Here is a 57,671-nt window from a genome sequence, read left to right on the forward strand (position 1 = left end):
CTAACGTATCCACATCGTTTGCAGGAAACGGGTGGCGGCGATGAGCAAGCACAACCTAGGCGCTTGTTCGTGTCAGGATGCTGACTCCAAGCAGCAACCGAATGGTGAATCCAGGTCCGTAAAATGCCATGTTTCGTGAAAACCATTTGGCGTGGTTACCGGCACGTTCAGAATGCTGGTGAACTTTGCGTTAAACCGGGCTGATTTCACATTAACCAAAGGATTTCGAGGCAGATGAGCGAAGAGAAGACGGGATTGATCCAGAGCGCCGACGGCAAGACCCGCTGCTTCTGGCCAGGCGAACTGCCCGACTATCTGGAGTATCACGACCGCGAATGGGGTCGTCCCGTGAGCAACGACCACCGCCTGTTCGAAAAGATCTGCCTCGAAGGTTTCCAGTCCGGCCTGTCCTGGCTGACCATCCTGCGCAAACGCGAAAATTTCCGCGAAGCTTTCGACGGGTTCGACTTCGAGCGTGTTGCCCGCTTTACGGAGAAGGATGTGGAACGGCTTCTGGTCAATGCCGGCATTGTGCGCCACGGCGGCAAGATCCGCTCCACCATCAACAATGCGCAGCGCGCCATTGAAGTGTGCGAGAAGGAAGGATCGCTCGCCCGTTATTTCTGGAGCTTTGAGCCGCAGCCGGATGAACGCCCCGACATCGTCGACTACAAGACGCTCATCGCCAATCCCAAGACCGAGATCTCGACGCGGATTTCCAAAGATCTCAAGAAAAGAGGCTGGTCCTTTGTCGGCCCGACCACGGTCTACGCCTTCATGCAGGCGATGGGGCTCGTCAACGATCACATAGAGGGCTGCGACTGCCGCGCAGAGGTGGAAAAGGAGCGGCAGGCCTTCCGCAGGCCCGTCTGAAGCGCGATCCCTGCCTGCCAGCCTCCGATAAAGACGGGCGAGCGCAAAAATTGTGTCGCTCAGCCCGATCGAAAATCTTGACTCACCAGCAGGCGCTTACTATCTCAAAGCCGCGTTAGCACTCTCCAAGAGGGAGTGCTAATGACGTGTCCGGCACCCGCCGGACGGAGGAAAAGCCTAATTCATCATCCGAATCAAGGGTTCAGAGAACATGGCCAACACGAACTTTCGCCCGCTTCATGACCGTGTGGTCGTCCGCCGGGTAGAGTCTGAAGAAAAGACCGCAGGTGGCATCATCATCCCGGACACCGCCAAGGAAAAGCCGCAGGAAGGCGAGATCGTCGCTGTCGGTTCCGGTGCGCGTGACGAGGCTGGCAAGCTGGTCGCGCTGGACGTCAAGGCAGGCGACCGCGTCCTGTTTGGCAAGTGGTCCGGCACCGAAGTGAAGCTCAATGGCGAGGATCTCCTGATCATGAAGGAATCCGACATCATGGGCATCATCGGCTAACCCACGCCACCAGATCGAAACGGTAACAGAGTTTCTCCAGAAGCTCAGGAGCTAGAGAAATATGGCTGCAAAAGAAGTAAAGTTCGCCCGCGACGCGCGTGAGCGCATGCTCAAGGGCGTGAACATCCTCGCCGACGCTGTGAAGGTGACCCTCGGCCCGAAAGGCCGCAACGTTGTCATCGACAAGTCCTTCGGCGCACCGCGCATCACCAAGGACGGCGTGACGGTTGCCAAGGAAATCGAGCTTGAGGACAAGTTCGAGAACATGGGCGCACAGATGGTGCGCGAAGTCGCTTCCAAGACCAACGACATCGCTGGTGACGGCACGACGACCGCTACGGTTCTCGCTCAGGCAATCGTTCAGGAAGGCGCCAAGGCAGTTGCCGCCGGCATGAACCCGATGGACCTGAAGCGCGGTATCGACAAGGCCGTTGCCGAAGTCGTCGAGTACCTCTCTTCCTCCACGAAGAAGATCAACACCTCCGGTGAAGTTGCCCAGGTCGGCACCATCTCCGCAAACGGTGAAGCAGAGATCGGCGAGATGATCGCCGAGGCCATGCAGAAGGTCGGCAACGAGGGTGTCATCACCGTCGAAGAAGCCAAGACCGCCGAGACCGAGCTTGAAGTGGTCGAGGGCATGCAGTTCGACCGCGGCTACCTCTCCCCGTACTTCGTTACGAACCCGGAGAAGATGATTGCCGAGCTCGAGGATGCATACATCCTGCTCCACGAGAAGAAGCTCTCCAACCTGCAGGCCATGCTGCCGGTTCTGGAATCGGTCGTTCAGTCGTCCAAGCCGCTCATCATCATTGCTGAAGACGTGGAAGGCGAGGCTCTGGCCACGCTCGTCGTCAACAAGCTGCGCGGCGGCCTGAAGATCGCTGCTGTGAAGGCTCCGGGCTTCGGCGACCGCCGCAAGGCCATGCTCGAGGACATCGCGATCCTCACCGGCGGCCAGGTCATCTCCGAAGACCTCGGCATCAAGCTTGAGAACGTCACGCTCGACATGCTCGGCCGCGCGAAGAAGGTTGCGATCTCCAAGGAGAACACGACCATCGTTGACGGTGCAGGTCAGAAGGCTGAGATCGAAGGCCGCGTTGCCCAGATCAAGGCACAGATCGAAGAGACCTCTTCCGATTACGACCGCGAGAAGCTGCAGGAACGCCTTGCGAAGCTCGCAGGCGGCGTTGCCGTGATCCGCGTCGGCGGCTCGACCGAGGTCGAGGTGAAGGAGCGCAAGGACCGCGTCGACGACGCGCTCAACGCGACCCGCGCTGCAGTCGAGGAAGGCATCGTCCCCGGTGGCGGCACCGCGCTTCTGCGTGCATCCGCTCAGATCAAGGCGAAGGGCGACAACCCGGACCAGGACGCTGGCATCAACATCGTGCGCCGCGCCGTTCAGGCTCCGGTTCGCCAGATTGCTGCCAACGCAGGCGCCGAGTCCTCCATCGTTGCCGGCAAGATCCTCGAGAACGAGGGTGTTACCTTCGGCTACAACGCCCAGACCGGTGAGTATGGCGACATGATCGCCATGGGCATCGTCGACCCGATGAAGGTTGTCCGCACCGCGCTGCAGGACGCCGCTTCGGTTGCCGGCCTGCTCGTCACCACCGAGGCCATGGTTGCCGAGCTGCCCAAGAAGGACGCTCCGGCAATGCCCGGCGGCGACATGGGCGGCATGGGCGGTATGGGCGGCATGGGCTTCTAAGCCAGTCGCACATCGCTACGACAAAAGAGGGCGCTCCTTTCGGGGCGCCCTTCTTTGTTTGGGACAGTCTTTTGGGGGGGTGCTCAGGGCACCGCCGCCAGAAGCACGAAACAGGCGAAGATCACCAGATGCACCGCCCCCTGCATGATCGTCGTGCGGCCCGTGGCGAGCGTCAGTGTTCCGACGAAGAGCGTCAGAACCAGAAGCACGATGTGCTCGGGCTCAAGCCCCAGCGTGATCGGCTTGCCCAGAAACATCGACATGACGGCGATGGTGGGGATCGACAGGCCCACGCTGGCGATGGCCGAACCGGTGGCGACATTGAGACTGGTCTGAAGACGGTTTGAGGCTGCCGCGCGCAGCGCCGTCACCCCTTCGGGCAGCAGCACCAGAACGGCGATGATCAGGCCGACAAACGCCTCTGCCAGACCGAGCCCCCGCACGCCCTGCTCCAGCGGGTGCGCCAGCGCCTCTGCAAGCACGATCACCATCAGCAGGGAAAGCGCGAGCATGATGCCGGCGACGGCAGTCTGCCGCCCCGTGGGACGGCTGTGCATCACCTCATCCACCACGGCAATGTCGACAAAGTCGCCCCGGTGCCGGACCGTCTGCACGAACAGGAAGACGCCATAGAGCACCAGAGAGACGACCGTGACGAAGGCAAGCTGCACGGTCGAGTAATACGGCCCCTTCACCGCCAGCGTGAAGTCGGGCAGGATCAGCGTCAGCGTGGCCAGCGTGCCAACGACGCTGAACGCGGCAACCGCCCCCTGGCTCTGGAAGGACTGCTCGTGATGACGCAATCCGCCAATGAGCAGGCACAGCCCCACCACGCCGTTGAGCACGGTTATCACCGTGGCGAACACCGTGTCGCGCGCCACCGTGCTGTCACCCTCCGAGGGCGAGAGCATCATCGAAATGATGAGCGACGCCTCGATGACGGTCACTGCCACGGCCAGAACGACGGAGCCGAAGGGCTGACCGAGACGCAGCGACAGGATCTCTGCGAAATGGACGGATGAGAAAACGGTCGCGATCAGCAGAACGGCTGCCGGAAGGATGAAGTAAAAGCCGCTCTCGCCGATCAGGTGAAAATGTGCCGCAGCCGCCAGAAGGGCGGCAGCCACGGGAGGTCCGGCGGTTCGCCAGAACCGGGAATGATGCTGGTCTTTCAAAACGTCGTCCCCAAGCAACTCATTATGAAACAAAACGAAATTCCGCCTCGCCGGGCGAGACCTTATGGCGCGTGATAATTCATCGCCGGAAAGAAGAGCAATGGACAGTTTGTCAAAATGGCGGTCGATAGCGCACGGCCTGACCGCCAGCCCATTGCCAAATCCCCTCGCCCGCGCCATTAAACGGCAGCACTTTTCGGGCAGAGCCGGATCAGCACCGCTGCCCCCTTCCCGACGCGCGAATTGACAATGGAGCACGATCGCATGTCCAAGACCCGTACCGAGACAGATACATTCGGCCCGCTTGAGGTCGCCGCCGACCGCTATTGGGGCGCGCAGACGCAGCGGTCGCTGGGCAACTTCAAGATCGGCACCGAGAAAATGCCGGTGCCGCTCGTGCATGCGCTTGGCATCGTCAAGCAGGCAGCCGCCGAAGCCAACATCGAAAACGGCAAGCTCGACCCCAAACTGGGCGAAGCCATGGTTCAGGCAGCCCGCGAAGTGGTCGAGGGCAAGCTCGACGATCATTTTCCGCTGTCCGTCTGGCAGACCGGTTCCGGCACCCAGTCGAACATGAACACCAATGAGGTGATCTCCAACCGCGCCATCGAGATCCTGGGCGGCGAGATGGGCTCCAAGAAGCCTGTCCACCCCAATGATCACGTCAATATGGGTCAGTCCTCCAACGACACCTTCCCCACCGCCATGCACATTGCTGCGGGACGCGAGGCAGCGGAGAAGCTTCTGCCGGCGCTGCAGTATCTGACCGAAGCGCTCGACGAGAAGGCGAAGGCCTTTGACGGTATCGTCAAGATCGGCCGCACACACACCCAGGACGCCACCCCGCTGACGCTGGGCCAGGAGTTCTCGGGCTATGTGGCGGCGCTGAAATACGGCGCGCGCCGGATCGAGGAGAGCCTCGCCGACGTCTACGCGCTGGCGCAGGGCGGCACCGCCGTCGGCACCGGCCTCAACGCACCCGTCGGCTTTGACAAGGCGTTTGCCGAGAAGGTTGCCAAGATCACCGGCCTGCCCTTCCGCACCGCCGAGAACAAGTTCGAGGCGCTGGCAAGCCATGGCGCGCTGAACGCCTTCCACGGCATGCTGAACGCGCTGGCAGCCGATCTCTTCAAGATCGCCAACGACATCCGCTTCCTGGGCTCCGGCCCGCGTTCGGGCCTTGGCGAACTGAAGCTGCCGGAAAACGAACCCGGCTCCTCCATCATGCCCGGCAAGGTGAACCCGACCCAGGCCGAGGCGCTGACCATGGTCGCCACGCAGGTGATGGGCAACCAGACCACCGTCAGCATCGCCGCAAGCCAGGGCCATTTCGAGCTCAACGTGTTCAAGCCGGTCGTGGCCAATGCCGTTCTGCAGTCGATCCGCATTCTCACCGACGCCATGCAGTCCTTCGCAGACAATTGCGTGAAGGGCATCGAGGCCGACGAGACCCGCATTGACGACCTGATGCAGCGTTCGCTCATGCTGGTCACCGCGCTGGCTCCGGCCATCGGTTATGACAATGCGGCGGCAATCGCCAAGTCGGCCCACAAGCATGGCACCACGCTGCGCGAGGAAGCGCTCAAGAGCGGCCTCGTTTCCGAGGACGACTATGAGCGTCTCGTGCGCCCGGAACTGATGATCGCGCCGGCCTGATCGCCGCCGATCGCTTAAGCTCTCTCACCGGCCTGAAAACAAAGCATTTTCGGGCCGGTGATCCGCAATGAGATCACGGCGCTTGCGCTCATTGTCGTCTATTTTGAGAACACAGCGTCACCACTGGGGCAGTTTTTCTACACAATCGCGTCGCGTATATCAGCGTCAACGCATCGTTTGAAAAACATGGAACCCCAGCAATGTCCCAGAACGCAATCATCCTCATCGGCCGTATCCTGATTTCGGTCATCTTCATCATGTCCGGCTTCGGCAAGATCACCGATATCGGCGGCACTGCCGGTTATTTCGGCGCGGTCGGCCTGCCGCTGCCCGTCGTCACCGCCTGGCTCGTCGCCCTTCTCGAACTCGTTGGCGGCCTTGCCATTCTGGTCGGCTTTCAGGCCCGCATCGCAGCCCTCCTTCTGGCGGTCTTCTCCATTGCTTCCGGTCTGGTCGCGCATTTCGACTTCTCCGACCAGATGCAGACCATCATGTTCATGAAGAACCTCTCCATGGCCGGTGGCCTGCTTCTTCTGACCGCTTTCGGCTCCGGCGCTCTGTCGCTGGAACGCGCCAGGGCCTGAACCGGCTACAATCCGCATCTCAGGGAGCCCGCTTTCGAGCGGGCTCTTTTGTTTTTGCCGTTATCCCGGTCTCTTCACGGTTCGGTGAGGCCGCTGCGAGATCATCTCAAAAGGCAGTGAGACTGTGTATCTTGCGTTGCACAGACCGGTCTCAACACGCATGTACGGCCATACGCCGCACAAAATGCGTAAGCCCCGCGGAGATCGAAAGATGACGGTGATGCAGACGACAGCGAATGACAGGAACGAGAAACCAAAGCGCTCCCTGCTGAAGCGCCTGGCTCCGCTGTTTGTCGTGGCCGGCGGTCTTCTGGCCGGCTATGCGCTGGGGCTGCACGAATATCTCTCGCTCACTTTCCTTTCGGAAAGCCGTGACGTTCTGCGCGGTTTCGTGGCGCAGAACCCGGTTCTGGCGCCGCTCGGCTTTGCCGTTCTCTATGCGCTCGCCGTCGCCTTCTCCTTTCCCGCCGCGTCCATTCTGACCCTCTTTGCGGGTTTTCTCTTCGGCTGGCTTCTGGGCGGGGCGCTGGTTGCGGTTGCCGCCACGATTGGCGCGTCCGCCGTGTTTCTGGCCGCGCGCGGCGCGCTCTCCGGCGTTCTCGCGCAAAAGATCGGCGGGCGCGTCTCGCGCATGGCCAGGGGGTTTGAGGACGACGCCTTCAATTATCTTCTGGTGCTGCGGCTCGCGCCGATTTTTCCCTTCTGGGTGGTGAATATCGCGCCTGCATTGTTCAACGTCTCGTTGCGCACCTATGCAACGGCAACGTTTCTGGGCATTCTGCCGGGCACCTTCGCCTATGCCTATCTGGGCCACGGACTGGACAGCGTTCTGGTCGCCGCAGCTGAAGCCGGGCGGGAAGTGACGCTCGGCGATCTGGTAACGCCGCAACTCACCCTCGCCTTTGGCGCACTGGCGCTGGTCGCCGCGATCCCGGTCGTGGTGAAGAAACTGCGCCGCTCGCCCGACGCCTGACTGCCCTGAACAAGCAAGAGACTGCCTGAATGACCCTCCTCACTCCCGATATCTGCGTCATTGGCGCCGGCTCCGGCGGCCTGAGCGTTGCGGCAGCCGCTGCCGCCTTCGGCGTGCCGGTCGTGCTGATCGAGCGCGGCAAGATGGGCGGCGACTGTCTCAACTATGGCTGCGTGCCCTCCAAGGCGCTGATCGCCGCGGGAAAGCAGGCCCATCTGATGGGCAATGGCGCGGCCTTTGGCATCGCGCCGGCCGAGGCGGAGGTGAATTTCCGTCAGGTGATGCAGCATGTGGAGGCGACCATCGCCGCCATTGCGCCAAACGATTCCGTCGAGCGCTTCACCGCGCTTGGCGTTCAGGTGATCCAGGAAGAGGCGCGCTTCAAGGACGCCCGCACGGTCACCGCCGGCGATTACGAGATCCGCGCCCGGCGCTTCGTGATCGCGACGGGCTCGTCGCCGCTTGTCCCGCCAATCCCCGGTCTGGAGGATGTGCCCTTCCTCACCAATGAGACGATCTTCTCGCAAACCCGCAAACCATCCCACCTGATCATCATTGGCGGCGGCCCCATCGGCATGGAGCTGGCGCAGGCGCACAGGCGTCTGGGCTGCAAGGTGACGGTGGTGGAAGCGCTTTCCGCCCTCGGCAAGGACGACCCGGAGCTCACGGCCTTCGCGCTCGCCAGGATACGCGAAGAAGGCGTGACCGTGCTGGAACACACCAGGGTCACGCAGGTGAGCAAGCGCGGCCGCACGGGCGTGCGCGTTCAGATCGAAGACGCCGATGGCGCGCACACCATTGATGGCTCACACCTGCTGATCGCCGCCGGACGCACGCCCAACATCGAGGCGCTCGACCTCGACAGGGCCGGCATCACGCATGACCGGCGCGGCATCACGGTTTCCGACAAGCTGCGCACGAAGAACCGCCGGGTCTACGCCATTGGCGATGTGGCGGGCGGGCTGCAGTTCACCCATGTGGCCGGCTATCATGCGGGTCTGGTGGTGCGCGCCCTGCTGTTTCGCCTCAATGCGCGCGAGAACCGGACCATCATCCCCTGGGCGACCTATACGGACCCCGAGATCGCCCATGTGGGACTGAGCGAAGAGGAAGCGCGCAAGCACCACCGCAGGATCAGCACTCTGCGCTGGCCCTATTCGGAAAACGACCGCGCCCAGACGGAGCGCAAAACCGAAGGCCTGATAAAGCTTGTAACCGACCGCAAGGGCCGCATTCTCGGCGCGTCGATTGCCGGGGCCAATGCGAGCGAGATGATCAGTTTCTGGGCGCTCGCCATCTCGCAAAAGCTCGGCGTGCGCGATGTGGCGGGCTACATCGCCCCCTACCCGACCATGACCGAGATTGGCAAACGCGCGGCGATCACGTATTTCACGGAGACGACACGCAAGCCTCTGGTGCGCGCTCTGGTGCGGTTTCTGCGTCGGTTCGGCTGATCAGCCTTGAGAGCGCCCACGACCAACAAAGCCGCATCCGGCCCGGAGAGACGCTGAGCGATGGCAGAGAAAATGGCGGGCGATACCGGCGAAAAGCCGCGCGAGACCGACACGGTGCCGCTGACGCGCGGCCTCTCCACCAAGCTTCTGGTTCTCACCATCCTTTTCGTGATGATCGCCGAAGTGCTGATCTTCATCCCTTCGGTCGCCAATTTCGGCATGCAGTGGATGATGCAGCGGCTCGAGAACGCGGCCTCCGTGAGCATCATCCTGATGGAAGGCGAAGACGAAAAACTCGCCCCGCCCATCCGCGACGAGCTGTTAATGGCCACCGGCGTGAAAGCCATCGCCGTGCGTGATGCGGATGTCTCCCGCATTCTCGTCGTGACCGACATGCCGCCCATGGTCGACGAACATATCGACCTTGACGCCATCACGCCGACGGCCGCCATCGCACAGACCTTCTCGACACTTTTCTTCGGCGGCGACCGTGTGTTCCGCATCTACGGAACCGTGGGCGACACGGGCAAAATCTTCGAGATACTGATACCCGATGCGGGCTTGCGCGACGCCATGCTCACCTATGCGCGCAATGTGGCGTTTCTCTCGCTGATCATCTCGCTCTTCACGGCCACACTGGTCTTCTACGCCATCAACCGGATCATGATCCGCCCGATCCGCGCGATGACGCAGTCCATGCTCTCCTTCGCCGCAACGCCGGACGATCCGCGTCGCGTCATCTCGCCGGAAGAACGCGGCGACGAGATCGGCGTTGCAGAACGCGAGCTGGCGCGCATGCAGTCGGCGCTTCAGAAAACGCTGGGCGAACAGAAGCGGCTTGCCGATCTGGGACTGGCCGTCTCCAAGATCAACCACGACATGCGCAACATGCTGGCCTCGGCCCATCTGATGTCTGACAGGCTGAGCACGGTGGACGATCCGGCGGTGAAGATGCTGACGCCGCGCCTGCTGCGCACGCTCGACCGCGCCGTGATCTACACCGAAGGCGTTCTCAACTATGGCCGCACGCAGGAAGCCCCGCCGACCCGCCGCCGTCTGCGGCTGCATGCGCTGGTGGACGAGGTGCAGAGCGTGCTGCCGCTCGAAACCGATGACCGAATCGAATTCGTGAATGCGGTGCCGGAGGATTTCGAGATCAACGCCGATTCGGAACATCTCTTCCGCGTGCTGGCGAATCTTTGCCGCAACGCCATTCAGGCGATGGCGGGCGACAGCGAACCATCCGTCATCAAGCGCCTGACGGTCGCTGCCGACCGGGAGGACCACACGGCGCGAATCCATGTGACCGACACCGGCCCCGGCCTGCCGCAAAAAGCACGCGAAAACCTGTTTGCGCCCTTCCGCGGCTCCGCAAAAAGCGGGGGAACCGGGCTTGGCCTGGCAATTGCACAGGAATTGGTGCGGGCGCATGGCGGCGCGCTGGAGCTTGTGGAAAGCACTGGCGGACATACGGTTTTCGCGATCAGCATCCCCGATCAACCGCGTCTGGGCTGACCTTAAATGACGCTAATTGGACAAGCTGTGCAGATATCCAGAAAATTCCTTCGATAGCGCTTGCAATTCTACGCCGCACTCGCTAGTTAACCGCGGTCGGCGGCAGCGAACACTGCTTCGACAGTCGCCAAGGCGGCACGCGCCCGTAGCTCAGCTGGATAGAGCACCAGACTACGAATCTGGGGGTCAGAGGTTCGAATCCTTTCGGGCGCGCCATCTCGCATTTTCCACTGTGAATTTCACCTAAAGCCTTGAATGGAAAGGCAAAATTAGGTGTTCGAAGTCCTTCATTTCGGCTGTAGGCCAGAGGCTCCAAAAAGGCCAGTCTGAGGACTGTCTTCTTGCCGATCAAGCCAGAATTTTCCCATATACTCCAAGGGCTTGAGAGAAACCGGAGGGCGTGTTCGAACGACTCCTCCAAGGTCCGCTGCGGCTTGCCGCTTGTCGCCAGCTTTTCGGCGGCGAGAGCCTTCTCCCTTTCCAGTTTGGCGATCTTCTTTTCGTAGGCAGAAACCACGGAAGCGTTTCCGGAATCGACAATGCGATCGAGCAAGATGTCGATCTGCGATTCGAGTTTCGCGATGCCTGCCTTGAGCGTTTTGGTCGCTTGCGAGGCTTGCGCCAGCCGCATGTCCCAGGCGTCCTTGAACATGGTCTTGGCCAACATGAACATGCTTTCTGCGGGTTGTAGTTCTTTCAGGACAGCTCCGAACTCGCTCTCCAGTTTGTCGCGACTGATCGACTTGCGATAGCTGGGACAACCCTTTGTGGCGCAGAGGTAGTAGGGATACTTGCGATGCTTGCCCTGCGACCAGCAGGCGGTCAGTGGCTTGTTGCAATCATCGCAGAGGATGAAGCCGCGCAGCGGAAAATCCTCGTTGATGTCCTTGCGCGCCGGAGCCTTGGCCGTGCTCTTGAGACGGTCCTGAATTTTCTCGAAGGTTTCGAGGGTGATGAGGCCCTCATGCTTGCCTTCGCGGAGGCCGACACCCCAATTCGGCGCTTCAACATAGCCGGAATAAACGGTGCGTGTCAGCAAGTCATAAATGCGCTGATTGCGAATTTCGCCGTTGGGGAGGTCCTTTGGAAAGCTGGGCTGAGCTTCGAGGAAGCGCTTGACCTCGACCTGCGTTTCGAACCGGCCCGAGGCGTAGCCTTCGAAGGCTTCCTGCAATACGGATGCATTGGGCTCGTCACGGACCAGAATCTTGCCGTGACCGCTTTCGCGCTCGTAGCGATATCCGACCGGTGCCTGAAACACCCAATAACCATTCTGAACCCGCGCCCGCATGCGGTTAATGGTTTGCTCGCCATTCTTCTGGCGCTGATGCTGCGACACCGAGGCGAGAAGGTTTTCGACAAGCTGCGAGTCGGAATCCTCGCCAAACTCGATGGACGGGCTGACCAGCACGCCACCAGCATCGCCGATCTGCACACGCAATTCGAAGTGGGCCATCAGGCCGCGTGCGAGGCGGCTAATGTCGTCGATGATAACGGCATGCGGTTCTTTGCGCTGGTGCTTGAGAAAAGCCAGCATGGCTTGCATGCCTGGACGCGATGTCAGGCTCCCCGAACTGTCGTCGCGAAATACTTCGACAACCTCATAACCCTTATACTTCGCGAACTCGCGGCAGCGCGTCTCTTGAGAACCAAGGCCATCGCCGCGCACCGTTTGCTTGGCGCTGGATACGCGGCAGTAGATGACAGCCTTTTTGATTTCGTCGTGTTTTTCGTGTGTTTTCATTCTATTTCGGGGCGGTTAGGCAGGCCGCCATCCTTGTTGTTTTTACCATTGGAATCGCTCTGCCCAGCCTTGTCAAACTCTTCGCCCAAAAGCTTGGCGGGGTGTTCATCGTCCTGCTGATAAACGCTTTGCAGCGGGTGAACGCCGAACCCCAACTCGACAAACGTCACGATTATCGACCAGAGCGCTTGCAGGAACTCTTCTTTTTGCGTCTCGGCCAGAGCCGGATCATCAAGGAAGACCTTGTATTTCTCGACATCGACGCCCACGATGGGCTTGGCCGGTCGGTTGAATACGTCTTTGACGTTTCTTCCGGAGATATTATCGGAATTCTTGTCCATTATTCTACCCTTATTTAATTGTACAACCATTAGTTGAGTTATGACAAGTAAAAGATGCGCTGCATGTGCTCACGGGTAAGTATTCGAGCGAGCGCATCCGGGTTATTGCTTCATGCGAAACGATTGGCGGAGCTGTGGGCGATCACCGTCGTTTATCAGTCGGGCGGAACGGATTTCGGCGAACCTGTCCATCCGCGTCCGTAGCCGCTCATTCAGGAGAGCAGCAGCGTAATCCTTCGCTTGCGCGCGCCGGTCGATGGGCGGTGCCCAGCGGGGCGCGGGAGCCGGAAGCTGCGGTGCCGACCATCTCCGCAAAATTTTCTCGGTTTCTTGTCGATGCCAGTGCGGCGCATGTTTGCGCATATGCGCGAGCATGCGCGCTTCGAGGCCGTCAATATAGCGGGCCATTGTCTTGCCGGTGTAATCAACGCCCTTGTCACGGCTCGGCGGCGATGGACGGCGCAGAAAGACATCGGTTCCTTGCTGTAACGGCACTTCATTTGCCGCTGCCTGCTGATATGAGACCCTGCTGGTGAGAGTCTGGCTAAGGCTTGCCGATTGCAGAAACGGCGCTTCGAGATTGAGGCGGAAACGGTTGGACATGACGGGACTCCATTCGGCTCAGAACGAGGTGAGGAAAGCGATGATCGGGCAGCGTCCGTCCGGCGGCGTGACGCGCCGTGAATGCAGCCCGAAATAATCGCAGTGATGGAAATACGGATCGGCGGACGTGCTGGAATAAGTTCCGGCAAAGCGCAGATGCGGCGTCGGTATGATGCCCGGATCAATCAGCAGCAGCGCCAGCACAGGCGGCAGCCAGAGCAGATGCCTCAGCCGCACCGGCCAAACAAATCGTTGATCTGTTTTGGATTTTGGCGTGCGCTTCCGGTCGAGCTGCGGCTTTGCATCTGCCGGATAGCGGATGGAAAAGACGGACTCACCGGAAAGCTTTGCACCTTCCAGCGGATTGTCAGCCACTTCCGTTTGCCAGGGCGAGATGCGTCCGTAATCCACCATGGTGAGCAGCACCGGGCGCAGGCCGCGCACAAACACCCATGCCTTGTCACGGTCCATCGTCAGGACTTCATCGGGCGTCATCAGCCGCCGGCCGAGTTCCCGGCTGGAAACATTGATGTCGCTGACTTCCGCCCTGTAGGAATAGTCCTGCCGGCGAATGGTGGACTCGGCCAGCATGTCGGAGACATGCTTGGCCCGTGCCAATGAGTTCAGTCCTGCGTAAATCTTCACATCGCAATAGGACTCGATGGCGCTGGCCGCCTCGCGTCCGTATTTGCGGATCAGGCCGTCAAAGGACTGGATATAGAGGTCCGCCGAGATTTTGAGGCCGCGCATGGTCTCCATGTCGGAGGCGAGATCGGCAAAGCGGAAGTTGAGCGCTTCCTCGCCGACGATATGAACTGGATGACCGGATGGTTTGCGCTTTGCCGCCTCCAGAAGACTATGGGTGAGCAGCGAGACCACCGGTGCAAATTCCCGCGCATGGGAGAGCGGAGCCATGACAAAGGCGACGATCTGGCGATGGCGCATATCGGCGATATTGTGACTGGCCGCGCGGCCATAGCCCGCCATGCGGCCGCCTTGGTTGAAGGACAGCAGCCGCTGGGTTGCACCTTCGAGAAAGGACGAGGCGTTTTCCGGGTTGTCGCGGAAGAGCGACAGCAGTCCGCCGGCTTCAGCTTTGAGGAATTGCGCAACCGGATCACCCGGTAGAAGCCGCTCCAACTCAAAGCGCAGAAACAAAAGCCGCTTTTGAAAGGTGGATGGGTCATTGAGCAGCGCGAATACGTCCGAGGGCGTGCAATGCGCCGGATCGGTGAGCGCTTGACTCAATATCGCGATGGCGATGCAGCGCTTCGATCCGTTGGTGAAATAGACATTACGGTCTTCGCCGCCCTTGCTTTCCGGCAGGTGCAGTTCAGCCAGATCGAAGGCGAGCTTGATGGCGTCCTGCCGGAAGGAATCAGGTGCATGCGCGGCATCGACCACGGCCTGATAGAGATTGAGCGGCGTGTCTCCGCACAGGTCTTTATGCGCTCCCGCTGGATTGATGCACCAGACCTCGATCCCCATGTCCCGCAACGCGCCGACCAGCATGGGTGCCAGCTCGCATTTGACATCGGGGATGAACAGCGACTTGCCGAGCCGTGCCTGATGCAAAATCGAACCGATCACATAGTTCACGGTTTTGCCGACGCCGGGTGGCATCTCGATCAAGGAGAACGGCGTGCGCGGCGGCGAAAATGCCGGGGCGATTTCTTCGTATAGCCCCAGGAAATTGCCGCTGGCCGGATTATCCATGCCGCGCGCGGTCAGGTCCTCCCAGCTTGCCTGCCGCGCCGTACCGTGGTCCGCCGAAGCCCGTGCCGCCTTTTCGAGATTGCGCCGCAGGCGATAATCCTTGACCAACCCGGTTCCGGCCGCGAGCGCGAGCGGGGCGGCCGCCGCAAGGCACGTCCATGCGGCAACCGATGACGACAAATGATAGGCGGTGACGGCCAAGAGGCCGGCACCCAGCGCCGCTTTGTTGACCTGCGCTGATTTGGGTTGAACGGGAACGCTCATGACGCGTCCTCATCAAATTGTTCGAGGACCAGACCGTTGCCGCCGCGCCGGGCCATCGCCGCTTCGACCGCGCCGCGCACCGCGCGCAGCCGGTCAATGGGGCCGAAGCTTTGCGCCACTTCATCGTCCCGCAAGGCGAGTGAATGCACCCGCAGCGTGCCGACCCTGGTGGCAAGGATCAGCGCCGCTGCCGACAGACCTGCGAGGGTGAGGATTTCTCCCCAATGCAGATACCGCCAGAACGACACCGCAAAGCCGATCAATCCGATGGCGGGTGGACCGGTGAACAAGAGCAGCGGCCGCGTGACCGATACATATTCGATGCGCTCAAGCGCATAGCTCTTGCGCGGGGTTTTCAGGAGCGCTTCATTCACCTCGAAACCACCGCCGCGATAATAGACGCTCGCGCTCATGAGTGGCCCCGTTCGCCGGTGCATTGACCGGTATCGAAGGCTTGGGAGAGCCGTTCATCGAACTCGCGCACGGCGGCGGGACGGATCAGGCCAAGTGTGCCGGAGAACACCGCCCATTCGGTTCGGACATCGTCAATGGCGGCATCGGCCACGCAGCCGCACACCGTGCCCGAGCGGGCGAGCTCGGTTGCGGTCTGTGCCTTGATCCGCGTGACAGCGCTTTCGTAAGCCTGCTGCGCCATGCGTTTCTTTTCGGCCAACTGACCCAGCGCGACATTGGCGGCACGGTTGAAGCCAAACGGATCGCCGCCGCCGCTAAGCTGGCGGAGTTGCTGCATGAAGGGACTGGACTGAAGCGCATTATATTGCGCGGCGGCTATGTCCTGCTGCGAATGCGTTTGCGGCTTCGGCACCGCGCGGATGCGGGCGTCTTCCGTCTGTGTCACCATCGCGGCGAAGTCCGCTTCACAGGCGGGCAGATAGTCGGCGCGGGCAACCCGCGCCGCCACTTCCGGCCCGATTAGCAGATAGTTGGTCCCGCCCCACACGAGCGCGGCCGCGAGGACCGCTTTCGGGGCGATGTCGGAAAATTCCTTGAACATGCGATTTCTCCTTCGCTAGCCAGGTGATTGCCTTGGCCGGAGAAGCGCGCAGCGGTATGGAAAGAAGCGAACCGCGCGTTTCTGCCGGTTCGAAATGATTAGAGAGTACGTGGCGGAAAGTCCGAGACAGACTTGTAACAATGGGGGCAGGATGCGTGGCCGGAGCGCAGCGCGGAAAATTTGATCGCTATGCGTATGAGCGCGTGATTGAAAAGCTCAATGCGCTCATCAAGGCCCATCCGCATCTATCGTTCAGCGCTGTTGCCGACGCCATCAGCGATTGGCGCGGCGTAACGTTTCACCGGGAATATCTTACCCGGCTGCGTAAATTCGCGCTGGCCGACCCTCACCTTGATACGGTGATCGATTGGATCGCCGCGCATCACGATCCGCAGTTCCGTCAAAAACTCTCACCGGAAAACATCTTCGCGCAGGTCGGTGAAAGCTCGTTCGACTTCTATTTCCATTTGGCGGCAATGGATGATTACGACAGTTGGGAACAGGAAGTGCTGAACAGCTTTGCGGGTGTCTATCTCTGCGCGCCCGCGCAAGACCGCAATTCCTATTTGCCGATGCCGCTTGTTCGCCGCTTCCTGGACGATCCGGCATCGTTCGACCGCGACGCGCGGCTCAAACGCTCAGCCGACATCAAACAGTACATTGCAGAGCGTTCCATCCTGATCCTTCGCGCAACCCCGATGGGGTACTATCACGCTGCCGAGTTCCCGCTGTCGATCCTCTTCCCGCCGGACTTTGTAACGCTTGATACGCGCGTGATCTATGAAGGTGTGGGGATCGCGTCCGGCAACAGCATTCACCTGTTCCTGCGCGATTGCCTGACCCGCGTCGGCAAGTTTCATTCGATCCTGATAACCGCCAACGGCCCCAATGAAGCGGCCAATCCCCATGAACTGGCACTCTTCACGCCCGGCGAAGTCCGTCAGGTCGTCCGCAACGATTGGACCGCGCTATCGGCAGGCGATCTCGCCCACATGCACCGGGAGTTCGCAGACGCGCTTGGCCTAGGGTTTCATCTTGACGGCAACGCACAGGTGAATGTGTCGCCGCTGCCGGATGTGCAAAACCGCGTCGTCATGACTTACGCCCGCGAATATGTCTATCACCGCAAGCCGACAGATTTTCTGCGCGCGCCCGGCGATCATTTTATTGCTCCTGGCATTGAGAACACCGCCGAGATTGAAAGACTGATTTCCAACCCGCTAGCTATCGGAGCGATGCTATGAGCTTGCAGCCCAAGCGCAAGGCCGCCGGGCAAGGACTATTCGCCCGTTTCCAGCCGATGGACGGACACCGGCGCGCGAGCTATTCGCTCCTGCGCGCGATCTACATGGACAACATCGAACAGGCGGCGACGATCCTGGAAGCGGACCCGGGACAGCTCAATCGCGGCGATCCCTATGCCGGGCTGACGCCGCTGCACATTGCCATCTTCCGGCAAAGCGAAGATGCTGTCTCTCTTCTGCTCGGATTTCCTGACTGCGATCTATGGCAAGCAGATAGTTTCGGGCGCAGGCCCGTGGACATGCTCGCCTATTCGGCAAGCGCGGCGATATTCGAACTGGTCATGCGCCGCGCTTATCCCGATCAGGAACGCGCCTGGGACAGCGAGGCTCTTGACCTTGGCCGGGCGAGCGGACGCGTGGTTTCTCTCAATCCGAAAGCCACGGATTGATCGAAGGCCGCAGGCGGGACAGCACTGTACCACCCATGTGAAAGTCACACCCGACGTCAACAAAAACGTTCGTTTTCGTTGAAATTTGAATCCCCTTTTTGCTTTCGGGTACAATTTTTGTTGGGCGCGCAGCAAAGCGCCCTTCCCGACAACGAAAAAAAGGCGTCCGCGTGCCTGAGAAGCCGCGCACGAAAACGAACCATATTGTGGAGACCTCAGAGCCCAGCCAACTGTCAAGCAAAGTAGCCAAGGCGATGAGAACCATCGGCTATCTGCGTGTTTCGACCGCAGAGCAGCGTCCGGACCGCCAGATAGACGGGCTACGTATGATCTGCGACGAACTGCACATCGAAAAACTCTCGGCGGTCTGCCCGCGCAGGCCGGTCTATGAGCGTGTCATCAAATCCCTGAATCAGGGTGATATGCTGGTGGTTTGGGACTTGGACCGAGCATTCCGTTCAGTGATCGACGCACTGGCCGAGGCCGAAAAACTGCGCAAACGCGGCATTCACTTCCGCATCGCCAGTCTGAGTATCGATACCAGCACGCCGGCCGGCATCTTCGTTTACACCATGATGAGCGCGCTCGCTGAGTTTGAGCGCCGCACCCTCTCGCAGCGCACGAAAGAGGGGCTGGCTGCTGCAAAAGCCCGTGGCAAGAGCCTGGGCCGCCCGCGCAAGCTGAATGACGCCCAGCTATTCGCTGCGAGCCAACGCGTGCGCGCGGGCGAAACGATCACAGCCGTTGCCGGTGATTTCGACATCGCGCCCTGGACGCTCACCCGCGCTATGCGCCGTCAGGAAGACGACAAGCCTTAACGGCATAGACTCTGAACAACAGGAGGAATTCGCAGTGTCCGAAACACAGGCCATTTGGTTTTACAACAGCGAAGGTGCGGATCGGAAAGGGCCGTTCACCGAAGAACAAATGGGCGCTCTCCTGACTGCCGGTGTCGTCAATGCGCATACAAAAGTCTGGTCGGAAAAGATTGCGGAATGGACACCGCTTTTTCGCACCGACCTGCGAAAACTGCTCGGTGAAAAAACGATAGAACCGCCTCAGGTAGCTTCCGAAGCGCCAAAGGCATCGATTGCGCCGGTTACCACTCCCGTATCTTACCGGGTTTACGACAACAGGATGGTGGGCAAGCTGCTCTACTGGACACTTTGGGTATGTTTTCTTTCGTCTGCCCTTGTGGGCGGCATGTTGGTCAAGGCCCGAAGTGACCAGCAGCGTTTTGGAACGCTGACGCTCTTGGAGAGTGAGGACTTCACCATAATTTACGCTATCCCCTCTCTTGCCGCCCTGATCCTCTGGCTGGTCTGGAAGTATCGCGCGACCGTCACTGCCCACGCCATTGCAGGGCCACAATCGGTGACCTCAGCAGGGGCCATCTACTGGTATTTTGTACCGGTCATGTGGTTTTGGAAGCCCTACGAGGCCATGAAGAACCTGCATTCGGTGTTTGTCGGTAACGGGAATTACGAAAAGGTCACAAGCTGGTGGGCGTGTTTTTGGGGCGTCCTCGGCATCAGCTTCATTATTGTTACCCTGCTTCCCGAGAGCGTTTCTGCCGCGCCCAGTCTCACTTCGTACTACTGGTGGACTGTCGTTCTTGTCGGATTGGAAGCCGCCCAAATCTACGCTGCGATCGAACTTATCAAGGAGATAACGACCGCTGAAACAGCCAGAACCGGGCCGCAAAACAAAAGCCAGCCGCTGCCATCGGCCTAACACGCAAAGAGGAAACACTGAACGGTTAAAAAGGCAGCATCGAGCGCGCTACGTGGCAGTCCCATTCGCGGGCGTGCAAGCGAGCCGGGATTGCTGGCGGCTATAAGGCGTGTGAGACGATGAACAAGCAGTGGGGATGGGGAAAGATAGCTCTCCTTTGTGCCGGAGGCTTTGTAGCAGCCGGCTTCTTTATGAATGCATTCGATCCGACCGCGCAGAGCTGCCTTGCAACGCGCGAGAACAAAGGCTGGAGCCAACTGTATTTTTATAACAGTTGCCGCAAACCCATTAACGTCCCTTTTGTCGGGACGTTTTTTGTTGTTAGCGTTATCTGATTATATGTACGCATATATTTTAACGCTCTATATGTATCTGGATACTTTCTAGTTGCTTAAGAATACCTTGTATGCATAATATGCATACTTTGTAATGCAAGAGGGCTCTTATGCTAAAAATACATTTATACTTGTGCGTTAAGCCTTTTATCTATTTTCTATTCACAATTCTATTTGGCGTTGCATTTCGCCGTTTAAATGGCTGCAGCCATGAATAAGTCCCGCCGCTCCCTGCGCCAATCGGGCAATGTGTTTTTTACCCTGTTCGGCGCGGTGGGGCTGGTTGGTGTGCTCGGCGTGTCCACCATGACCATCATGAAGGGCCCGGTACGCTCGATGCATAATGTAACCCAGCGCACGGTGGCTGAGAATGCGATGATCGCGGCCGGCCGGCTGGCTCTTGTGGCTGCGGCGCAGCAGGACGCCGGGGGTGATTGTGATGCGGATGGTTTCTTAGAGCCGATTGAATGGGAAACGACCGGTATTGGATCACCGCCAGATGGTGGCGGCTTCTTGCCCACTTCATTGGGTGCTTCGCAACTCGACCCTTGGGGCGATAGCTATGGATATTGTGTCTGGGATCACGGCGCGCAGGTTGATGGAACCGGCTGCGGCGGGACTTCGCAGCGGCGTCTCGCCGGAGCCAACACTGAAGAACAGGTTACCATTGCCATTATCTCATCCGGCGCAGACCGGATTTTCCAGACAGGCTGCGGTGATGCGCCGGATTACCTGATCCGCGTGGGCGGCAGTGACGACATCGTGATGAGCTACACCTATGGCGAAGCTGCCATCATGGGCGGCGGACTGTGGAACCTGAAATCAGGTGATCCGGAAACGGCTGAAATCGCCAAAAATCTGCAAGTCAAGAATGATGGAGGGGACGTGGTGTTTGGTGTTGATGCCGCCTCCGATCCGGCTCGGCCTGCCATCAAGGTGGATTATATCCAGGCGCTTGGCGGCACAGCCGTTGAGCTCCTGTCCAAGCTAATAACGGCCGACGTTGATGTTGACGGCGCGCTTGACATCAGTGGCGCGGCAACAATGGGATCTGCCAATGTGGTCGGCAATCTCGATGTCGACGGCACGACGACGCTCGAAGGCCTCAATGCCGGGGCGACCAATGTCGGCACGCTTACGGCAGCGGGGTTGGCTGACTTACATAGTCTTTCGGTAACCAACTCAACCACGCTAGGCGGTACACTCAGCGTTACGGGTGACACCACTCTTTATAGCGGTCTCGCGGTGGATGGCGACACGCTTTTCGTTGATGAAGAAAAACACCTTGTCGGCATCGGAACAAATGAGCCAACCAATATACTCCACGTCAAGCATGACTCTACTGACCCTGCATATATTCACGTCATCAACGAGGGCGGTGGGAATGCCGGGCTGTGGGCGCATGTCTCCCAACCCGGTGCAAGGGCGATAGTCTATCTGCGGACGGCTGAGTCCGGAGGCACTCCGCACTACTGGCATATAATTTCTGACGGCGCAGATGGTAACAAGCTCAAAATCGGTCAAACGACCGTCCCAGGTAGTCCCGCCATCGCTATCCTGAAAACTGGTGAAGTGGGCATTGGAACCGGTGCTCCGTCCGCGCGGCTGGATGTTGCCGGAACCGCCGAAATAAACGGCCAATTGAATATGACGGGCAATAAGATTGTTAATCTTGCGATGCCGACGGTGGGCGCTGACGCCGCAACCAAAGCTTATGTCGATACCAATATTGCGGCGGGAACCGGATACACGGAAACCGACCCGAAGGTGGGAGCGCTCACCAACGGCAAATGGTGTAATTCGGATGGTAGCGTCATCAACTGCACCGACAATCTGCCCCTGCCACCCGACAGTGATATTCTCGCGAATATGAGCTGCGAGGCTGGTGAAGTGGCTAAATATAATGGTTCTGGCTGGGTTTGCGCAGCCGATAACAACACCGGGACAGAACAAGTTTGCGAAGAGGGTGGCGTAAACTGGGCAGTACATCCTGCCGCCGAAAATAATGCCTGGACAGGCATCACCTACGGCAGCGGCATTTTTGTTGCGGTCGCCTATACCGGGAGTGAGACAAATTACATCATGACATCCCCGGATGGGGTCAACTGGACAGCCAGAACACAGCCGGAAACCAACCAATGGTACGGCGTCACCTACGGCAATGGGTTATTTGTCGCTGTTTCCTATAACGGATCAAACCGCGTTATGACCTCTCCTGATGGTATTACGTGGACATCGCGCAGTGCACCGTCAAAATCCTGGGTCGATATAGCATATGGTGGTGGAAAATTCGTCGCTGTTGCTCAGGCACCCGGCAACAGCATTATGCATTCGTCAGATGGTATTACGTGGACCGTGGCAACGCCTGCCACCAGCCACTATTGGACCAGCATTACCTACGGGAACGGAAAATTCGTTGCTCTGGCAAGATCGGGGGGGAATACAAACCGTATTATGACCTCACCGGACGGTGTGACCTGGGCGGCACACGCACTGCCGGAGGACAATCAATGGATGGATGTCACGTTCGGTGGCGGGAAATTTGTCGCTGTTGCCCGGTCCGGCACGAACCGCCTCATGACGTCAACGGATGGAGAAAACTGGACAGCCCGCGCCGCACCGGAAAATAACCGCTGGGCTGCGGTGGCCTACGGAGACGGCATGTTTACGGCGTTATCGACCGATGGCACGAACCGCATCATGACCTCACCCGATGGAGAAAACTGGACGGCTCGCGCTGCGCCGGAAAATAATACTTGGGACGATATCTACTATGGCGGCGGCAAGTTTGTAGCGGTTGCGGGCGCCGGAACCAACCGCGTTATGGTTGCCAACGGACCGAGCTGTATCGGCGGCGGTGACAATCTCGGCAATCACACGGCAACCGGCGATCTTGATATGACAACAAATCGGGTTGTCAACCTTGCCGACCCCACGAATCCGCAAGATGCCGCCACCAAGGCCTATGTCGATGCAAATGTGGAGGGTGGGAGTGTTGATGTTTTTACCAACATAATGGTCATTGGCACATCGGGAACATGGACCGTTCCAGCCGGAGTAACAAAAATCCTGGCGTGGATTTCTAGTGGTGGTGGTGGAGCAAATTATCTGGGGCTTGGTGGAGGACGCGGAACCACAGCTAAAGTCTTAGATGTAACGCCAGGAACATCTATGCCCGTAACAATAGGGGCAGGTGGTGCTGTATATAATACAGGCGGCACTACCAGCTTTGGCGGAATGACCGCCTCAGCAGGCGCCCAAGGAAACATAAATGCCGGATCTGCACCAAACGGAAGCTCAACAGGTGGCGACTACCCTCAAATTACTTTACAGCAGCTTTTTACCCGTGGGGCTGCTGTTCCAAATTTTGAGGGATTCCATGCTCACAACAGAGTAAGGGGACAAGCAAGCGCAGGAAGACCCTCTAGTGGTGATCCGCCATCTGCCGCCTATTCATGGGATAGTAAATTTTTAGCAGGCACACCTGCCATATCATACGGCGATGGCATGCCGGGAGCTGTTATTATTATTTGGTAGTACATTTTCTATTTGCAAATAAAATGGATTTTAATGGTAATTTTTAAAATAAAATGAAAAAGCCAGTTTACGACATACTCATTGCAGAAGATTTTCAGGATCGCACCGGGACGGAGCGGGTGCAATATCACCGGGCCGGGGTGGCCTTCATCAATACGCGCGGCGGGTTGAATTGTGAAATAGTACCCGGCATGGCCCTTACCGGCCGTTTTGTCATTTTCCCCCGGGAGGATAAGGAGGGAGGCAACTAACCGGCTTCCGGGTACGTATAGGGTTTCGGTTCGCGCAGTTCCAGCGCATGTGGCACCAGCCGTATTTTGCCGCCCAGCGCCGGCCCGGTCAGCAGCCGCCATGTTGAGCCAAGATAAGAAGCGACATCATCGGCGGGCCAGAGCATACGGTTGAGAAGCTGCACCTGCACCCGCGAGGCCTTGGAGCGATGCGCCTCCACTTCATCAAACATTGCCAGCACGTCATGCCCGTTCACGCTCGGTTTCTCGCCGGTTTCCCGCTCGCGCAGAAACTCGTGAAAATAACGCACCATCCGGTTGTGACAGTCGATGGCCGCCGTCAAGATTTCCCGCTCTTCCTCATTCATCAGCCTCTCTCCGATCTATCGCCTTCCGCACAGTGTGAATCGTGGCGGGAGAGCGGGCAAGCTCCATCGTTCTAGCGCCGTTCCTTTTTCCGTATCCGCTCGATTGTTGCTACGCAGCAAGCTGTACTACATGGGCGCTTCCGTTGCGGTTCGGGCGGTGAGCAAGATGTGTTTTGTAGTACAAAACTATCTTGGCAAGGGGGCAGCTAGCGCCCCCCGTTGCATCCCCCAGCCTTGGCTCTTTCAGGGCATTGAACCCATTCCAGAGCCATCAGACCGTATCGCCGGTCAAACACTCGCAGGGAGACTTCGCTCTCCCTGCACCCATCGACTTGAGGGCGTTCCTGCCCCCAAGACCCCAGACCATTTCATGGAGACCAGGAAGGGAGCATTCGCGCTGCCCTTCCTTGGAACCATCCCGTCGAGCAGGAGCCTTCAAGCCCCTTGCATCCCTGACCAACCGTTCGCCGTTTGGATACCGTCAGCGCGTCGGCGCTGAACCCGATCAGAGGGCTTTCGCGCCACCCTGAACCCACTCGCAGGACATGGAGATATGCCTCTCCACCTGCACCGCACCATGCACAATCGACCGCTCGATTGATCCTCGATCAGGGGAACGTTCCTGCCCCCCCCCGATACCCCCACGGTAACTTCGTTGAGACCATGTCATGGAGACCTATCGCCACTGGCTGGCTGCCGCGTCATCCTGTAGCACAGGAAAGCGAGTGAAACACACCTGGTCACCACCATAGTATGTGGACAGGTTTGCGAAAATTCTCCCTTTCCTGAACCGAAGCGGTTAGGATTCAGAAATATTTTAGACTGGGGGCCTAGATGTCTGATACTTCGCTATCAGCTTTGTTAGAGAACTACCGTAACGCATCGCGCGATGAGCGCGAAAAGGGTGGGTATTTCGAGCGCGTTGTCCGGGTCTTTCTTGAGAACGACGATACGCAGAAGCAATACTTCACAAATGTCATGCCGTTTTCGGAATGGGCCAAGTTACAAGGGTGGTCCGGGGCCGATACCGGTATAGATTTGGTGGCAACGCTTGCCGATGGTTCGGGATACGCAGCAATCCAATGCAAATTCTACGCTGCCAATCATACCGTTCAGAAGCCCGACATCGACAGCTTTATCTCGGCCGCCTCCAATGACCTGTTCACGCAACTTATCATTGTCGATACGACACAGAAGCAATTTGGGCGCAACGCCGAGGAGACGCTGAACAAGCTTTCCAAGGATTGGCGCAGGATCGGGATTGCGGAACTCGAGACCAGCCGCATCGACTGGTCGCAATTTCTGCGCACCGGCAATATCAGCCTCGCACCGAAGAAAGAACTTCGGAACCACCAGCGCGATGCATTGTCGGCGGTGATTGATGGGCTGGCTGAGGATGATCGCGGCAAGCTCATCATGGCTTGTGGCACCGGAAAGACATTCACAGCGCTGCGCATCGCAGAGGCAATGGCTGGACCGGCCAAGCATGTCCTCTTCATGGTGCCTTCGCTTGCGCTGATGTCGCAAACGGTGCGCGAGTGGAAGAATGACGCCAAGGAAGAGTTCACGGCTTTTTCCGCCTGTTCTGATGTGAGGATCGGGCGACGGGCGGATGCCGACAGCCTCGATCTGAATGTGCATGATCTCGCATTCCCGGCGACGACCGATGCCGAGAAACTTGCCCGGCAAGTCGCGCAGGCCGATCCCGAAAAGATGACCGTTGTCTTTTCGACCTATCATTCCATTGACGTGCTGACGCGCGCGCAACAGCAGCACGGCTTGCCTGCGTTCGACCTGGTGATTTGTGACGAGGCACACCGAACAACGGGGGTTACCCTCAAGGATGAGGACGACAGCACATTCGTTCGCATCCACAGCAATGACTATGTAGCGGCCACAAAGCGGCTCTACATGACCGCCACGCCGCGCATTTTCGGTGACGGCGCGAAACGCAAGGCCGACGATCACGATGCCGAACTGGCCTCGATGGATGATGAGAGCAAATTCGGCAAAGACCTGTTCCATCGCGGATTTGGCTGGGCGGTCGAGCAGGAGCTTTTGACTGATTACAAGGTTGTCGTGTTGGCCGTCGATGGAGGACTGGTTTCCAATACGATCCAGACGCGACTCAAAGAGGGCGCGGAACTGACGCTGGACGATGCCACCAAGATTATCGGTTGCTACAAGGCGCTGACCAAGAGCGACCTCAAGGCCGATCTGGAGTTTGACCCAAAGCCGATGAAGCGCGCGCTGGCCTTTTGCCAGAGCATTGCGAAATCGCAGATGATCGAGGATGAATTCACCAGCGTAGTCGATGAATATACGAGCAACGAGCTGATTGACGATATCCGTCACCTCAGCACCGAAATCCGACACATTGACGGCAGCTATAACGCCAGTGCCCGCGAGGAAATGTTGACTTGGCTCAAGGAAGATGCAGGCGACGATGTCTGCCGCATCCTAACCAACGCCAAGGTATTATCGGAAGGCGTCGATGTCCCCGCGCTTGACGCCATCATGTTCATGCACCCGCGCAAGAGCCAGATCGACGTGGTGCAATCGGTCGGGCGCGTCATGCGCCGGGCAGAGGGCAAGAAGCTCGGCTACGTGATCCTGCCGGTAGCTATCCCGCCCAACACGAAACCCGAAGAGGCGCTGAACGACAATGAGCGTTACAGGGTCGTCTGGCAAATCCTGAACGCCCTACGCGCGCATGATGAACGGCTCGATGCCCGCATCAACCAGGCCAAACTTGGCGAGGATATCAGCGACAAGGTTGAGTTGGTCCGCATATCCTCGGAATCCGAGTTGAGAGAATTGACTGCCGTGGTGGATGACTTTGCCACCACCAAAACCAAGGCAGAGAAAACCGGCGCGGGTATTGGGCAAGAGGGGCGCGAGGGCCGCGAATCCATCGATGCGAATGCGCAGGGCGAACTGATCTTCGATGAATTCACCCGCGCCATTATGGCCAAGATCGTCGAGAAGTGCGGTACACGCGAATATTGGGATACCTGGGCACGGGACATCGCCAAGATCGCCCAAACCCACATCACCCGCATCACCACCATCATTGCCAAAGACGGGCGCGAGCGCGCTTCATTCCTCGCCTTTCTTGAGGAATTGCGCGACGACCTGAACCCGGAAATATCAGAGGCCGAAGCCATCGAGATGCTGGCCCAGCATCTCATCACCAAGCCGGTGTTTGATGCGCTGTTCAAGGGCAGCCGGTTCACCAAGGAGAACCCTGTTTCCCGTGCAATGGAAATCGTGCTCGAACAGCTTCATGAGCATAATCTGGAAAAAGAATCCGAAAGTCTTGCCAAGTTCTACGCCAGCGTGGAGCGCCGCGCCGCCGACGTAAAAACTGCGCAAGGGCGCCAGACGCTGATTACGGAGCTTTACGACAAATTCTTTCGCACGGCTTTCCCCGTGCTCACGGCGCGGCTTGGCATTGTTTATACCCCTGTGGAGGTGGTGGATTTCATCATCCATTCGGTCAACGACGTGCTGAAAGCGCAGTTTGGTCAGACGCTCGGCTCCAAGGGTGTTCACATCCTTGATCCATTCACCGGCACAGGAACCTTTATCACCCGCTTGCTCCAATCGGGCCATATCGCGCCGGATGAACTGGAGCATAAATACAAGCACGAGATTCACGCCAACGAGATCGTACTGCTGGCATATTATATTGCCGCCGTAAACATCGAGACGGTTTATCACGAACTGGCCTATGGCAGTTTGAGCGCCAATGCCCCCTACGATCCATTCGAAGGCATCCTGCTGACCGACACGTTCCAGATGTATGAGCAGGAACGTGACATGGTTGCCAACCTTCTGCCCGACAACGCCGAACGCAGGACCAAGCAAAAGGCGCTGGACATCCGGGTGATCATCGGCAACCCGCCATATTCCGCGGGGCAGGAAAGCGCAAATGACAACGCGCAGAAGGTGAATTACCCGCAACTGGACAGGTCAATCCGCGACACCTACGCCGCCCATTCAACCGCCTCCCTCAAAACGGCGCTCTACAACAGTTACATCCGCGCCTTCCGGTGGGCGAGCGAGCGGATCGGTGATGCGGGCGTTATGGCTTTCGTCTCGGGCAGTGCATGGATCGAACGGTCCTATGCTGACGGGATGCGAAAGTGTTTGGCCGAGGAGTTCAGCGATCTATACATCTTCCATCTCCGTGGCGATATTCGGAAGAACATGCTCTCAAAAGGGGCAGCGCGCGAAGGGCAGAACGTATTTTCCTCGGGCAGTATGACCGGCATTTCCATAGCCGTTCTGGTCAAGAACCCGAAGGCGCAGGAACACGGGCGTATCCATTTCCGTGACATTGGCCCAGACCTGACGACCAAGGAAAAGCTGAGCATCATCCGCGATTACGCCTCGGTCAACGGCATTACCAAGGCCGACGGGTGGAGCATGATCACTCCCGACGAAGACAACGATTGGCTCAATCAGGTGGATCGCAGTTTTGACCGGTTCATGTTGCTTGGCGACAAGCGCAACAAGGTTGAAACGCTGATCTTTGAAGATTTCTCGAATGGCCTGAAAACCCAGCGTGACGCTTGGGCCTACAACTTCTCGTCCGCCAAGCTAATGATAAATATGGGCCGAATGATCGAGACCTACAACGAGGCTATCGATCAGGTGGGCGGACAATCCATCGACGACATCAAGAATGCGGTCGATTACGACGCCACCCGCATCTCTTGGAGCGATCACCTATTTGCGGGCGTGAAACGCGGAGCGCGCGCCTCGATTGAATGTGGGGTTGCGGCGCAATCCCTTTACCGCCCGTTTGAGCGCTCTTGGGCGTTCTATTCCGCGCAGTTTAACGACCGTCGCGGCCAGCTTCCTCGTATTTTCCCGAATGCTGAAGTGAGCAATTTGGTTATTCAGGTGTCAGGCATCGGAGCCCGGGCGGGATTTTCTGCTCTGATGATGAACACTCTTCCAAATCTACACACCGTCGATTCAGGTCAGTGCTTCCCCCTCTATCTGTTTGGAGAGGAGCAACCGGATGATGGCCTCTTTGCTGTTAGTAGCGATCACGCCAACAGCCTCACCCGCCGCGACGCCATCACCGATGAAGGATTGGCGCATTTTCAAGCGGCCTATCCAGGCGAAGAGATCAGCAAGGAAGACTTGTTCTATTATATCTATGGCCTGCTGCACTCGCCCGACTACCGCGAGCGTTTTGCCAACAATCTTGCCAAACAATTGCCGCGCATCCCGGCGGTCAAAACCTTTGCCGACTTCGCCGCCTTCCGTGACGCTGGCCGTGCGCTTGGCGATCTGCATGTGAATTTCGAGACGGTAGAGCCATACATGGTAACGTTCAAAGAAGGTGACCATGCCCTCATCAACGAAGCCCAGGACGACCCGGTCAAATTCTACCGAGTTGCCAAGATGAAATTCGGCAGCAAGGGAAAGGACAAAGACCGCAGCACGGTTATCTACAATGACAACATCACCATCCAGAACATCCCGCTCGGAGCGTATGATTACGTCGTCAACGGCAAGCCTGCGCTGGAATGGGTGATGGAACGCCAGGTCGTCAAGACCGACAAAGCTAGCGGCATCGTCAATGACGCCAACGACTACGCTAATGAAACCGTAGGCAACCCGAAATACCCGCTTGAGCTGTTCCAGCGGGTCATCACGGTCAGCCTTGAAACGATGAAAATCGTCCGCGCATTGCCTCCCCTAGGAGAACTCTCATGACCTTTTTTGCTATCCGGGGGAGCAGGCAACTCTCAAAAGAGGAGTTTTCGGCTCATCTTGCGCTGGCAATTCGATTGGAAAATGTTGGCGTGCTGCTTGGTGCCGGAGCCTCCAAAGGCGTGGGCGGCATGGTCATGAACGATGTCTGGTCGCTCCTGGAGAGCGACTATCCTGATCAGGTTCAATTCCTTCGAGACAATAAATTCCTTGCGGACGGCGAGCAGGGCAATGTTGAGCTATTGCTCGATAAGTTGGAAATTGCCTGTCTGGATGGCGAACGAGTTGGCGTTGATCTTGCCGAACTTAAAGTGACCCGCCACGCTTTGCGGAAGGCGGTTCTGCGAGCGGCAATTCTTGACGAAAAACTATGGTTGGAGCCGGATCACGCGATTTTGCATCCGAAGCTATCGAACCACATAAGGCTTGTGTCGCGCCTTGCCGGAAATCGTCAGCCAGGTCAGGCTGCCCCATGGGCATTTACGACCAACTACGATCTTGCGCTGGAATGGTCGGCGGAGGCGCTTGGTCTTCATTGTGTCAACGGCTTCTCAGGAACGCACGACCGCGCCTTTCGTCCAAGCAGCTTTGACCTTGGCCTTCGCAACGTGCAGGCGCGTGGTGAGGCTCGTTTCGGAACATACAATCTCTATCTCGGAAAGCTGCACGGCTCTATTTCGTGGACAGCGAGTAATTCGGGCAGTGTGTGTGAGCTGCCCTGCGCCACGGTAAAGCCATTAGTGGACCAGTTCATCGCTTCAGATGAGCCCGATGACTGGCCGGGTTTCATGATTTTCCCCGGCGCATCCAAATTCGTTCAGACCACCGCATTCGTATATGGTGAGGTCATTCGCCGTTTCACCGAATTTCTCTCGCGTCCGAACGCCTGCCTTATCGTCAACGGCTATGGCTTCACGGACGATCATATCAATCGCCTTCTCGTTTCGGCGCTACAAAATCCTACGCTGCAACTCATCATTTACCTTCCCGAAATTGACCGTCTGGGCATCTATGACACGCTTGCAGCGACCGGCGATGCAATCAAACCCAACGAACAGCTCAAGCGCCTGCTTTTGGCTCAACTTCCCCAGGTAACGGTGCGGGGTTTTGGGCCGGGTGGCTTCTTCGACGCATTGGCGAACGACTTGCCCGAACCGGCCATGCTGGACGAGGTATCGGAACGTGCGCGCCAGCTTGAAGCCCTACTCAAACAGGCGACGAATATCCAAGTGGCGAAGAAGCCCGCTGTGGCGGTCGAGGAAGAAGCCGTGGTGGCCGCTCCCGAGGCAGCGTCCACACCCGGCGACGATCTCGAGGATTTGCTTTGATAAGTTCCCGTCGCCCCATAGGTTATGTGGTCGAAATCGACGGACCGCAGCTTCTGGTAAATTTGCTTGAGGATTCCCGTGGGCATGTTGCTGGGCACCGGGATGGCTTATCGACAGTAGAGCAGCCGGGCGATCTGGTCGGGATCGACGCCGGCGCAGAAACCATCATCCTTCGGATAATGACCGTGGCGTTCGCCGAGCCGCGCGAAGTCCATGCAGGACGTGGCCGATCATCGAATGTCCCGCAAGAGCCGTTGCGTCAGCTTCGCGGCCGGGTTGTCGGCTTTCTGGCCAAGCGCGAGGGTAGGCTAACTTTTTCGCCACAGGAATGGCGGTTGCCCGTTCTCGGGGCGAGCGTTTATCCGCTTTCCGACATCGAAACCGTGGCGACAATCGGCGCGAGCGGCATCGCTGCCGAGCAGATCAGGCTGGGTGCAGATTCGCGTAATCGCGCGGTTGAAGTCTGCGCCAACATCGACCAGGTTCTGGGTCGCCACATGGCGATCTTAGGTTCGACAGGACAGGGTAAAACCCACTTTGTTGCGGCGGTGCTGCAACAGCTTGTACGCCTGCCTAAGTCGCGGATCGTCGTATTCGATGTGAACGGCGAATATACGCCCGCCTTCGCCAATCTGGGACAGCGCGTGAAAGTCACGCAACTAGGTGGCCAAAATGGCGGCCTTCGGATTCCATATTATGCCCTTGGGCGGCACGGCCTGTCCCGCTTGCTGATACCGAGCGAGAAGGCGCAAATGCCGACATTACGCTTTGCAATTGAGCATCTTCGCTTCGTTGAAGCTGATGCGCATGGCGCGAAGCTGGTCGGCGGTGAGGGCAACGTCCTTTTCGATGACTGTCACAGTGGCAGCGCCGCACAAGCCAATCAAGCGATGACAGCGCTAAGGGCGGGAACAGCCCCTGCCGCAAATGTTTGGCCTCACATGCGCGCATTGTCGTGCCTTGCCACCGAGTGGTATGTTCTTAAGCCAACGAACAACCAAGGCTGGACCCGCGATACCTTCCAATACGGCCATATCCAGTCGATGATTAACCGCATACGCGGTTTAATCGAAGACCCGCAATTTACCTCTGTTGTCGAAATCGGGGGCGGTGCAGGACTGACGAATCCCTTGAACATGCAGGACGAATGTGCCGCGCTAGTTCGGGATGTTTTTGGTCCACCCGTGTTCGGTCAAAACGACTGGTCAGTCCATATCGTTGACCTTAGTCGCCTGACTCAAGACTTAATGCCGTTTGTCTTGGGATCGCTCCTTGAGATGTTCGCCGCAGAGATATTCAAGCGCGGCCCCGGTAATACGCATCCGACTATGCTCGCCCTTGAGGAAGCGCACCACTATCTGCGCCAGTTACCTGGCGAATCTGATGGTGGGCAGCAGGCGCTTGCTTATGAGCGCCTGGCTAAAGAGGGCCGCAAATTCGGCCTGTCCCTCCTAATCAGCACTCAACGCCCGTCTGAGGTTTCTCCAACCGTGCTTTCGCAATGCGGCACTTGGGCCGTGTTCCGCCTTAACAACGAAGCCGATCAGCGGGCGGTCGCGTCGGCAGCAGAAACAGCGGGGGTGAACGTGTCTCGCCAGCTTGCCGGGCTTGGTCGCGGCGAAGCCATCATTTTCGGCGCAGCGCTACCGGTGCCAACGCGCCTTTCTGTCAGCAGGCCAAGTCCTGAACCAGATTCTAAAGACCCGCCATTCTTGCGAAAGTGGTCATAGTGGCGGTCGCCATAAGCTCTCTATTTCCTGCCGGTGCTCCGCATGTTTTTCCGGGTTCTGCTCCTTTAGCTTACGCAGATTGAGTATTTTCCATTGCACAGCAGGCAGGTTGACCGCATCGGGCAGACCGATGGCGTTGAAGTCGGGCTCACCTTCATGCAAGGACAGCAAAAAATTCCGCACGGGCTCATCGAGTCTGGCAGCAATATCGCCGACCAGTCGTTTGCGCACATCGATCAATTCCGCCAGGCTCACCTCGTGCGTGGTCATGCCGTCAAACTCTGCTACGAAATCCTCATCCAGCGCTTTGAGCGATGGTCGCAGCAGTTCGTGCGGCGGGCGGTTGGAACTGGCGACGTAGACGAGGAACGTGCGAAACAGCGCGTCGGTAATGCCTTCGTTCTCATAGAGCAGCTTCACATCGTACAGGTCGCGTGGGTGCTGCCTGTCTAGCGCAGCATGTAGCTTGCCGCCGAACAAATCCTCGAAAGCGACAACCAGCATTTCCGCGAAGCCGAACATCTCGGTCACGGGGTCGGTAACGGCCCGTAATTGGGGTGGATGAACCGTTCCACGGCTTACCGGCGACGTTTCAATCTTGATCTCAGCGGAGCCTTGGCGGACTTTGACCCGTGTGTCGTTGTTGCCTCCGCCTGCTATGCGCTGCACATTTACGCCACGCAGATTATTCAGCAGGTCAGTCTGTATGGCGCCCAGTGCCGTATCAACTCCCGCAAGCGACGCAGCGCGATCCTCAATGGGCAGATAGACAAGATCTATATCGACCGATAGGCGCGGCATATCACGGTAAAACAGGTTGATTGCCGTACCGCCTTTCAGGGCGAACACGTTCTGACGCGCGACAAAGGGCAATGTTCGGATCAGCAGTTGTACTTGCCGCTTGTAGTTATCACGCGCCATCGATGGCCTCCCCCCGCAGCAGGTCGGAGGGCACTGTGATGCGATATGTCGGGTGCAATTTACCGTTCTCTGCAAGGGCCCTATCGCCCCGGCCGAGGTCTATAGTCTCGGCGTCGATGTGTTTGCGCCAAGCATGTGCATGCTTGTCCGCATAAACGAAGAAGAGGCGCTTCACCTTGACGCTTTTGCAGCCGGTTAGCAGCGCCGTGAGTTGCTTGGGGCGTAGGTTTACTAGGCTCTCAAACACCACGTCCACATTGTGGAAGCTCTCTCCACGCGGCAGTTCATCCAGGGTTTCGAGGACGGCGCGTTCCGGCGTTGACATCCTGATCGGCCAGAGCCACGGGCTCATGGCCGCGCCATTATCGGCTTGCTGAGCCAGATTGAAAGAACCGCTTTCGATGCCTGCCGGAGTATCGCCAAACAGTTTCATGCTATGTCGCACGAAGCGACCATCGACACTTATCTTGTAAAGCCATTCCGGTATGTCGTCACCGTAGAGGTGAACCTTCTGCCTGCCTCCCAAGGCGAGATAATGCTCATGGCCGTGCAATGCCAAGGCGGTCATTCCCCCGACATGGAAGCGGTACTCCATGAGCCATTGCGCGGAAAGGAGCGGTATCTTCCATCCTCTGGCCGCCTCGGGATTTTCCGAAGGTGTGAAAGGGCGGCGATAGAGCCCCTGTACAACCCTTTCTAGCCAGCCTTGCTTGACATAGGCGGACACGGACTGACGTGAGATATTGTGGCGGCTTATCCAAGCGGTATCGATCAGAAATCCCGGTGGAACATTCTGAAGAACCTGCTTTAGTTTTGACGCGCTTTGTCCATTCATAATAGACATTATGGCACAAACTCAAAGTGATTGCGAGAGGCACTTTACGATGCCTTTTATAAGTCAACTCACGATGGACATAATAACCAAACATCAAAGCGGAGTGGGAAGTCATGATAACCACCCACCAGTATATAAAAGGCTAGGCGGCACACCCTTCGGGCCGGGCTGTCGTGAACCGAGCCTGTAGTCTCGGCCGTCCGGCTTCCATCCCTTGCTGATTTAATGCCAGCCCTGGCAGGCTGACCCTTCTTTCCTGTTAGGGGCCTCGCGGCCCCGTCCTCCGTCAAGACCAAGCCTTCGCCGTCGCTCCGGCGCATGCCAGCGGTCTCCCCGTCCTTCCGCGCTTCGCTTGTGCAGGACGGGTGATCCCCCTCCGCTGTCTGCGGTCTTGACGGTCTCCCCCCGCTCATTGGCGCGGGCCTAGTCCGGTTGCATGTGCAACCGACTATCCAAGGAAGGAAAAAGCCAATGAAACAAGATATTTACAGACAAGTGACCGACAAGATCATTGCCGATCTGGAACAAGGCGAACTGACATGGCTCAAGCCGTGGTCCGCCGGGAACATGGACGGGCGGATCGTCAGGCCGCTACGTCACAACGGCATGGCCTACAGCGGAATCAATGTGCTGATGCTTTGGGGCGCGGCGATGGAGGCCGGTTATGGCTCCCCGTACTGGATGACCTTCAAGCAGGCCAAAGAACTTGGCGCGCATGTGCGTAAAGGCGAGCGTGGCAATCCTGTGGTGTATGCCAACACCACCACCAAGACCGAAGAGGGCGCGGACGGCACCGAAGAAGAGCGGAAAATTCCCTTCATGAAGAGCTACAGCGTGTTCAACGTGGAGCAGATCGACGGATTGCCCGAATATTATTACACGAAGCCGGAGCCGATCATTGATCCGGCGCAGCGGATCGAACATGCCGACATGTTTTTCACAGCAACCGGTGCAGATATTCGTCACGGTGGCAGCCGAGCCTATTACAGCGGTGGCAGCGACCATGTGCAGATGCCGCCTTTCGAGTGTTTCCGCAGCCCGGAAAGCTACTATGCAACGCTGGCGCATGAATTGACCCACTGGACGAAGCACAAGACGCGGCTGAACCGGGAGTTTGGCCGCAAGAAGTGGGGCGATGAAGGCTATGCACGGGAAGAGCTGGTTGCCGAGCTTGGCGCGGCCTTCCTTTGCGCTGATCTGGCATTGATGCCGGAGCCGGGCACCGATCATGCCGCCTATATCCAGAGCTGGCTTAAAGTCCTCAAAGACGACAAGCGCGCGATTTTCTCAGCTGCCGCCCATGCGCAGCGCGCAGCGGATTTCCTGCATGCGCGTCAGCAGCCCCAGCAAGAAGGAGTCGCCGCTTAAGCGGCACTCCCACAGCTTGGAGGATCAAAGCAATGGAAAAACACACCATCACATGGCGCGGCGTTCAGGTTGAAATCACCTTCACCCCGGAAAAATTCGGCATGACGGAGCATATCGAACTGCATAGCGAAAACCGCATCGCACTGCCCGTTACGGAAACCGGCTATCGCTCGCATTTTATACCAATCGGGACAGTGGCGCAGGAGGGTGGCCCGGTCGCCTATGTCACCGCATGGCTGGACTTTGAAGCAGAGCGCACGCGCTGGCGCGGCGCTCAGCTTTCCTTGTTTTAGGAGGGCAGAAAATTTTGCGGCTGGCCGCCGGGCCAGCCGCATCGGGTTAGAGGCGCGGCGCTCGCCGCGCCAACTCGATTTCGATAGTGCGTATCGAGGCCTGCGCATCGCGGCGCGCCTGCGAACAGGATGGCGCTGCTGCGCTGGCTGCAAATGCTCTTCTAAGCAGGGCGCGCAATTCGGCCGTGCTGCGAGTTGCCGCTTCAAAACAGGTGACGCGTTTCATCGTATCCTCCTTTGTTTCAAGGAGGCCCCGAACCATTCAGGGCCTTTTGGCCCCGGCACACATCATCGGCTCATGAAGGCGCTGATGGTTCGGGTGGTGATTGATGCAGGCGAGAGGATGCGTCCCCTAACAACATCGTCACGGTTTGGACGGCCCGGCAGGGCAGCAAGTCAGATCATACGGGAATGATGGGAGAGGCATTTGTGCCTGATCGCATAGCGCGGGTAATACCCACCGCGCTCATGGCGCTATATGTCGAAATCGCGCTGGCGCGGCCGTCGCTCGCGCCGGTTGCGGCGGGCTTCCGGCCTCATGCTCTCATCTTGTCTTCGCCGCTGCCCGCTTTCCAGCGCGTCATAATTGGCGACATCCTCGCGCAGCAGGGCCATGCGCTGCTCTGATACCTTGCGTTCCGCCCGGATATAGGTTTGCAGCGCGCCGCGTTCCTCAAGCTGGCGGAAGATCAGGTCATCTTTTGCCGCGCGGTCGCGGCGATAGGCTTCCAGCGCTTCGCTCTCATTCTGCATTTTAATCTTGGCATACTGCCCTGTCAGGCGATGCCATATGCCGGAAAAGCCTTTCGGCAGACGCTGCGCGCGCTGCTGCGCTTCCGCTTGCCACCGGCGTTCGAGACCGGATTTGAGCTTTTCGCGTTCGGCGCGGTGACGTGCCGCCAGTTCGGCTTTGCGCGTGGTCAGTTCATCACGGCGCTGCGTTGCTTCGCGCTGCGTATCCGCAATGAAGGCTTCGAGCTTGCTCGTCATACCCTGCGCGATTTCGGCTTTGGCCTGACTGGCGGAAGCCAGCTTTGCTGGATCGCCAATTCGCGCTTGCAGTTCCTTGACCTTCACCCCGGCATAGCGCGAGAGCGAATAGACTTCCCCGCGATAGTCGATGGCAACGAAACCGCGCCGGTCGCCCCCGGCCAGCCAGAAGCCGCGCTCTTTCAGCGCCCGTTCAAACGATGCCCGGTTGTCGGAGCGCTCCCAACATTGCCGCAAGACCGCTTTGGTTTCGCGGGGATCAATGCCCGCCCGCCGCGCCTGTTGCCATTCCTCTTGTGAGAAATTCAGCGGATCGCGCAGGGCGCGATCCTGCAAACCGCGTGGCATGTCCCAGCCACGTTCCAAGAACAATTCGCGAGACACGTCGCGCAGTTTCATTTTGTAATGCGCCATGTTGAGTGCGCGCATGCGCTCGCTGTCGATGCGCGACCAGACAACATGCGCATGCCGCCGCCCATCCTTTTCATGAAAGACAACCGCGCGGGGCTGATCTTCCAGACCGAGCTTTTGTTCGATCCGCTCAATCGCCAACTCGAAATCTTCGGTGCGGACTTTCTCATTGGCCGGGGGATTGAGGCTCATCGAAAACAGATAGTTCTTGCAGCGCGTCCCTTTGGCGATGGCATCGGCTTCGCTGAAAGCGCCGCGAAGATCGTCGCTGACGAACCCACGCACATCATGCAACTCGACATGCTCGTTGTCGCGCATGGAAAGCAAATACCGGGCAAGTTGGGGAGCATCGCCGCGCTCCTTGGCTTTCAGGATCATGGCCCATCTCCGGGCGATTTGCCGAGGGCACGAAGCAGATCGGCGCGTATTGCCGCAACGTCTCGGCAGGCGTCCGCGAGATCGGATTCCGTTTCCGGCGTCACAGGAAGGGAGCCTGTGTTGACGGCTTTGGCAAGCTGGTTGAGGTTCGAGGACAGACGGGATTGCCCGAGCGCCCCGAGGACGCGGCCCAAGGCTTCGGTGTCCTGGACAGGGCTATTGCCGGTCCGCTTGCGCGGCGCAGCATCATCGCCGAAAAGCTGCTCGCGGATATAGGCACTGAGAGACTTGTTGCCCCGCAGCACATCCAGCCGCGCGCGTTCCTCTGGGGTCAGCCGTATCGAGAACGGCGGCGGATAGGCCGCCTTTGCGGGATTAGAGGCCGCTGCCCCGTCAAATCTTGAGCTTAGGTCGCTCATGGCCGCACCGCAGGCCGTCAAGGCCTACCTGTGCGAGATGGCGTTCCCATTCATCCATCGAACCGAAAACGGTGTTCGAACCTTCTCCGGTTAGGTGCGCCATTTCCTTGAAAAATCGATACACGACTAAGTGCCGCGCAGCATTGCGCTGGACAGTCCGTCTGTTCGATTGTTCGCCTCCCCAATCCGCACAAAACACCCCGCTTCGCATCGCGAAAGCACGGCCTGTCTTTTGAGACTGGAAACAAGGCGCTCTTACCGCCCTACAGCGCGCAATCAGGGGAGCGTGCGAACAAAGTCGCGCCACTCCCCTGACCGGCTCTCAGAGGCGCCCTGTGCGGGCGTTACGCGGCTGCGGGGGCTGCCTGCCCCTTCGCACCCACATCTTTCTTCTCCATGAAACCATCGATCTGGTCGAAGGCCGCGCAGATGTTCGAAGCGAAGGCCATGAACGGGTCGCCATTCACTTCATCCTTCACGATGCCGGCGCAGCCGTCCGGTTTGCTTCCGGCGATTCTGGCTGCGAGCGCATCGACAATGGCTTCCTGATTCTCGGCCACCGTATATCTGGCTGACCATGCGCCGATACCGTCGCAGACGCGCTCCGCACCCGTTACGAGCGGGTACCATGCAGCGGCCTCGGGGCCCGCCGGGGCGGGTTCGAGCATGGCTGCGTTGATCTTCTTGCGCATCGCGGCAAGCGCCACATAGGCCTGCCGTTTTTTTGCGCCGATCTGGGGATCGGGCTGCGAAGCGTTCACAGGCTTCAGGGCGAGAAGATAGGCGGCGATCTTTTCCCGCGCGCTCTGGAAGCTGCGCTCCAGCTCATGCGAATGCGTGCGCGGCCAGATGAAGTAGCCGAACACAAGAATGATCGCTCCGCCGATCAGCGTGTCTACCAGCCGCTGCAGACCGTAATCGGTTGTGCCAGCGCCCGGCGACGTGATGTCGATGAGGATCAGCACCATCGGCGTGGCCACAAATGTCGCCATCCAGTAGGCGCGCTGGGCCGCCCACGGAAGAATGCCTGCAAGAACCGCCAGAACGCAGACCAGCGCGATGCCTTTCGGGAACAGGGCAAAGGCAGCAACCCCGACCAGTACGCCCAGAACCGTTCCGATGACACGGTGGACGGACCGGACGAAGATGGAACCCAGATCGGGCCTCAGAACGATGATGACCGTGAGGGGCGTCCAGTACCAGTGATTGCCATCGTTCACCCAGCGGGTGGCGAACGCGATGCAGACGCACAGCGCCAGAACGGCGGCGGACCTGATGGCCTCATGATCGAACTTCAAAGCCTCTGCAAACCCGATGCGTTTCGACGCGGAAACCGCGCCCGAAGCCACGTGCGGCGGCGCGATTTTTTCTGAAGAGCCTGCGCTCCAGTACATCGCGGTGAAGTGCTCTACCGAACGGCTTAGCAGCGTATCGGCGAATGCGCCGTCGGCGGCCGGCGCAGGTTTTTCATCGCGCACCAGCGCTGCGAGACGCTTGAGTTCATGCGCAGCCTGCTCAAGGTTATCCGGCTTGTTCGACGCCAGCGTCGCGGTGAAGATGCGGCTGAGCCCCTGAAGAACGGACGACTCCCAATCGAGATGCGCTGAAGGCCGCCCATGCTGATGATAGCGACCGGAAAGCAGGCTGGCGAAGCCCGTGGACATCTTGTCCGTGATCGCCCGGCGAATGGTTTCCTCTTCGGCGGCTTCGGCATTTTTGGAACGCGCCAGCGCAAGCCTCGAAAGCCCTTCAAGCAGGTTGGCGACCAGAACGATGAAAGGACGCTTGCGGAAGAAAAGCGCCTCCACGCCGAGCAGAACGGCGTAGAAGCCGCAGCCCGCGAGGAAATAGGCAGCCGGCTTCCAGAAAGGCGCAATCGCGGGAAGCGCGATAGCGATACAGCCCATGAGTAGCGCCTGAACCAGAGCGGAAGCGAGAACCGATCCGTAAGAGCCGATGAGCCCGACCACAAACGCCACCACGGTCATTGCGGCGACGACAAAGGCCCAGTCGAGATGCCCCACATAGCCCAGAAAAAAGCCAAGCGCTCCGATCGGCGCGATGATCGCAACCTCGCGGAACCGTTCGATATAGGGGCTGTCCTTCTCTCCCAGACACAGGCCTAGAGCGCCAAGCGACATGACCATGAAGGAGCCGGCGGAGCCCGACATGATCCCCGCCAGAATTGGCAGGGCCACGGACAGGGCGGCCCTCAGGCAGCGCCCGATGGGCCAGTGCGCCGGCTTCAGGCGCGTCAACTCACGAAGCCAGGAGTTTGGCCGGGTCTGCGCCGCGTGCGATCGTGTCGACATTTCTGGATTCCCGTGCGTTTCAATGCATTTGGCAGCGAAGGCGCGCGGGATAAAAACCGAAGACAACGCCCTTCCTGCAGCGGAGACAGTTCAAGCGAAGATCGACTCAGCTCTTTGAAGGCGTCGTGTCTTTCTTGGTGATGAAATAGGGCAGATGCGCCTGGAGGACGTAGATCAGCACGGCCGCAGCCCAGCTGAACATGAGAATGCCGCTGGCCGCCGCCATCGGACCGACAAGCCGGGTTTCGCTCATCTGGGAGGCGTCGCCGAAGCCGAGCGTGGTGTAGCTGACCAGCGCGGAATAGAAGCCATTGCCGAAATTATCGACCAGGCCGAGCCAATAGAAGAGCAGCCCCCAAACCGTGACGGAAGCAAACAGCGCGACCGAAAGAATCAAATACATGATCGTCAGGGAGAACGATAAAAACAGGTTCCCTTTTTCATCAAAATCCGACTTCAGCGCATAAACCACCTTGGCGATGATGATCGTCGCCAAAAGATGAATGAACATCGAAATGAGGCTGACGATAAAACCGACCGTAAAATCAAAAACCATGGATTGAAATACCTTATATTAAAATACAACCATCAATATAACCCATCTATATGTTATTATTCATAGAATAAGAATTTCAAGTGAATTCCATGGGAGAGTAACAGCCGGCGCACTGATTTCCCCGAAAATCACCCTGGGACCACCGGCTTTCAGGCGTTCCCGGCAGGCGTTTAACCGGCTGATTTTCTGGCTTCGCGCGTGATGCGCTCCAGTTCCTGCGCCAGAATGTCATAGACAAGCCGGATGCGTTTGCTGGTGCGCAGTTCGCGGTGGGTGACCAGCCAGACCGGAAAGCGCACGGCCTCAAGCGCAGGGAACAGCTCGACGATGCCAGAGGCGCGCTCGGCGATCTCGCGGCTCATCAGGCTGACGCCCTGCCCGCGCCGCACCAGCTCCCAGATGACCACCGAGTTCTTTGAGACCAGCCGAAAATCCTCCGCGCCAATCTCGGCTCCCACGCCCCTCAGGAATGCGGCGAAACGCTCCGCATCTTCGTAGCCGACGAACTCGTGCGGCGCGATGCCTGACACCGCACCGGGATGACCATGTGCGGCAACCCAGCTCTCGGAAGCATAAAAATGCGCCGTGCTTTCACAGACGAGCCGCCCGATCAGGCCATCCTCTTGCGGCCGCACATGGCGGATCGCGATATCCGCCTCCCGCCGCCGCAGATCGCTCAGACTGTCGCTTGAGATGACGGCAATGGTGATCTGCGGCGCTTCGCGGCGAATGCGCTCCATGATTTCGGGCAGGATATAGGCGGCATAGGTGTCGGTCGCTGAAATGCTGACACGCCCGGCCACCTCTTCCGCCCGCCCCGAGGCGGCGACACGCATGGCGAGCGCGGCCTCGCCCATGGCGCGCACATGCTCCAGCAGGCTTTCGCCCGTTTCCGTCAGAACCAGCTTCTTGCCGACCCGCTCGAACAGGGTGACGCCCAGATCCGCCTCAAGCTGCGCAACCTGTCTGGAAAGCGTGGGCTGCGTGAGCCCCAATTCACGGGCCGCAGCGGAAAGAGAGCCTGTCTCCGCCGTGGCGAGAAAGGCGCGGGCGCGGTTCCAGTCAATATTCGTCATGCAAATATGTATATTGGATCTGCAGTGTTCCGCAATTTTCAATTTTTGTGCATATGATAGGGAACGCGCCAAAGGAGACGATCATGTTTCGCACTGCCGACAATGCGCGTTTTTGGGATCGCATCGCACGCAAATACGCCAGCGACCCCATTTCAGACATGGGTGGATATGAACGGACGCTGGAGCGTGTGCGCCATTATCTGCGGCCTGGCGACCGGGTGCTGGAGTTTGGTTGCGGCACGGGCACCACGGCGCTCAAACTCGCGCCTTCGGTTGAAAGCCTGCTGGCGACCGACATTTCCAGCGAGATGATCGCGATTGCGCGTGAGAAGGCCCACAGCGAAGGCATCGGGAATGTGACATTCGAGGTGGCCGCTCCTGAAAGCGCGGACTGGCCGGCGGAAAGCTTCGACGCCGTGCTTGGCTTCAATGTCCTGCATCTTCTGGAAGACAGCAGCCGCGCGCTGGGCAACATCCGCCAGGCGCTGAAACCGGGCGGGCTCCTCCTCACCAAGACGCCGTGCCTCAAAGACATGAACCCGGTCTTTCGCGTCGTCGTGCCGCTCATGCAGATGGTTGGCAAGGCCCCGCATGTGGACTTCCTGTCTGCTGCGGAGGTCGAAAAACTGCTGAAAAGGGCCGGCTTCGAGACCATCGAATGCGCCTATCATGCATCTAACGGCCGCGATGCCCGGCCCTTCATCGTGGGGCGCAGGCTTTAGAACAGGGCTTATTTCTGGACCACCCGCCCCCAACCGGCTAACCATCCCGTTTGAGAGAGTGTGGCGGGGCCGGCGATCATGAACCTTGTGCACAAGACCGACAGCCAGAACACGGCAGTATCCGACCCGGATCGCGGTGTCCGCACGGACATTGGCGGTTACAGGCTGAACAGCCTGCATCTGGACGCTGACAACGCCGACCTTCCGCCCGTCGTCTTCATCCACGGGGCGAGCGCCAGCCTGCTCGACCCGCTCTATTCTTTCCGCACTGCGCTCGAAGGGCGCGCACGCCTTCTCTTCATCGACCGGCCCGGCCACGGAAAATCCGACTGCGGGCCGGAAAGCCTCATCCTGCCGGACGGACAGGCCGAGGCAATTGCGGCGCTGATGACCGCACGCGGCATCGAGAAAGCAATCATGGTCGGCCATTCCTATGGCGGTGCGGTCGCTGCCGCCATGGCGCTGAACCACCCGGACAGGCTCCTTGGAACCGTCTTTCTTTCGCCGGCTCTCTATCCGTGGCCGGGCGGGATTGCCTGGTATTATCACGCAGCCGGAAACCCGCATCTGGGCAGCCTGTTCAGCAGGCTCATCGTGCCGCTGGCCGGACGGCTTTCGATCGGCAGCGCCGCGCGCGGCGTCTTTGCGCCCAACCCGATGCCGGACGACTATCTGCACGCCACCCGCGCCCATGAAGCAATTGAGCCGACAGCGTTCCGGCACAATGCCCGCGAAATATGCGCCCTGCTTGCCTGGACCGAACGCACCCACGCCCGCTACCGCACCATCAAGACGCCATCCGTCATCATCACCGGTGCAATAGACGATGTGGTCTCGCCCGACATTCATTCAGAGGCCCTCGCCCGCGACCTGCCCAGCGCGGAACTGCTGCGCGTGGAAGGGCTTGGCCACAAGCCCGATTATCACGCGACGGATCTGGTGGTTGCCGCCATCGAAAAACTCGCCGGCCAGACGCGCGACCTGAACACCCTGAAAACGGAAGTCGAGCAGCGGCTTTAAAACCCTCCTCCATCCCCTTTCCCGTTTTGCACAGCGCTGTCAGCAAACTGACATGCTTGCGTAGCGTGGCTGTCATCTGAGCCGGCTATTCGGATCGCGTTCACTCAAACGACGGTCCGCCCCCATGGTCAGCGCGTTCTTCATTTCAGCCCTGGTAATACGTAGTACCGCTTCCACACCGGTGGAGGACTGAGCGATGTCGCGGCGCAAATCCGGCACGGCAACCTCCCATGACGTGGCGCGCGTGGCGAATGTTTCGCAGGCGCTGGTCAGCCGCGCCTTCACCGGCAATGGCCGCATTGCGCCGGAAACCCGCGAACGCATCCTGAAGGCGGCTGAACAGGTTGGCTGGCAGCCCAATGCGCTTGCCCGCTCCATGGTCACGGGCGACGCCCCGCTGGTCGCCGTCATCACCACCCGCCTCAATTTCGACTGGCGCGCGCAGGTTCTCTCCCGGCTCCTGAAGGCCATTCAGGAATGGCATCTGAAACCACTTCTCTTTTATGCCGAGAGCGACGCAGAAGTTGACCGGCTGCTTGAAGAGGCGCTGAGCTGGCGGGCGCGCGGCGTCATCGTGACCGCCGGTGTCGTGCGCGAAAACCGCGCCGCCGCGATCATCGAGAAAGGCCAGTTTCTGGTCGCGCTCAACCGCCCGGCCAATCATGAAAAGGGCTTTTCCGTCGCCACCGACAATCCGCTTGGCGGGCGTATGGCAGCCGGGCTCTTTCTGGAAGAAGGCCGCAGGCGGCTTCTGGTTCTGGGCGGTCCGCAGGGAAGCTGGGCGCCCTCGCTGCGCGCCGAAGGTTTTTCCGAGGCAGCGCGCGAAGCGGGGCTGCACGCCGCCATCTGGAACAATGACGCCATGTCCACCGAGGCAGGCCGCGCCTGCGCAGAGCGTCTGCTCGCCCTGCCGGGCAACGAACAGCCCGACGCCGTCTTCGCCACCAACGACGCCATGGCGCTCGGGTTTCTGGATGGCCTGCGCGGCCACCGTTCGATCCCCGACGACATCGCGCTCATCGGCTTCGACAACCTGCCCGCCGCCGACTGGCCGCCCTATCGCCTCACCACCTTCGAGCAGCCGCTCGAGGAAATGATGCGCCGCCTGATCGCCCATGTGGACATCCATGGCGATGGGCATTCGGGCGGTCAGGCGGACGACCAGCAACCACAGGAAGAGAGCGAGCCACGCGCCCGCCTCATCCACTGCAAACCCAAACTCATCACACGCATGACTGCCGGAAAGACAGAATGACCCTGAATGCCCCCTCCCGCCTCGCCCTTGGTAAGACGCTTGCAGAAAAGGCGGGCCGCATCGCGCTCGACTATTTCCGCGCGCCCGATCTGAAAACAGACAGCAAGGGCCCGGGCGACGTGGTGACGGAAGCCGATTTCGCGGTCGAGCGCATGCTGCGCGCGGCCATTCTCGAAGCGTTTCCGGAAGACGCGATCATCGGCGAGGAGCTGGGCGGCAAGGCCGTGGCCAAGGGCTACACCTGGCTTGCCGACCCCATCGACGGCACGGTGAACTTTGCCCGTCGCCTTTCCTATTTCTGCGTCTCGCTCGCGCTTTTGAAGGACGGCCAGCCCATCGCCGCCTGGGTGTTCGATCCGGTAACGGACGAGCTTTTCTGGGCAGATGAAGAACATGGCGCGCGCCTTGGCGACACGCCCATCGCCTGCTCGCGCAATGACAGCATGGTGGATGCGGTGGTCGGCCTCGGCTTTTCGGGCCGGCACGAGCCGGAGCTTTACCGGAACTGCGTCGCAGCGCTCAGCGACCACGATGTGGAGTTCCGTCGCCTCGGCGCGGGCGCGCTGTGCCTGGCCCATGTCGCCGCCGGTCGCCTCGACGCCTATGTCGAGCCGCACATGAACCCGTGGGATGCCGTGGGCGGCCTGTTCATCGCCGCCACGGCCGGCGCTGTCACGAAAGATTATCTGGGCGCGAATGGTCTGGAGCATGGCGCTCCGGTCTTCGCCGCCTCGCCGGCAACGGCAGAAAGATTGCTGGCAATCCTGCCAGCGATGGAATCCGGCACCCCGCAGCATCGGCAAAATGACACGCGGAGTGCCGGAGAAGCCGCGACCTAGGTCGCGCCCTCAACCCCTTGCGGAGAAGACACCAATGAAGGCTCTCACTGCTGCAATCGCCGCCACCCTCATGAGCACCGCCGCCTATGCGGTCACGCCCATCGGGTCGGAAGAATTCAACATCCAGCCGGGCTTCGAACTGGCCGAGCTGACGTCTGAAAATTTCTATGACGTCATCGTTCCCCAGGCCAAGGAAGAAGGCAAGCTGACTTTCTTCGACTTCACCAACTCTTTCGGCCCGCTCTTCACCGACCGCCTTCTGCCGGCGTTCGAGGAAGAATACGGCATCACGGTGAACTACATTCGCGGCAACAACGAAGCTGCCGTGCAGCAGCTCATCGCCGCCAACAATTCTGGCGTGGCCGCGCCGGCTGACGTCTACTTCGTCGGCTCCAGCACGACCGGCCTGCTCCTGCGCGAGAATGTCATGGCCAACGTGCCGCTCGCCGATCTTCTGCCGAATGCGGATGGCTTCAATCAGGACATCGCGCGGGTTTCCGGCGGCGTGGACCACGGCGGCGCCTATGTGCCTTTCCACCGCAACCAGACCAGCATCATCTATGACACGCGCACCGTTTCGGGCGATGACGTGCCGACGACCGCCGACGCTCTGCTCGCCTGGGCGGAAGCAAATCCGGGCAAGTTCGTCGTCACCTCGCCGGCCGGCGGCGGTTCGGGCAACGGCTTCATGCAGTCCGTCGCCTACGCCAAGGTGGAAGGCGATGACTGCCGCGCCGAGTTCTCCAACTTCTCCATGACCGAGGACGAAGCCAAGGCCTATGTCGAGGGCGCGTGCCTGAACCCGGTCTGGGATTACTACAAGAAGCTCATCCCGGTTGCCGAGATCACCAATGGCAACTCCGACACGCTGAACCTCGTCGCCAATGGCGCGGGCGCGATCGGCACCGCATGGGAAGACATGGCCTATGACTTCATCGGCCGCGGCCTCCTGCCGCCGACCGTGCGTCAGCAGATCATCGAATCCGGCCAGGTGGGCGGCGGCGACGGCATGTTCCTGCCGGTCGGCAGCGAGCATCCGGCGGCGGCCCTGCTGTTCCTCGACTTCATGAGCCAGCATGACATCCAGCTTGAGAAGCTTGGCGTCAACGGGTCGCGTTCGGCACGCACGGACATCGATCCGGGCAAGAGCTTCACCGAAGAGCAGGCCGCACGCCTGATCCCGACCAACGAGTTCGCCGAGCGCGCGCTTCCCAGCCTGCCCGCGCCGCTTCGTGCAGCCATGCGCGACTACATCGTCGCCAACCTGCTGCGCGCCACCAACTAACCTTCGCACACCATTCGGGCGGCGCTGCCTCGCGGCGCCGCCCATGCGTCAGGATGCATCGTCATGGACACGACACTTTCCATTCGCCGCTTGACCAAGCAGTTCGACAACACCCGCGCACTGAAAGGGATCGACCTTGAAGTGCCGGCCGGCCGCTTCGTCACGCTTCTGGGCCCATCGGGCTGCGGCAAGACCACTCTCTTGCGTTCCATTGCGGGCATCACCGACCCGACCACGGGCGAAATCTGGCTCGCCGACAGGCGCATCGACGCGCTTGCGCCGGAGAACCGCAATTTCGGCATGGTCTTCCAGACCTACGCCCTGTTCCCGCATATGAGCGTGGAAAAGAACGTCGCGTTCGGGCTCGAAATGCGCAATGTCGCAAAGCCCGAAATCGCCACCCGCGTGGCTGCCGCGCTTGAACTGGTCGGCCTTGGCCAGCATGCCCGCCGACTGCCGCGCCAGCTTTCCGGCGGCCAGCAGCAGCGTGTGGCGCTGGCGCGCGCCATCGTCATCGAGCCGGATGTGCTCCTGTTCGACGAGCCGCTTTCCAATCTCGACGCCAAGCTGCGCGACAGCCTGCGCGAAGACCTGCGCACCATGCAGCGCAAGCTGGGCACCACGTCGATCTACGTCACGCACGACCAGTCGGAAGCCATGGCGCTGGCCGACGAGATCGTGGTGATGAAGGATGGCGAGATTGTCGAACGCGGCACGCCTGTCGACCTCTACCGCCGCCCGCGCTTCCGCTTCACCGCCGAGTTTCTCGGCCTCACCAACGTCATCGAGGCCGACATTTCCGGCAGCGAGTGCCGCCTGCCCTGGGGTGCGGTGCGCAAGATCGAAAACCCGGCCGAACGCGCCGCAGAAGGCATCGCGATCCGCCCCGAGGACATCGGCATCGACGCCGCCAGCGGCGAGGCCGATGGCGTGGTCGAACAGTCCATGTTCCTGGGCGCATCCACCCATTACTGGGTGTCTGCCGCCGGGCAGGAACTGCGCGTCATCACTGCGGGCGGGCAGTCCGACATTCTGGCCACCGGCCAGCCGGTCAAGCTCACCCCGCCGCCGGCCCTTCACCTTCTGAAGACGTTCGAGCCCGTGGAGGCGATGGCATGAAGCCGGTTCGCCTGACAACGATCCTCCTGTGCCTGCTGCCGGGCGTTGGCTATCTCCTCGTGTTCTTCGGCATGCCGCTCGTACGCGTGGTGGTGAACAGCTTTTCCGGGCGCGGGGCCGATGCGGCAAGCTTCACGCTCGACCCGTGGATCACGCTTTTGACCACGCCGGTCTATCTGGATGGCCTGCGCTTTTCCGTCTGGCTCGCCATCGCGCCGACCGCGCTCAGCCTGCTCATCGCGCTGCCGCTTTCGGCCCTGATGCAGGCCAATGAGACGAGCCGCAAATTCTTCGGCTCGCTCTACCGCATTCCGCTGGTGGTTCCCGGCATCGTGGCCGCGTTTCTCGTGCTCGTCATGCTGGACCGTGGCGGCATGGCAAGCCGCATCCTGACCCCGCTCGGCATCACCCTGCCGCGGCTGGTGCGCGACGAATGGGGCCTTGGCGCGATCATCGCGTCGTCGTGGAAGAACATCCCGTTCATGACGCTGATCATTTCCGGCTCCATGGCCGCGATCAGCAAGGATGTGCTCTCCGCCGCCCGCACCCTTGGCGCAAGCCGCCTCACCATTCTGTGGCGCATCCAGCTGCCGCTGGCGCAGCCCGGCATCACCGCCGCCGTTCTCCTGACCTTCATCAGTTCGCTCGGCTCCTTTGTCGTGCCGAACCTGCTTGGTCCCAGCTATCCGCTGCCGCTCAGCGTGCACATGTACACGGAAGGCTTCACCAAGGGGAACTGGCCGCTCGTCTACGCGATGGGAACGCTGCTCAGCATCGTCGCCGTGGGCGTGCTCCTCACCTACTACGCAATCATCGGCTCGCTCAGCCAGTCGGACGCGCAAAAGCGCGCGGGAGCCTGAACCATGGCGATCAGCATGAGACATTCCCAACGCACCCAGCTCTGGGTTTCCCTCGGCCTTTACGGCTATCTTTTCCTGACGCTGTTCCTGCCGCTCGGCGTGATTGCGCTCTGGGCCTTCTATGACCCGGCAGTGGGCTGGTTTCCGCCCGACATCATTCCCCGCTCCTTCTCGCTTTCGGCGTGGGGCGACGTGCTGTCGGACCGGCACATCCTGCCCTCCGCCCTGCTCAGCTTCTTCGTCTCGACCGTGGTGACGCTGCTCACCGCCACGCTGGCCTTTCCCACGGCCTGGGCGCTGGCGCAGTTTCCCTTCCGCCTGAAGCGCGCGGTCGAGGTGTTCGTGCTGGCCCCGATGATCGTGCCCGGCATCGTCGTGGCCGTCAGCCTTGGCGAGATCTTCTTCGGCATGGGGCTTGCCGGCACGGTGCAGGGCATCATTCTGGTGCAGACCGTCGGCACGCTGCCGCTGATGATCCGCATTCTCACGGCGACGCTCGAGGGCATTCCCAACGAGCTGATCCTCGCGGCCCGCACGCTGGGCGCGGCACCCCGTGTTGCGGTGATGCGGATTGCGCTGCCGCTCGCCTGGCCCGGCTTTCTTGCCGGCGGCCTCTTGAACTTCATCGCCTCGTTCGAGGAGTTCGAGAAAAGCTTCATGGTCGGTGCGCCCAAGGTGCAGACGCTGGCCGTGCGCCTGTGGAGCTATCTGGGCGGCGAGATCCTGGTTCTGCCGACCGCCGCTGCCGTCACCTTCCTGCTTCTGGTGCCCATGCTGATCATCTTCTTCATCGCCGAACGGCTGATGAAGGAAGACGTGATGGCTGCGGGCCTCGGAAAACTCTAGATCGCCACGCATCCCACCGGACGCACAAATGACGATCTGGGCTTCTTATGGAGCATCGGAACAAGCCGAAAACCGGATTCCACTTTTCGGTCCGATGCTCGAACGCCAACAAGGACATTCAATCATGGCATTCTCCTTCCACATCGGTGAAACCGGCCCGCTGCACCTTTGCGGCCATCGCGGCAACTCCATCGCCGCGCCCGAAAACACCTTCGCAGCATTGCGCTCCTGCCACGCCGAGGGCGGCCGCAGCTGCGAGATCGACACGGTTCTGACCAGCGATGGCGAGATCATCGTGCTGCACGATCTCTCGGTCGACCGCACCAGCGACGGCACAGGCCCGGCCCGCACCCTGACGGCGGCGGGAATCGCAAAACTCGACGCCGGTTCCTGGTTCGGACCGGAGTTTGCCGGTGAGCGCATTCCCACCCTGACCGATTTCCTGATGCTTGCCCGTGAGCTCGACATGGGTCTGGAAATCGAGGTCAAGGAGAAGGTCGACCTCGACGGCTATATCCGCGAGCTGAAGAAGATCGCCGCCGACCCGGCAAACCTCGAACGCATGATGATGATCTCCTTCGACCATGCGAGCCTCAAGCGCATCAAGGAAGAGATTCCGGGCATCCTGACCGGCGGCATCGCTCATGAGCGCTATGGCGACCCGCTTGCCGTGGTGAAGTCTGCCAATCTCGACGAGCTGTGCATCGACCTGGCCGTCTTCGATCTGAACGATGCGCGCCGCCTGAAGGCGGAAGGCATCGCCATTCGCTGCCACGCCTATGCGCCGAAGAAATTCGAGGCAGCGCTGCGCGAGGGGCTCGACTGGACCGAAACGCTGAAGACCGCCTTTGCCGAGCGCCTGATCGACACGCTGTCGGGCGATGACGTGGCATGGCTGCGCCGCTTCGTCGAGGAAAACAGCTAAGGCGCTCTGCCTTCTGGCGACACACAAAAAAAAGGCCCGCAACCGGATCGGCTGCGGGCCTTTTTTCATATTCTGGAAGCGCGCGCGCTTTACTTGCGCAGCTCGCCTTCGATCTTGTCGAGCGCCTCGGCCTTGCCCATGCCCGTCAGGAAGGCGAGCGTCACGATGGACGGCACGTCGAGATCCGACGGTAACTGCGTGGTGGAAACGATCAGATCGACGCCGGTCAGTTCCGAACGGACTTCCGTTGCCTTGCACTGGCGCGGCTCGATGGTGATGCCGCGCTCCTTCATGGCCTCGGTCACGGCATTCGCGACCACCGTGGAGGTGGCGATGCCGGTGCCGCAGGCGAAAAGAACGGTTTTCTTGCTCATGGACTTCTCCCTACCAATGGAGTCTGAACCGCATCATCGCGTCATGGAGACGATGATGCGGTTCAGGGACTTTTTCTCAAAACAGTTCCGGAAGGGAAACCGGTTCCCGTTCTCCTAAAACTGCCTTACTTCAAAACCGCAGCGACATCATCGACCGACGATGCCTGCATGAGGCCAGAAATAGCCTCTTCGCTCTGGATCGTCGCCATGATTTCCTGAAGCATCTCGATCTGGCGATCCTTGTCGTTGAGCGCCATCAGGAAAACCAGGCCCACCTCGACCGGCTCGTCCGGGTCTTCCATATTGGCGAAGGCGACCGGCTTCTTGAGCGTCGCCAGTGCGATGCCCGGCTTGAGAACATGCTCCGGATCCGTGTGCGGCACCGCGACATTCACCGCGTGGCCGAGCGGCAGACCGGTCGGCATCGAGGCTTCGCGGGCGAGAACCGCATCGGCAAAACTGTCCTTCACATAACCGGCAGCCTGAAGTTTTTCCGCCAGCAGTCGGATGACAGCCTCGCGGCTGTCGGTGTCGACCCCGAGGACAATCGCCTCGGGATCGATGTGGTTCATAAGGGCTTCAGCCATTCACTAACCTATTAGCCTTCCTGTGCAGTGTCGTCTTCCGCACCAGCAGCCCGTTCCCAGGCCTGCGTGTTGCGGCGGTAGAGCCAGAAGCACGCCGCGATGAGCGCGGCAAGCAGACCCAGCCCGGCAACGCCGAGATCGCGGATCGCTGCGATGACCACGTAGGAGATCCACAGGAAGCCGTCGACCACCGAGGTGATCTGAACCGCGTTCTCGGGCATCTCGAAGCCGGAATCGATTGCAGCGCTGGTGAACAGCGGCGCAAGCGCGTTGGCAACATAGAAACCGACGGCCAGCGTGACCGTGCCGACGATGACCATGCGGAACACATTGCCGCGCATGAGCGGCGCCGCCATCGCGACGATGAACGGAATGACCGCAAGGTCGGCGAACAGGATCACGCGGTTGCCCGGCAGGATCACCGAAAGGGCGATGGCGATGGGCACCAGAATGAGCGACGACGAGATCGCGGCCGGATGGCCGATGAGGATCGCCGAATCGAGACCGACCAGCAGCTCGCGGTCGCCCGTGCGCTTGCGCACGAATTCCTGTGCGGCTTCCGAAACCGGCAGCAGGCCCTCCATCAGGATCTTCACCATGCGCGGCAGAAGCAGCATCACGGCGGCGAGCGTCATGCCCGTCTGCAGAACCTTGGAGAGAACCGTGCCGAAATCGCCGGCATTGTAATAACCGATGGCGCCGAGCACGAGGCCGATGACCAGACCCAGAACGACCGGCTCGCCGAACACGCCGAAGCGGCGCTCGATGGTTTCGGTCGAGATGTTGATCTTGTTGACACCCGGGATGCGCTCTATGATCCAGTTTACGACGATGGCGATCGGCAGGATCTGCGCGGATGCCAGATGCGGCACCGAAACGCCCGGAATGCCGTAGAATTTCTGCACCGCACGCGCCGACCAGTCGGCGAAGAGAAGCGACAGGGCGGCCATCAGCGCGGTGATGACGAGGCCGTAGCCGAGGCTGCCCGTGGCGGCGACGGCGAGCGAACCGATGAACGCGAAGTGCCAGAAATTCCAGACGTCGACATTCAGCGTGCGGGTCATGCGCGTGAGAAGCAGCACGATGTTGACGGCGATGCCGATGGGAATGACCCAGAGACCGACCGACGAACCAAACGCGATTGCGGCAGCCGAAGGCCAGCCCACATCAACGATATCGCGCTGGATACCCGTGTTGGTGACGATGGCCTGCGCAACATCCCCGATGGAGCCCAGCATGAGGCCGAGCACGAGATTGATGCCGATGAAAGCCACGCCGATGGTGACGGCAGCGCGAAACGCCTTGCCGACCTTGGCCCCCAGAACAACGGCGATGACAAAGATGACGATGGGCAACAGAACCGTTGCGCCGAGTGTGTCCACGGCCGTTTTGAGGCCGCTCAGAAATGCGTCCATTTTCCTCCCCCTGAAACACTGTTCATAACCATTCCCGGAAAGAACATTTGTTTATCTAAATAGACGTAAGTTTATGACTTGACCTCAGCCGGCTGTCAATCGGGGATTCCCGGCCCCAAAATGCGTTTTTCCGGAAAAAATGCACCCTGTGATTTCCGCATAAGCTGCACTCCGTCGCATATTTCAATCACAAGATGAATACGCGGAATGGACGGGGCGATGCAGCTCTTTCAGCATGAAATACCCTTTCTGACCTCCCACGCGGCAACGCCCGCGCCACCTCCGTAAATCAGCCTTGAGAATTCACTTCGCACCGCGTGCGAAGTGTGCCGCCAAAGCCGGCCCTCCCGCCCCCCGGGCCGGCCTCTCCCAAAGTCTTGCCTCACTTCCTGGAAGTGTCGGCGAGGCTTTGGGACCCAATTTCTCAAAAGCGCAACCGCCTCGTACGGCTGCCTGATCCAGGGGTCCGAAAGTGCCCGCAAAACCGCTAACCGACCACTATTCCATTGAAGTGCTTCTCGATGAGATGGCGCAACAGGGCCACTCCAGTGCGGAAGTGGATATTCTGATGGTGCGGCAGGGACCGGTTGACCTCGACCTTCTCCAGGATTGCAAACGCAATCACCCCTTTTTCGGACCGAAGCTCGTCATGAAAGAGCGCATCAAGCGTCTCCGGCTGAAACTTCAGGGCTAGGCTCAGGACCCTGGCGCACTCTCCTGCCTTGCCGGCACGAATGCGGGCATCGCGCCGAAGGATCACGCTCCTTCCGGTGCGTTCTTTGCGTTCGAGAGGCTCGCTTTTGCTGAACAGTCTCACGCCACTCCGCTGGAGCCAGTGAAAAGAAAAGGACGCGATAGAAAGCGACCGTGCCTCTCTGCAAGTCCGCAAGAGAGACGCGGCCTGATCTTGCTCCGCCTATTCTTCCGGGCTGCGCGCGGCGACCCTCGCCCCTGCCTGATAATGGGCGAGCACACCTTCATACCCAAACAGGGATGCCGCGACCCGCGACGCGATGGCGTCGGCCAGATCTCCCTTCGCGTCGGGAACCAGCATTTCTTCCATCCGGGCGGAAACCTGCACTTCACGTGAGTCCGAATCCAGCAGGTGCCAGTAGATCCGAACTTCATCGGACTCGACCTGCACACTGGTCAGCAGCTCATAAACATTGCTGCCTGTTCCATATGTCTCGCGAACGCGGGCGCTCACCGCATCGAGCTTTTCCTCCGGACGCACCCCGACCGAGCGAATTCCCTCCTCCCGGCCGACCTTCAGCCACAGCGCATCGTTCAGCATGTTCGCGAGTTGGGTGGCGTCCGCACTGGAAGGATTTGCACGAGCGCTGTCGAGCAACAGGACAGCGCCGCCACCTCCGGATTTGCCCGGCTGCCCGAGCCAGACCGGTGCATATGTCGACACGGCTAGAGCCGCTGCGGCAAGCAGTGCTGCACCGGCGACCAGAGAGGGGCCTTTGTTGAAGCCCCGGGACAGATTGCTCATGAAGGCGGATGTCGATGAGCGCTTGTCGAATGTTGGAACATAAGCGCCGAGCGGAATGGCAATCTGGACGACATCGCCCTGCCCGGCCTCGGCATAATACTCCCTGAGCGACTTGCGCAATTGCCCGGCGGCAATGCGGACGATGGGATCGACGGTTGCATCGAAATTGGCGTCGCGCCCGAACACATCGACTGCAATGGTGAAAGCCTTGATCCTGTCGGCGCGCCCTGCCACCGTTTCCTCGACCACGAAACGCAGAAACCGCTTGTTGCGGTCGGACGCTCGAAACTCCGGATTCTCAAGAAGGCGCTCCAGGGCGAGAAGGCGCTCGTCATTCGCCTGCTTTTCGCTCGAGGTCTCCCTGGTCAGCGCCACCTCTTTTCCTGTCGCCCGAGCCCCAGCTTCATTGGTATTTTTTTTCTGCAGCATCATCTCTCGCTTTTCGCAAGTTTCGAGAGCAATTGCGGCGCCGGCGTCTGAGCCAGGCACCATCCTCTCCTGTCATTGTTTCAACCGTCGCGACAAACAGGCAGCAGGGCTGCCCGGCGTAAACGGTGCGTATCGATATCGGCGTGCTGCGTGCCACAAAGTTGGCATGACTGTTCGAGTTGCCGTGGCAGGCATGGCAATTCATGCGCTGGCCAGCAGTGTTACGCATTGGAAAACGCACTACGCATTCGACGCCTGCCACCGTGAGAGTCTTCGGGACTCTCCCAATGGCCTGCCCGGATCATGAACACCTCGAATTAAGCCCCGGAGACTGGACCGAACTCCGACACGCAAAGCTGTGCGGTAACAAAACACCGCCATGGCTCGCCCGTCGCCGATGATTCTCAGAATCCGCACCGCGCGGCTTATGAACAAGTAAGCCACCACACGCGAACGCTACGCCGTAAGGCAGCGTGCGCTTACGGTGTTCCTGTGGAAACCGTTAGGTATACTGCATTTATGGATTGGATGATGACTGGTGCTGCCGGAGAGATTCGAACTCTCGACCTCTCCCTTACCAAGGGAGTGCTCTACCCCTGAGCTACGGCAGCATGCCATAAGGCGGAAACGCTGGGGTGACGGATGATGCGTCTGCGTTTCGCTCACCACGAACAGAACTGCGTCTGTCTCTGTGATGCGGCGGACTTCTGCCACAATGAAAAGCATTGCGCAAGCGCACATTCGCATTCAATTGCACAGTTTGATAGAAGCTTGTGAAATTTGCCGCCAAAGCCGGCCCAAACGGCGCTCTCTGCGCGCCCTGAGAAAGCCATAGAAAGGCGGTTTCAACTGACATGGAGCCTCATGTGAGCAAAGCCGATAAACAGAATCCGCCCGTCGTCGGCAGCAAGGGCGATGAAGAACGCAAGAATCGCCTCGCAGCGCAATTGCGCGCCAACCTTGCCCGCCGCAAGGCCCAGGCGCGTTCGCGCCGTCAGGGCGAGGCAGACCAGCGCCCCGAAGGCCTGCAATCGAGCCCGGCGGAATCGGAAGAATAACGGCGTTTCACGACGCATTCCCCGCCTTGCGCAGCGCGCGGCCATGTTTTAGGACCAATTTAAACGAATACGTCTTGCGGCAAACGCTTCGCGGCGTCGCATGCTCCAATTCCGCCGCGATCAAGCATTCCTTTACGATACCGCAAGGCAATCGGCGTATTCAGGCAAGTCGGGGCTGGCAGATCGCTGCCGGCAAATCGGGGACAGCCCACGATCAGACCATGTCGGAACAAGCGCCCGGAAAGTGAGAACGGATGGACCGCATACGCATAACCGGTGGTAACGAGCTGAATGGCACGTTGCCGATTTCGGGCGCCAAGAACGCAGCGCTGCCGCTAATGATCGCGTCGCTTTTGACAGACGACACGCTCACGCTGGACAATGTTCCGCATCTGGCCGACGTCGAAAGCCTGATCCGCATTCTCGGCAATCACGGTGTCGACTATTCGGTGAACGGTCGCCGCGAGAACCAGCAAAAGGGCTATTCCCGCACCATCCATTTCACCGCCCGCAGCATCGTTGACACCACGGCTCCCTACGAGCTCGTCTCGAAGATGCGCGCGAGCTTCTGGGTGATCGGACCGCTTCTGGCGCGCATGGGCGTGGCCCGCGTCTCGCTGCCCGGTGGCTGCGCCATCGGCACCCGCCCTGTTGACCTCTTCATCGACGGACTGCGCGCGCTGGGCGCGGAGATCGAGATCGAGCAGGGTTACGTGAACGCGAAGGCCAAGAACGGCCTCATCGGCAACCGCTACGTGTTTCCAAAGATTTCAGTCGGCGCAACGCATGTGCTGATGATGGCCGCAGCACTCGCCAAGGGCGAGACGGTGCTGGAGAATTCCGCGCGCGAGCCAGAAATCGTCAATCTGGCCGACTGCCTCAACGCCATGGGCGCGAAGATTTCTGGCGCCAGCACGGACACCATCACCATTGAAGGCGTGACCAGCCTTTCGGGCGCGCGCCATCGCGTGATCCCCGACCGCATCGAGACCGGCACCTACGCCATGGCCGTTGCCATGACCGGCGGCGACGTGATGCTCGAAGGCGCGCAGGCAGACCTTCT

The 57,671-nt window shown here is 59.7% G+C and carries 52 protein-coding genes, 2 tRNA genes and 1 pseudogene (1 of these 55 only partly in view); 33 read left to right on the top strand and 22 right to left on the bottom strand.

The window, feature by feature from the left end; genetic code table 11:
• Positions 1–210: 210 nt before the first annotated feature.
• The 3 genes from AC4PTT_RS16655 (at position 211) to groL (ending at position 3,089) form a co-directional block, all read left to right on the top strand.
• Positions 211–873 carry a DNA-3-methyladenine glycosylase I gene (locus tag AC4PTT_RS16655; RefSeq protein ID WP_492162621.1) on the top strand — a complete coding sequence of 221 codons (663 nt, stop codon included), beginning with the start codon at positions 211–213 and terminating at the stop codon, positions 871–873.
• 211 nt (positions 874–1,084) lie between these two features.
• Complete coding sequence (gene groES, locus AC4PTT_RS16660) at positions 1,085–1,381, top strand: co-chaperone GroES (protein ID WP_113154278.1); 297 nt, start codon at positions 1,085–1,087, stop codon at positions 1,379–1,381.
• Positions 1,382–1,442: 61 nt separating this feature from the next.
• Positions 1,443–3,089 carry a chaperonin GroEL gene (gene groL / locus AC4PTT_RS16665; protein WP_206544678.1) on the top strand — a complete coding sequence of 549 codons (1,647 nt, stop codon included), beginning with the start codon at positions 1,443–1,445 and terminating at the stop codon, positions 3,087–3,089.
• Positions 3,090–3,172: 83 nt separating this feature from the next.
• On the opposite strand, the gene AC4PTT_RS16670 is transcribed toward groL, so the two are convergent.
• Positions 3,173–4,216, bottom strand: a complete 1,044-nt coding sequence (locus AC4PTT_RS16670) for a calcium:cation antiporter (protein WP_224873266.1) — start codon at positions 4,214–4,216, stop codon at positions 3,173–3,175.
• A gap of 312 nt (positions 4,217–4,528) precedes the next feature.
• Here AC4PTT_RS16670 and fumC point away from each other — a divergent pair, with 312 nt between their 5' ends.
• The 7 genes from fumC to AC4PTT_RS16705 all read left to right on the top strand — a co-directional run bounded on the left by fumC (position 4,529) and on the right by AC4PTT_RS16705 (position 11,137).
• Positions 4,529–5,920 (top strand): class II fumarate hydratase, encoded by a 1,392-nt coding sequence (fumC, locus tag AC4PTT_RS16675; protein ID WP_206544676.1) that lies wholly within the window; start codon positions 4,529–4,531, stop codon positions 5,918–5,920.
• A 200-nt stretch (positions 5,921–6,120) separates the two neighbouring features.
• The gene (locus AC4PTT_RS16680) at positions 6,121–6,504 is read left to right on the top strand and encodes a DoxX family protein (RefSeq protein ID WP_113154275.1); all 384 of its coding nucleotides are present in this window, start codon (positions 6,121–6,123) and stop codon (positions 6,502–6,504) included.
• 211 nt (positions 6,505–6,715) lie between these two features.
• Positions 6,716–7,477: a TVP38/TMEM64 family protein gene (locus AC4PTT_RS16685; RefSeq protein WP_206547118.1), complete on the top strand. Its 762-nt coding sequence runs from the start codon at positions 6,716–6,718 to the stop codon at positions 7,475–7,477.
• Positions 7,478–7,506: 29 nt separating this feature from the next.
• Positions 7,507–8,931: a dihydrolipoyl dehydrogenase family protein gene (locus AC4PTT_RS16690; RefSeq protein ID WP_492161687.1), complete on the top strand. Its 1,425-nt coding sequence runs from the start codon at positions 7,507–7,509 to the stop codon at positions 8,929–8,931.
• Positions 8,932–8,991: 60 nt separating this feature from the next.
• Positions 8,992–10,446, top strand: coding sequence for a sensor histidine kinase (locus AC4PTT_RS16695; RefSeq protein WP_113154272.1), 1,455 nt, complete (start codon positions 8,992–8,994; stop codon positions 10,444–10,446).
• Between the two features lie 139 nt (positions 10,447–10,585).
• Positions 10,586–10,662, top strand: a tRNA-Arg gene (locus AC4PTT_RS16700).
• Between the two features lie 184 nt (positions 10,663–10,846).
• Entirely contained in the window at positions 10,847–11,137 is a 291-nt protein-coding gene (locus tag AC4PTT_RS16705) for a hypothetical protein (RefSeq protein ID WP_492161688.1), read from the top strand.
• 69 nt (positions 11,138–11,206) lie between these two features.
• Here AC4PTT_RS16705 and AC4PTT_RS16710 read toward each other — a convergent pair.
• From AC4PTT_RS16710 to AC4PTT_RS16735, 6 genes and pseudogenes are all read right to left on the bottom strand, one after another.
• Positions 11,207–12,190 (bottom strand): annotated as a pseudogene (locus AC4PTT_RS16710) (recombinase family protein); the annotation flags it as partial.
• Positions 12,187–12,531, bottom strand: a complete 345-nt coding sequence (locus AC4PTT_RS16715) for a hypothetical protein (RefSeq protein WP_492161689.1) — start codon at positions 12,529–12,531, stop codon at positions 12,187–12,189. The pseudogene AC4PTT_RS16710 and the gene AC4PTT_RS16715, both read right to left, overlap by 4 nt.
• 102 nt (positions 12,532–12,633) lie before the next feature.
• On the bottom strand, positions 12,634–13,134 hold the full coding sequence (locus AC4PTT_RS16720; protein WP_492161690.1) for a hypothetical protein: 501 nt from the start codon (positions 13,132–13,134) through the stop codon (positions 12,634–12,636).
• Between the two features lie 18 nt (positions 13,135–13,152).
• A complete protein-coding gene (locus tag AC4PTT_RS16725) occupies positions 13,153–15,114 on the bottom strand; it encodes a type IV secretory system conjugative DNA transfer family protein (protein ID WP_492161691.1) in 1,962 nt (653 codons plus the stop codon).
• Positions 15,111–15,527 carry a hypothetical protein gene (locus AC4PTT_RS16730; protein ID WP_492161692.1) on the bottom strand — a complete coding sequence of 139 codons (417 nt, stop codon included), beginning with the start codon at positions 15,525–15,527 and terminating at the stop codon, positions 15,111–15,113. Before AC4PTT_RS16730 ends, AC4PTT_RS16725 begins: the two co-directional genes overlap by 4 nt.
• On the bottom strand, positions 15,524–16,129 hold the full coding sequence (locus tag AC4PTT_RS16735) for a hypothetical protein (RefSeq protein ID WP_492161693.1): 606 nt from the start codon (positions 16,127–16,129) through the stop codon (positions 15,524–15,526). Before AC4PTT_RS16735 ends, AC4PTT_RS16730 begins: the two co-directional genes overlap by 4 nt.
• A 155-nt stretch (positions 16,130–16,284) precedes the next feature.
• Between AC4PTT_RS16735 and AC4PTT_RS16740 the strand changes: the two genes are divergently transcribed.
• The 7 genes from AC4PTT_RS16740 to AC4PTT_RS16770 all read left to right on the top strand — a co-directional run bounded on the left by AC4PTT_RS16740 (position 16,285) and on the right by AC4PTT_RS16770 (position 23,679).
• Positions 16,285–17,373 (top strand): hypothetical protein, encoded by a 1,089-nt coding sequence (locus tag AC4PTT_RS16740; RefSeq protein ID WP_492161694.1) that lies wholly within the window; start codon positions 16,285–16,287, stop codon positions 17,371–17,373.
• Positions 17,370–17,822 carry an ankyrin repeat domain-containing protein gene (locus AC4PTT_RS16745; protein ID WP_492161695.1) on the top strand — a complete coding sequence of 151 codons (453 nt, stop codon included), beginning with the start codon at positions 17,370–17,372 and terminating at the stop codon, positions 17,820–17,822. Before AC4PTT_RS16740 ends, AC4PTT_RS16745 begins: the two co-directional genes overlap by 4 nt.
• A gap of 170 nt (positions 17,823–17,992) precedes the next feature.
• Positions 17,993–18,640, top strand: coding sequence for a recombinase family protein (locus AC4PTT_RS16750; RefSeq protein ID WP_492161696.1), 648 nt, complete (start codon positions 17,993–17,995; stop codon positions 18,638–18,640).
• 34 nt (positions 18,641–18,674) lie between these two features.
• Positions 18,675–19,556: a GYF domain-containing protein gene (locus AC4PTT_RS16755; protein WP_492161697.1), complete on the top strand. Its 882-nt coding sequence runs from the start codon at positions 18,675–18,677 to the stop codon at positions 19,554–19,556.
• A gap of 119 nt (positions 19,557–19,675) precedes the next feature.
• On the top strand, positions 19,676–19,891 hold the full coding sequence (locus tag AC4PTT_RS16760) for a hypothetical protein (protein ID WP_492161698.1): 216 nt from the start codon (positions 19,676–19,678) through the stop codon (positions 19,889–19,891).
• A 306-nt stretch (positions 19,892–20,197) separates the two neighbouring features.
• The gene (locus tag AC4PTT_RS16765) at positions 20,198–23,428 is read left to right on the top strand and encodes a hypothetical protein (protein WP_492161699.1); all 3,231 of its coding nucleotides are present in this window, start codon (positions 20,198–20,200) and stop codon (positions 23,426–23,428) included.
• 53 nt (positions 23,429–23,481) lie between these two features.
• Positions 23,482–23,679: a hypothetical protein gene (locus AC4PTT_RS16770; RefSeq protein ID WP_492161700.1), complete on the top strand. Its 198-nt coding sequence runs from the start codon at positions 23,482–23,484 to the stop codon at positions 23,677–23,679.
• Here the strand turns inward: AC4PTT_RS16770 and AC4PTT_RS16775 are convergent.
• Positions 23,676–24,026 carry a hypothetical protein gene (locus tag AC4PTT_RS16775; protein ID WP_492161701.1) on the bottom strand — a complete coding sequence of 117 codons (351 nt, stop codon included), beginning with the start codon at positions 24,024–24,026 and terminating at the stop codon, positions 23,676–23,678. The genes AC4PTT_RS16770 and AC4PTT_RS16775 overlap by 4 nt on opposite strands.
• An 834-nt stretch (positions 24,027–24,860) precedes the next feature.
• On the opposite strand from AC4PTT_RS16775, the gene AC4PTT_RS16780 reads away from it, so the two are divergent.
• The 3 genes from AC4PTT_RS16780 to herA are packed head-to-tail and all read left to right on the top strand — an operon-like array spanning position 24,861 to position 32,817.
• The gene (locus AC4PTT_RS16780) at positions 24,861–29,762 is read left to right on the top strand and encodes a DEAD/DEAH box helicase (protein WP_492161702.1); all 4,902 of its coding nucleotides are present in this window, start codon (positions 24,861–24,863) and stop codon (positions 29,760–29,762) included.
• Positions 29,759–31,087, top strand: coding sequence for an SIR2 family anti-phage-associated protein (locus tag AC4PTT_RS16785; RefSeq protein ID WP_492161703.1), 1,329 nt, complete (start codon positions 29,759–29,761; stop codon positions 31,085–31,087). Before AC4PTT_RS16780 ends, AC4PTT_RS16785 begins: the two co-directional genes overlap by 4 nt.
• A gap of 26 nt (positions 31,088–31,113) precedes the next feature.
• The gene (herA, locus tag AC4PTT_RS16790; protein WP_492161704.1) at positions 31,114–32,817 is read left to right on the top strand and encodes an anti-phage-associated helicase HerA; all 1,704 of its coding nucleotides are present in this window, start codon (positions 31,114–31,116) and stop codon (positions 32,815–32,817) included.
• On the opposite strand, the gene AC4PTT_RS16795 is transcribed toward herA, so the two are convergent.
• The gene (locus AC4PTT_RS16795; RefSeq protein ID WP_492161705.1) at positions 32,812–33,738 is read right to left on the bottom strand and encodes a nucleotidyl transferase AbiEii/AbiGii toxin family protein; all 927 of its coding nucleotides are present in this window, start codon (positions 33,736–33,738) and stop codon (positions 32,812–32,814) included. The two genes, herA and AC4PTT_RS16795, sit on opposite strands and share 6 nt — an antisense overlap.
• Positions 33,728–34,582, bottom strand: coding sequence for a type IV toxin-antitoxin system AbiEi family antitoxin domain-containing protein (locus AC4PTT_RS16800; RefSeq protein ID WP_492161706.1), 855 nt, complete (start codon positions 34,580–34,582; stop codon positions 33,728–33,730). Before AC4PTT_RS16800 ends, AC4PTT_RS16795 begins: the two co-directional genes overlap by 11 nt.
• A 462-nt stretch (positions 34,583–35,044) precedes the next feature.
• On the opposite strand from AC4PTT_RS16800, the gene AC4PTT_RS16805 reads away from it, so the two are divergent.
• Positions 35,045–35,941: an ArdC family protein gene (locus tag AC4PTT_RS16805; RefSeq protein ID WP_492161707.1), complete on the top strand. Its 897-nt coding sequence runs from the start codon at positions 35,045–35,047 to the stop codon at positions 35,939–35,941.
• Between the two features lie 32 nt (positions 35,942–35,973).
• Positions 35,974–36,234, top strand: coding sequence for a hypothetical protein (locus AC4PTT_RS16810; protein ID WP_422363227.1), 261 nt, complete (start codon positions 35,974–35,976; stop codon positions 36,232–36,234).
• Between the two features lie 46 nt (positions 36,235–36,280).
• Here AC4PTT_RS16810 and AC4PTT_RS16815 read toward each other — a convergent pair whose 3' ends face one another.
• The 6 genes from AC4PTT_RS16815 to AC4PTT_RS16840 form a co-directional block, all read right to left on the bottom strand.
• Positions 36,281–36,460, bottom strand: coding sequence for a hypothetical protein (locus AC4PTT_RS16815; RefSeq protein ID WP_492161708.1), 180 nt, complete (start codon positions 36,458–36,460; stop codon positions 36,281–36,283).
• 248 nt (positions 36,461–36,708) lie between these two features.
• Positions 36,709–38,013 (bottom strand): relaxase/mobilization nuclease domain-containing protein, encoded by a 1,305-nt coding sequence (locus AC4PTT_RS16820; RefSeq protein WP_492161709.1) that lies wholly within the window; start codon positions 38,011–38,013, stop codon positions 36,709–36,711.
• On the bottom strand, positions 38,010–38,432 hold the full coding sequence (locus tag AC4PTT_RS16825; protein WP_492161710.1) for a hypothetical protein: 423 nt from the start codon (positions 38,430–38,432) through the stop codon (positions 38,010–38,012). Before AC4PTT_RS16825 ends, AC4PTT_RS16820 begins: the two co-directional genes overlap by 4 nt.
• A gap of 344 nt (positions 38,433–38,776) precedes the next feature.
• Positions 38,777–40,744 (bottom strand): FUSC family protein, encoded by a 1,968-nt coding sequence (locus AC4PTT_RS16830; protein ID WP_492161711.1) that lies wholly within the window; start codon positions 40,742–40,744, stop codon positions 38,777–38,779.
• Between the two features lie 106 nt (positions 40,745–40,850).
• The gene (locus AC4PTT_RS16835; RefSeq protein ID WP_113154270.1) at positions 40,851–41,300 is read right to left on the bottom strand and encodes an ion channel; all 450 of its coding nucleotides are present in this window, start codon (positions 41,298–41,300) and stop codon (positions 40,851–40,853) included.
• A gap of 170 nt (positions 41,301–41,470) precedes the next feature.
• Complete coding sequence (locus tag AC4PTT_RS16840; protein ID WP_206547114.1) at positions 41,471–42,376, bottom strand: LysR family transcriptional regulator; 906 nt, start codon at positions 42,374–42,376, stop codon at positions 41,471–41,473.
• Positions 42,377–42,459: 83 nt separating this feature from the next.
• Between AC4PTT_RS16840 and AC4PTT_RS16845 the strand changes: the two genes are divergently transcribed.
• From AC4PTT_RS16845 to AC4PTT_RS16885, 9 genes are all read left to right on the top strand, one after another.
• Entirely contained in the window at positions 42,460–43,098 is a 639-nt protein-coding gene (locus tag AC4PTT_RS16845; RefSeq protein WP_492161712.1) for a class I SAM-dependent methyltransferase, read from the top strand.
• A 78-nt stretch (positions 43,099–43,176) separates the two neighbouring features.
• Entirely contained in the window at positions 43,177–44,118 is a 942-nt protein-coding gene (locus tag AC4PTT_RS16850) for an alpha/beta fold hydrolase (RefSeq protein WP_492161713.1), read from the top strand.
• A gap of 196 nt (positions 44,119–44,314) precedes the next feature.
• Positions 44,315–45,373 carry a LacI family DNA-binding transcriptional regulator gene (locus tag AC4PTT_RS16855; protein WP_206993872.1) on the top strand — a complete coding sequence of 353 codons (1,059 nt, stop codon included), beginning with the start codon at positions 44,315–44,317 and terminating at the stop codon, positions 45,371–45,373.
• A complete protein-coding gene (locus tag AC4PTT_RS16860) occupies positions 45,370–46,212 on the top strand; it encodes an inositol monophosphatase family protein (protein WP_113154266.1) in 843 nt (280 codons plus the stop codon). Before AC4PTT_RS16855 ends, AC4PTT_RS16860 begins: the two co-directional genes overlap by 4 nt.
• Positions 46,213–46,246: 34 nt before the next feature.
• Entirely contained in the window at positions 46,247–47,497 is a 1,251-nt protein-coding gene (locus tag AC4PTT_RS16865) for an extracellular solute-binding protein (protein ID WP_206544659.1), read from the top strand.
• Between the two features lie 63 nt (positions 47,498–47,560).
• Positions 47,561–48,616, top strand: coding sequence for an ABC transporter ATP-binding protein (locus AC4PTT_RS16870; protein ID WP_206544658.1), 1,056 nt, complete (start codon positions 47,561–47,563; stop codon positions 48,614–48,616).
• A complete protein-coding gene (locus tag AC4PTT_RS16875) occupies positions 48,613–49,476 on the top strand; it encodes an ABC transporter permease (protein WP_206544657.1) in 864 nt (287 codons plus the stop codon). Before AC4PTT_RS16870 ends, AC4PTT_RS16875 begins: the two co-directional genes overlap by 4 nt.
• A 15-nt stretch (positions 49,477–49,491) precedes the next feature.
• Entirely contained in the window at positions 49,492–50,322 is an 831-nt protein-coding gene (locus AC4PTT_RS16880; protein WP_204360872.1) for an ABC transporter permease, read from the top strand.
• A 124-nt stretch (positions 50,323–50,446) separates the two neighbouring features.
• Positions 50,447–51,247, top strand: coding sequence for a glycerophosphodiester phosphodiesterase family protein (locus AC4PTT_RS16885; RefSeq protein ID WP_492161714.1), 801 nt, complete (start codon positions 50,447–50,449; stop codon positions 51,245–51,247).
• Between the two features lie 89 nt (positions 51,248–51,336).
• Here the strand turns inward: AC4PTT_RS16885 and AC4PTT_RS16890 are convergent, their stop codons facing one another.
• The 6 genes from AC4PTT_RS16890 to AC4PTT_RS16915 all read right to left on the bottom strand — a co-directional run bounded on the left by AC4PTT_RS16890 (position 51,337) and on the right by AC4PTT_RS16915 (position 56,161).
• Positions 51,337–51,621: a PTS sugar transporter subunit IIB gene (locus AC4PTT_RS16890; protein ID WP_113154261.1), complete on the bottom strand. Its 285-nt coding sequence runs from the start codon at positions 51,619–51,621 to the stop codon at positions 51,337–51,339.
• A 125-nt stretch (positions 51,622–51,746) separates the two neighbouring features.
• The gene (locus AC4PTT_RS16895) at positions 51,747–52,208 is read right to left on the bottom strand and encodes a PTS sugar transporter subunit IIA (protein ID WP_113154260.1); all 462 of its coding nucleotides are present in this window, start codon (positions 52,206–52,208) and stop codon (positions 51,747–51,749) included.
• A gap of 11 nt (positions 52,209–52,219) precedes the next feature.
• Complete coding sequence (locus AC4PTT_RS16900; protein WP_113154259.1) at positions 52,220–53,623, bottom strand: PTS galactitol transporter subunit IIC; 1,404 nt, start codon at positions 53,621–53,623, stop codon at positions 52,220–52,222.
• Between the two features lie 487 nt (positions 53,624–54,110).
• Entirely contained in the window at positions 54,111–54,440 is a 330-nt protein-coding gene (locus AC4PTT_RS16905) for a hypothetical protein (RefSeq protein WP_492161715.1), read from the bottom strand.
• A gap of 99 nt (positions 54,441–54,539) precedes the next feature.
• Positions 54,540–55,553 (bottom strand): hypothetical protein, encoded by a 1,014-nt coding sequence (locus tag AC4PTT_RS16910; RefSeq protein WP_492161716.1) that lies wholly within the window; start codon positions 55,551–55,553, stop codon positions 54,540–54,542.
• A gap of 533 nt (positions 55,554–56,086) precedes the next feature.
• Positions 56,087–56,161: transfer RNA gene (locus AC4PTT_RS16915), tRNA-Thr, on the bottom strand.
• A 243-nt stretch (positions 56,162–56,404) separates the two neighbouring features.
• Here AC4PTT_RS16915 and AC4PTT_RS16920 point away from each other — a divergent pair.
• A complete protein-coding gene (locus tag AC4PTT_RS16920; RefSeq protein ID WP_113154256.1) occupies positions 56,405–56,608 on the top strand; it encodes a hypothetical protein in 204 nt (67 codons plus the stop codon).
• Positions 56,609–56,862: 254 nt separating this feature from the next.
• Positions 56,863–57,671, top strand: partial view of a UDP-N-acetylglucosamine 1-carboxyvinyltransferase gene (gene murA / locus AC4PTT_RS16925; protein WP_492161717.1) — the 5' portion only. It continues 481 nt past the right edge of the window; only the first 809 of its 1,290 coding nucleotides appear in the window; the start codon lies at positions 56,863–56,865; the stop codon falls past the right edge of the window.

The sequence above is a fragment of the Nitratireductor sp. WH36-1 genome, from assembly GCF_058725515.1.

Coding starts and splice junctions, on each gene's coding strand:
- AC4PTT_RS16825 (WP_492161710.1), bottom strand. CDS start 38,432: ATGAGCGACCTAAGCTCAAGATTTGACGGGGCAGCGGCCTCTAATCCC.
- AC4PTT_RS16810 (WP_422363227.1), top strand. CDS start 35,974: ATGGAAAAACACACCATCACATGGCGCGGCGTTCAGGTTGAAATCACC.
- AC4PTT_RS16850 (WP_492161713.1), top strand. CDS start 43,177: ATGAACCTTGTGCACAAGACCGACAGCCAGAACACGGCAGTATCCGAC.
- AC4PTT_RS16745 (WP_492161695.1), top strand. CDS start 17,370: ATGAGCTTGCAGCCCAAGCGCAAGGCCGCCGGGCAAGGACTATTCGCC.
- AC4PTT_RS16890 (WP_113154261.1), bottom strand. CDS start 51,621: ATGAGCAAGAAAACCGTTCTTTTCGCCTGCGGCACCGGCATCGCCACC.
- AC4PTT_RS16920 (WP_113154256.1), top strand. CDS start 56,405: ATGGAGCCTCATGTGAGCAAAGCCGATAAACAGAATCCGCCCGTCGTC.
- AC4PTT_RS16800 (WP_492161706.1), bottom strand. CDS start 34,582: ATGTCTATTATGAATGGACAAAGCGCGTCAAAACTAAAGCAGGTTCTT.
- AC4PTT_RS16855 (WP_206993872.1), top strand. CDS start 44,315: ATGTCGCGGCGCAAATCCGGCACGGCAACCTCCCATGACGTGGCGCGC.
- AC4PTT_RS16690 (WP_492161687.1), top strand. CDS start 7,507: ATGACCCTCCTCACTCCCGATATCTGCGTCATTGGCGCCGGCTCCGGC.
- fumC (WP_206544676.1), top strand. CDS start 4,529: ATGTCCAAGACCCGTACCGAGACAGATACATTCGGCCCGCTTGAGGTC.
- AC4PTT_RS16870 (WP_206544658.1), top strand. CDS start 47,561: ATGGACACGACACTTTCCATTCGCCGCTTGACCAAGCAGTTCGACAAC.
- AC4PTT_RS16830 (WP_492161711.1), bottom strand. CDS start 40,744: ATGTCGACACGATCGCACGCGGCGCAGACCCGGCCAAACTCCTGGCTT.
- AC4PTT_RS16685 (WP_206547118.1), top strand. CDS start 6,716: ATGACGGTGATGCAGACGACAGCGAATGACAGGAACGAGAAACCAAAG.
- AC4PTT_RS16865 (WP_206544659.1), top strand. CDS start 46,247: ATGAAGGCTCTCACTGCTGCAATCGCCGCCACCCTCATGAGCACCGCC.
- AC4PTT_RS16715 (WP_492161689.1), bottom strand. CDS start 12,531: ATGGACAAGAATTCCGATAATATCTCCGGAAGAAACGTCAAAGACGTA.
- AC4PTT_RS16785 (WP_492161703.1), top strand. CDS start 29,759: ATGACCTTTTTTGCTATCCGGGGGAGCAGGCAACTCTCAAAAGAGGAG.
- AC4PTT_RS16875 (WP_206544657.1), top strand. CDS start 48,613: ATGAAGCCGGTTCGCCTGACAACGATCCTCCTGTGCCTGCTGCCGGGC.
- AC4PTT_RS16720 (WP_492161690.1), bottom strand. CDS start 13,134: ATGTCCAACCGTTTCCGCCTCAATCTCGAAGCGCCGTTTCTGCAATCG.
- groL (WP_206544678.1), top strand. CDS start 1,443: ATGGCTGCAAAAGAAGTAAAGTTCGCCCGCGACGCGCGTGAGCGCATG.
- AC4PTT_RS16805 (WP_492161707.1), top strand. CDS start 35,045: ATGAAACAAGATATTTACAGACAAGTGACCGACAAGATCATTGCCGAT.
- AC4PTT_RS16735 (WP_492161693.1), bottom strand. CDS start 16,129: ATGTTCAAGGAATTTTCCGACATCGCCCCGAAAGCGGTCCTCGCGGCC.
- AC4PTT_RS16815 (WP_492161708.1), bottom strand. CDS start 36,460: ATGAAACGCGTCACCTGTTTTGAAGCGGCAACTCGCAGCACGGCCGAA.
- AC4PTT_RS16765 (WP_492161699.1), top strand. CDS start 20,198: ATGACCATCATGAAGGGCCCGGTACGCTCGATGCATAATGTAACCCAG.
- AC4PTT_RS16680 (WP_113154275.1), top strand. CDS start 6,121: ATGTCCCAGAACGCAATCATCCTCATCGGCCGTATCCTGATTTCGGTC.
- AC4PTT_RS16730 (WP_492161692.1), bottom strand. CDS start 15,527: ATGAGCGCGAGCGTCTATTATCGCGGCGGTGGTTTCGAGGTGAATGAA.
- AC4PTT_RS16880 (WP_204360872.1), top strand. CDS start 49,492: ATGAGACATTCCCAACGCACCCAGCTCTGGGTTTCCCTCGGCCTTTAC.
- AC4PTT_RS16725 (WP_492161691.1), bottom strand. CDS start 15,114: ATGAGCGTTCCCGTTCAACCCAAATCAGCGCAGGTCAACAAAGCGGCG.
- AC4PTT_RS16695 (WP_113154272.1), top strand. CDS start 8,992: ATGGCAGAGAAAATGGCGGGCGATACCGGCGAAAAGCCGCGCGAGACC.
- AC4PTT_RS16835 (WP_113154270.1), bottom strand. CDS start 41,300: ATGGTTTTTGATTTTACGGTCGGTTTTATCGTCAGCCTCATTTCGATG.
- AC4PTT_RS16885 (WP_492161714.1), top strand. CDS start 50,447: ATGGCATTCTCCTTCCACATCGGTGAAACCGGCCCGCTGCACCTTTGC.
- AC4PTT_RS16775 (WP_492161701.1), bottom strand. CDS start 24,026: ATGAATGAGGAAGAGCGGGAAATCTTGACGGCGGCCATCGACTGTCAC.
- AC4PTT_RS16910 (WP_492161716.1), bottom strand. CDS start 55,553: ATGATGCTGCAGAAAAAAAATACCAATGAAGCTGGGGCTCGGGCGACA.
- AC4PTT_RS16795 (WP_492161705.1), bottom strand. CDS start 33,738: ATGGCGCGTGATAACTACAAGCGGCAAGTACAACTGCTGATCCGAACA.
- AC4PTT_RS16840 (WP_206547114.1), bottom strand. CDS start 42,376: ATGACGAATATTGACTGGAACCGCGCCCGCGCCTTTCTCGCCACGGCG.
- AC4PTT_RS16845 (WP_492161712.1), top strand. CDS start 42,460: ATGTTTCGCACTGCCGACAATGCGCGTTTTTGGGATCGCATCGCACGC.
- AC4PTT_RS16820 (WP_492161709.1), bottom strand. CDS start 38,013: ATGATCCTGAAAGCCAAGGAGCGCGGCGATGCTCCCCAACTTGCCCGG.
- groES (WP_113154278.1), top strand. CDS start 1,085: ATGGCCAACACGAACTTTCGCCCGCTTCATGACCGTGTGGTCGTCCGC.
- AC4PTT_RS16760 (WP_492161698.1), top strand. CDS start 19,676: ATGAACAAGCAGTGGGGATGGGGAAAGATAGCTCTCCTTTGTGCCGGA.
- AC4PTT_RS16780 (WP_492161702.1), top strand. CDS start 24,861: ATGTCTGATACTTCGCTATCAGCTTTGTTAGAGAACTACCGTAACGCA.
- AC4PTT_RS16900 (WP_113154259.1), bottom strand. CDS start 53,623: ATGGACGCATTTCTGAGCGGCCTCAAAACGGCCGTGGACACACTCGGC.
- AC4PTT_RS16770 (WP_492161700.1), top strand. CDS start 23,482: ATGAAAAAGCCAGTTTACGACATACTCATTGCAGAAGATTTTCAGGAT.
- AC4PTT_RS16860 (WP_113154266.1), top strand. CDS start 45,370: ATGACCCTGAATGCCCCCTCCCGCCTCGCCCTTGGTAAGACGCTTGCA.
- AC4PTT_RS16895 (WP_113154260.1), bottom strand. CDS start 52,208: ATGGCTGAAGCCCTTATGAACCACATCGATCCCGAGGCGATTGTCCTC.